The sequence below is a fragment of the Ornithinibacillus contaminans genome, from assembly GCF_001038425.2.
In the GTDB taxonomy this organism is placed as follows: Bacteria; Bacillota; Bacilli; order Bacillales; family Amphibacillaceae; genus Ornithinibacillus; species Ornithinibacillus contaminans.
Genome location: NZ_LDPV02000024.1, coordinates 115,344 through 173,014, shown reverse-complemented (window position 1 = coordinate 173,014; position 57,671 = coordinate 115,344). Strand labels below are relative to the sequence as shown.

The 57,671-nt window shown below is 38.1% G+C and carries 56 protein-coding genes and 1 pseudogene (1 of these 57 only partly in view); 53 read left to right on the top strand and 4 right to left on the bottom strand.

Annotated features, from left to right (window positions below):
* The 4 genes from pyrF to JF53_RS17840 all read left to right on the top strand — a co-directional run.
* Window positions 1-592, top strand: partial view of an orotidine-5'-phosphate decarboxylase gene (gene pyrF / locus JF53_RS06280; RefSeq protein WP_047981328.1) — the 3' portion only. It extends 116 nt beyond the left edge of the window; the window shows 592 of its 708 coding nt (coding positions 117-708); the start codon falls outside the window, past its left edge; its stop codon occupies window positions 590-592.
* Window positions 589-1,209, top strand: a complete 621-nt coding sequence (pyrE, locus tag JF53_RS06275; RefSeq protein ID WP_047981327.1) for an orotate phosphoribosyltransferase — start codon at window positions 589-591, stop codon at window positions 1,207-1,209. The genes pyrF and pyrE overlap by 4 nt, the downstream gene beginning before the upstream one ends.
* 83 nt (window positions 1,210-1,292) lie before the next feature.
* Window positions 1,293-2,153, top strand: coding sequence for a LysR family transcriptional regulator (locus JF53_RS06270; RefSeq protein WP_047981326.1), 861 nt, complete (start codon window positions 1,293-1,295; stop codon window positions 2,151-2,153).
* Window positions 2,154-2,434: 281 nt separating this feature from the next.
* A complete protein-coding gene (locus JF53_RS17840) occupies window positions 2,435-2,575 on the top strand; it encodes a hypothetical protein (protein ID WP_236686917.1) in 141 nt (46 codons plus the stop codon).
* A gap of 156 nt (window positions 2,576-2,731) precedes the next feature.
* Here the strand turns inward: JF53_RS17840 and JF53_RS06265 are convergent, their stop codons facing one another.
* A complete protein-coding gene (locus tag JF53_RS06265) occupies window positions 2,732-4,438 on the bottom strand; it encodes an Rqc2 family fibronectin-binding protein (protein WP_047981324.1) in 1,707 nt (568 codons plus the stop codon).
* 109 nt (window positions 4,439-4,547) lie between these two features.
* Here JF53_RS06265 and JF53_RS06260 point away from each other — a divergent pair, with 109 nt between their 5' ends.
* From JF53_RS06260 to spoVM, 15 genes are all read left to right on the top strand, one after another.
* Complete coding sequence (locus JF53_RS06260; protein WP_236686916.1) at window positions 4,548-7,205, top strand: calcium-translocating P-type ATPase, SERCA-type; 2,658 nt, start codon at window positions 4,548-4,550, stop codon at window positions 7,203-7,205.
* A 122-nt stretch (window positions 7,206-7,327) separates the two neighbouring features.
* A complete protein-coding gene (locus JF53_RS06255) occupies window positions 7,328-8,209 on the top strand; it encodes a YicC/YloC family endoribonuclease (RefSeq protein WP_053071914.1) in 882 nt (293 codons plus the stop codon).
* A gap of 76 nt (window positions 8,210-8,285) precedes the next feature.
* The gene (gene remA / locus JF53_RS06250; protein WP_047981323.1) at window positions 8,286-8,546 is read left to right on the top strand and encodes an extracellular matrix/biofilm regulator RemA; all 261 of its coding nucleotides are present in this window, start codon (window positions 8,286-8,288) and stop codon (window positions 8,544-8,546) included.
* 30 nt (window positions 8,547-8,576) lie between these two features.
* Window positions 8,577-9,197, top strand: coding sequence for a guanylate kinase (gene gmk / locus JF53_RS06245; RefSeq protein WP_047981322.1), 621 nt, complete (start codon window positions 8,577-8,579; stop codon window positions 9,195-9,197).
* Window positions 9,194-9,394: a DNA-directed RNA polymerase subunit omega gene (rpoZ, locus tag JF53_RS06240; protein ID WP_083443558.1), complete on the top strand. Its 201-nt coding sequence runs from the start codon at window positions 9,194-9,196 to the stop codon at window positions 9,392-9,394. The genes gmk and rpoZ overlap by 4 nt, the downstream gene beginning before the upstream one ends.
* A gap of 135 nt (window positions 9,395-9,529) precedes the next feature.
* Window positions 9,530-10,735, top strand: a complete 1,206-nt coding sequence (coaBC, locus tag JF53_RS06235) for a bifunctional phosphopantothenoylcysteine decarboxylase/phosphopantothenate--cysteine ligase CoaBC (protein ID WP_047981321.1) — start codon at window positions 9,530-9,532, stop codon at window positions 10,733-10,735.
* Window positions 10,732-13,140 (top strand): primosomal protein N', encoded by a 2,409-nt coding sequence (gene priA / locus JF53_RS06230; protein WP_047981320.1) that lies wholly within the window; start codon window positions 10,732-10,734, stop codon window positions 13,138-13,140. The genes coaBC and priA overlap by 4 nt, the downstream gene beginning before the upstream one ends.
* Window positions 13,141-13,155: 15 nt before the next feature.
* Entirely contained in the window at window positions 13,156-14,097 is a 942-nt protein-coding gene (gene fmt / locus JF53_RS06225; RefSeq protein WP_047981319.1) for a methionyl-tRNA formyltransferase, read from the top strand.
* Between the two features lie 2 nt (window positions 14,098-14,099).
* On the top strand, window positions 14,100-15,446 hold the full coding sequence (gene rsmB / locus JF53_RS06220; protein ID WP_047981318.1) for a 16S rRNA (cytosine(967)-C(5))-methyltransferase RsmB: 1,347 nt from the start codon (window positions 14,100-14,102) through the stop codon (window positions 15,444-15,446).
* Between the two features lie 114 nt (window positions 15,447-15,560).
* Window positions 15,561-16,322: a Stp1/IreP family PP2C-type Ser/Thr phosphatase gene (locus JF53_RS06215; protein ID WP_047981317.1), complete on the top strand. Its 762-nt coding sequence runs from the start codon at window positions 15,561-15,563 to the stop codon at window positions 16,320-16,322.
* Window positions 16,316-18,331 carry a Stk1 family PASTA domain-containing Ser/Thr kinase gene (gene pknB, locus JF53_RS06210; protein ID WP_047981316.1) on the top strand — a complete coding sequence of 672 codons (2,016 nt, stop codon included), beginning with the start codon at window positions 16,316-16,318 and terminating at the stop codon, window positions 18,329-18,331. The genes JF53_RS06215 and pknB overlap by 7 nt, the downstream gene beginning before the upstream one ends.
* On the top strand, window positions 18,332-19,213 hold the full coding sequence (gene rsgA / locus JF53_RS06205; protein ID WP_047981315.1) for a ribosome small subunit-dependent GTPase A: 882 nt from the start codon (window positions 18,332-18,334) through the stop codon (window positions 19,211-19,213).
* Window positions 19,214-19,215: 2 nt separating this feature from the next.
* Window positions 19,216-19,878 carry a ribulose-phosphate 3-epimerase gene (gene rpe, locus JF53_RS06200; protein WP_047981314.1) on the top strand — a complete coding sequence of 221 codons (663 nt, stop codon included), beginning with the start codon at window positions 19,216-19,218 and terminating at the stop codon, window positions 19,876-19,878.
* A 5-nt stretch (window positions 19,879-19,883) separates the two neighbouring features.
* Window positions 19,884-20,528: a thiamine diphosphokinase gene (locus tag JF53_RS06195; RefSeq protein ID WP_047981313.1), complete on the top strand. Its 645-nt coding sequence runs from the start codon at window positions 19,884-19,886 to the stop codon at window positions 20,526-20,528.
* A gap of 48 nt (window positions 20,529-20,576) precedes the next feature.
* Window positions 20,577-20,660 carry a stage V sporulation protein SpoVM gene (gene spoVM, locus JF53_RS06190; protein ID WP_036687879.1) on the top strand — a complete coding sequence of 28 codons (84 nt, stop codon included), beginning with the start codon at window positions 20,577-20,579 and terminating at the stop codon, window positions 20,658-20,660.
* Window positions 20,661-21,058: 398 nt separating this feature from the next.
* On the opposite strand, the gene rpmB is transcribed toward spoVM, so the two are convergent.
* Window positions 21,059-21,247, bottom strand: a complete 189-nt coding sequence (gene rpmB, locus JF53_RS06185) for a 50S ribosomal protein L28 (RefSeq protein ID WP_047981312.1) — start codon at window positions 21,245-21,247, stop codon at window positions 21,059-21,061.
* 288 nt (window positions 21,248-21,535) lie between these two features.
* On the opposite strand from rpmB, the gene JF53_RS06180 reads away from it, so the two are divergent.
* Both JF53_RS06180 and JF53_RS06175 read left to right on the top strand, forming a co-directional pair.
* The gene (locus JF53_RS06180) at window positions 21,536-21,898 is read left to right on the top strand and encodes an Asp23/Gls24 family envelope stress response protein (protein WP_047981311.1); all 363 of its coding nucleotides are present in this window, start codon (window positions 21,536-21,538) and stop codon (window positions 21,896-21,898) included.
* A gap of 34 nt (window positions 21,899-21,932) precedes the next feature.
* Window positions 21,933-23,594 (top strand): annotated as a pseudogene (locus JF53_RS06175) (DAK2 domain-containing protein).
* A gap of 40 nt (window positions 23,595-23,634) precedes the next feature.
* On the opposite strand, the gene JF53_RS06170 reads toward JF53_RS06175, so the two are convergent.
* A complete protein-coding gene (locus JF53_RS06170; protein ID WP_047981310.1) occupies window positions 23,635-24,906 on the bottom strand; it encodes an NCS2 family permease in 1,272 nt (423 codons plus the stop codon).
* A gap of 166 nt (window positions 24,907-25,072) precedes the next feature.
* Here JF53_RS06170 and sdaAB point away from each other — a divergent pair, with 166 nt between their 5' ends.
* The 9 genes from sdaAB (at window position 25,073) to rnc (ending at window position 33,155) form a co-directional block, all read left to right on the top strand.
* Complete coding sequence (gene sdaAB, locus JF53_RS06165; protein WP_047981309.1) at window positions 25,073-25,735, top strand: L-serine ammonia-lyase, iron-sulfur-dependent subunit beta; 663 nt, start codon at window positions 25,073-25,075, stop codon at window positions 25,733-25,735.
* Window positions 25,736-25,749: 14 nt separating this feature from the next.
* Window positions 25,750-26,625: an L-serine ammonia-lyase, iron-sulfur-dependent, subunit alpha gene (gene sdaAA, locus JF53_RS06160; protein WP_047981308.1), complete on the top strand. Its 876-nt coding sequence runs from the start codon at window positions 25,750-25,752 to the stop codon at window positions 26,623-26,625.
* A gap of 15 nt (window positions 26,626-26,640) precedes the next feature.
* Window positions 26,641-28,674, top strand: a complete 2,034-nt coding sequence (gene recG, locus JF53_RS06155; RefSeq protein WP_047981307.1) for an ATP-dependent DNA helicase RecG — start codon at window positions 26,641-26,643, stop codon at window positions 28,672-28,674.
* Between the two features lie 109 nt (window positions 28,675-28,783).
* Entirely contained in the window at window positions 28,784-29,356 is a 573-nt protein-coding gene (gene fapR, locus JF53_RS06150; RefSeq protein WP_047981306.1) for a transcription factor FapR, read from the top strand.
* A 4-nt stretch (window positions 29,357-29,360) separates the two neighbouring features.
* The gene (plsX, locus tag JF53_RS06145; protein ID WP_047981305.1) at window positions 29,361-30,362 is read left to right on the top strand and encodes a phosphate acyltransferase PlsX; all 1,002 of its coding nucleotides are present in this window, start codon (window positions 29,361-29,363) and stop codon (window positions 30,360-30,362) included.
* Window positions 30,363-30,365: 3 nt separating this feature from the next.
* Window positions 30,366-31,307: an ACP S-malonyltransferase gene (gene fabD / locus JF53_RS06140; RefSeq protein ID WP_047981304.1), complete on the top strand. Its 942-nt coding sequence runs from the start codon at window positions 30,366-30,368 to the stop codon at window positions 31,305-31,307.
* A complete protein-coding gene (fabG, locus tag JF53_RS06135) occupies window positions 31,304-32,044 on the top strand; it encodes a 3-oxoacyl-[acyl-carrier-protein] reductase (protein WP_047981303.1) in 741 nt (246 codons plus the stop codon). The genes fabD and fabG overlap by 4 nt, the downstream gene beginning before the upstream one ends.
* A gap of 36 nt (window positions 32,045-32,080) precedes the next feature.
* Window positions 32,081-32,317, top strand: coding sequence for an acyl carrier protein (gene acpP / locus JF53_RS06130; protein ID WP_047981302.1), 237 nt, complete (start codon window positions 32,081-32,083; stop codon window positions 32,315-32,317).
* Window positions 32,318-32,471: 154 nt separating this feature from the next.
* Window positions 32,472-33,155 (top strand): ribonuclease III, encoded by a 684-nt coding sequence (gene rnc, locus JF53_RS06125; RefSeq protein ID WP_047981301.1) that lies wholly within the window; start codon window positions 32,472-32,474, stop codon window positions 33,153-33,155.
* Between the two features lie 147 nt (window positions 33,156-33,302).
* Here the strand turns inward: rnc and JF53_RS06120 are convergent, their stop codons facing one another.
* A complete protein-coding gene (locus tag JF53_RS06120) occupies window positions 33,303-33,524 on the bottom strand; it encodes a DUF1128 domain-containing protein (RefSeq protein WP_047981300.1) in 222 nt (73 codons plus the stop codon).
* A 210-nt stretch (window positions 33,525-33,734) separates the two neighbouring features.
* On the opposite strand from JF53_RS06120, the gene smc reads away from it, so the two are divergent.
* From smc to codY, 23 genes are all read left to right on the top strand, one after another.
* Window positions 33,735-37,301 carry a chromosome segregation protein SMC gene (gene smc / locus JF53_RS06115; RefSeq protein ID WP_047981299.1) on the top strand — a complete coding sequence of 1,189 codons (3,567 nt, stop codon included), beginning with the start codon at window positions 33,735-33,737 and terminating at the stop codon, window positions 37,299-37,301.
* Window positions 37,302-37,314: 13 nt separating this feature from the next.
* Window positions 37,315-38,295, top strand: coding sequence for a signal recognition particle-docking protein FtsY (gene ftsY, locus JF53_RS06110; RefSeq protein ID WP_047981298.1), 981 nt, complete (start codon window positions 37,315-37,317; stop codon window positions 38,293-38,295).
* 96 nt (window positions 38,296-38,391) lie between these two features.
* Window positions 38,392-38,718, top strand: a complete 327-nt coding sequence (locus tag JF53_RS06105; protein ID WP_047981297.1) for a putative DNA-binding protein — start codon at window positions 38,392-38,394, stop codon at window positions 38,716-38,718.
* 13 nt (window positions 38,719-38,731) lie between these two features.
* A complete protein-coding gene (ffh, locus tag JF53_RS06100; RefSeq protein ID WP_047981296.1) occupies window positions 38,732-40,081 on the top strand; it encodes a signal recognition particle protein in 1,350 nt (449 codons plus the stop codon).
* Between the two features lie 120 nt (window positions 40,082-40,201).
* Entirely contained in the window at window positions 40,202-40,471 is a 270-nt protein-coding gene (rpsP, locus tag JF53_RS06095) for a 30S ribosomal protein S16 (RefSeq protein ID WP_047981295.1), read from the top strand.
* A gap of 14 nt (window positions 40,472-40,485) precedes the next feature.
* Entirely contained in the window at window positions 40,486-40,713 is a 228-nt protein-coding gene (locus tag JF53_RS06090) for a KH domain-containing protein (RefSeq protein ID WP_047981294.1), read from the top strand.
* Window positions 40,714-40,808: 95 nt separating this feature from the next.
* Window positions 40,809-41,198: a YlqD family protein gene (locus JF53_RS06085; protein ID WP_047981293.1), complete on the top strand. Its 390-nt coding sequence runs from the start codon at window positions 40,809-40,811 to the stop codon at window positions 41,196-41,198.
* Between the two features lie 12 nt (window positions 41,199-41,210).
* The gene (gene rimM, locus JF53_RS06080) at window positions 41,211-41,726 is read left to right on the top strand and encodes a ribosome maturation factor RimM (protein WP_047981292.1); all 516 of its coding nucleotides are present in this window, start codon (window positions 41,211-41,213) and stop codon (window positions 41,724-41,726) included.
* Window positions 41,726-42,472 carry a tRNA (guanosine(37)-N1)-methyltransferase TrmD gene (trmD, locus tag JF53_RS06075; protein ID WP_047981291.1) on the top strand — a complete coding sequence of 249 codons (747 nt, stop codon included), beginning with the start codon at window positions 41,726-41,728 and terminating at the stop codon, window positions 42,470-42,472. The genes rimM and trmD overlap by 1 nt, the downstream gene beginning before the upstream one ends.
* A gap of 151 nt (window positions 42,473-42,623) precedes the next feature.
* The gene (gene rplS / locus JF53_RS06070; RefSeq protein WP_047981290.1) at window positions 42,624-42,968 is read left to right on the top strand and encodes a 50S ribosomal protein L19; all 345 of its coding nucleotides are present in this window, start codon (window positions 42,624-42,626) and stop codon (window positions 42,966-42,968) included.
* Window positions 42,969-43,095: 127 nt separating this feature from the next.
* Entirely contained in the window at window positions 43,096-43,647 is a 552-nt protein-coding gene (lepB, locus tag JF53_RS06065; protein ID WP_047981289.1) for a signal peptidase I, read from the top strand.
* 7 nt (window positions 43,648-43,654) lie between these two features.
* The gene (gene ylqF, locus JF53_RS06060) at window positions 43,655-44,509 is read left to right on the top strand and encodes a ribosome biogenesis GTPase YlqF (protein WP_047981288.1); all 855 of its coding nucleotides are present in this window, start codon (window positions 43,655-43,657) and stop codon (window positions 44,507-44,509) included.
* An 87-nt stretch (window positions 44,510-44,596) separates the two neighbouring features.
* Window positions 44,597-45,364 carry a ribonuclease HII gene (locus tag JF53_RS06055; RefSeq protein ID WP_047981287.1) on the top strand — a complete coding sequence of 256 codons (768 nt, stop codon included), beginning with the start codon at window positions 44,597-44,599 and terminating at the stop codon, window positions 45,362-45,364.
* A gap of 23 nt (window positions 45,365-45,387) precedes the next feature.
* Entirely contained in the window at window positions 45,388-47,238 is a 1,851-nt protein-coding gene (locus tag JF53_RS06050; protein ID WP_047981286.1) for a hypothetical protein, read from the top strand.
* Window positions 47,235-47,516 carry an EscU/YscU/HrcU family type III secretion system export apparatus switch protein gene (locus JF53_RS06045; protein ID WP_047981285.1) on the top strand — a complete coding sequence of 94 codons (282 nt, stop codon included), beginning with the start codon at window positions 47,235-47,237 and terminating at the stop codon, window positions 47,514-47,516. The genes JF53_RS06050 and JF53_RS06045 overlap by 4 nt, the downstream gene beginning before the upstream one ends.
* Before the next feature lie 146 nt (window positions 47,517-47,662).
* A complete protein-coding gene (gene sucC, locus JF53_RS06040; RefSeq protein ID WP_047981284.1) occupies window positions 47,663-48,826 on the top strand; it encodes an ADP-forming succinate--CoA ligase subunit beta in 1,164 nt (387 codons plus the stop codon).
* Between the two features lie 52 nt (window positions 48,827-48,878).
* Window positions 48,879-49,781, top strand: coding sequence for a succinate--CoA ligase subunit alpha (sucD, locus tag JF53_RS06035; protein ID WP_047981283.1), 903 nt, complete (start codon window positions 48,879-48,881; stop codon window positions 49,779-49,781).
* 129 nt (window positions 49,782-49,910) lie between these two features.
* Window positions 49,911-50,810, top strand: coding sequence for a DNA-processing protein DprA (gene dprA, locus JF53_RS06030; protein ID WP_047981282.1), 900 nt, complete (start codon window positions 49,911-49,913; stop codon window positions 50,808-50,810).
* 256 nt (window positions 50,811-51,066) lie between these two features.
* Complete coding sequence (gene topA, locus JF53_RS06025; protein ID WP_047981281.1) at window positions 51,067-53,145, top strand: type I DNA topoisomerase; 2,079 nt, start codon at window positions 51,067-51,069, stop codon at window positions 53,143-53,145.
* Window positions 53,146-53,645: 500 nt separating this feature from the next.
* A complete protein-coding gene (xerC, locus tag JF53_RS06020) occupies window positions 53,646-54,560 on the top strand; it encodes a tyrosine recombinase XerC (RefSeq protein ID WP_047981280.1) in 915 nt (304 codons plus the stop codon).
* A 16-nt stretch (window positions 54,561-54,576) separates the two neighbouring features.
* Window positions 54,577-55,122 carry an ATP-dependent protease subunit HslV gene (hslV, locus tag JF53_RS06015; RefSeq protein ID WP_047981279.1) on the top strand — a complete coding sequence of 182 codons (546 nt, stop codon included), beginning with the start codon at window positions 54,577-54,579 and terminating at the stop codon, window positions 55,120-55,122.
* Window positions 55,123-55,140: 18 nt separating this feature from the next.
* Window positions 55,141-56,535 (top strand): ATP-dependent protease ATPase subunit HslU, encoded by a 1,395-nt coding sequence (hslU, locus tag JF53_RS06010; RefSeq protein ID WP_047981278.1) that lies wholly within the window; start codon window positions 55,141-55,143, stop codon window positions 56,533-56,535.
* 35 nt (window positions 56,536-56,570) lie between these two features.
* Window positions 56,571-57,350: a GTP-sensing pleiotropic transcriptional regulator CodY gene (gene codY / locus JF53_RS06005; RefSeq protein ID WP_047981277.1), complete on the top strand. Its 780-nt coding sequence runs from the start codon at window positions 56,571-56,573 to the stop codon at window positions 57,348-57,350.
* The last annotated feature ends 321 nt before the right edge of the window (window positions 57,351-57,671 follow it).

Sequence of the window (57,671 nt, the reverse complement as noted above, 5' to 3'; positions counted from 1 at the left end):
CCAAGAAGGTCCGAAAGTTATCGAAAAACTAAAACAAGATAATCATAAAATCTTTCTGGATTTAAAGCTATTTGATATTCCAACAACGGTAATGCGTGCTATGAAAGTAATTGCAGGACTTGAAGTGGACATGATTAATGTACATGCCTTAGGTGGTAGCGAAATGATTAAGCTAGCCAAGGAAGGGTTGCTTTCAGGAAACGCCAATTATAATACGAAATTAATAGCAGTAACGGTCCTTACCTCAATGAGTAACACAACCTTGAACGAGGAACTGATGATTCCCGGGGACCTAACGGAAAATGCAATTCATTTTGCTAGATTTTCTCAGGCAAATGGTGCTGATGGTGTTGTTTGCTCGGTACATGAAGCAAACGCAATTAAAACTGCCTGTGGGAAAGAATTTGCTACCGTTACCCCAGGAATTAGACTAGATAATGCTCCTGTAAATGATCAACAACGTATAGCAACACCAGGATTTGCTAAGCAGAACGGAGCAGATTATCCGGTAATAGGACGTACTGTCACACATGCAAACAATCCAAGAGAAGCATATTATCAAGCTATTAAGGAATGGGAGGAAGCGAGATGAGTTTACAAAAGGAATTAGCAAAAGACTTACTACATATTAAAGCAGTACAAATTAATCCGACTGAATACTTTACCTGGACATCTGGTATTCAGTCGCCAATTTATTGTGATAATCGAATCACGATGTCCTATCCACAGGTACGGAAAAAGATTGCTGCTGCGTTTAATGCGAAAATATCGGAAATGAACATAAAGCCTGATGTAATAGCAGGCTGTGCTACAGCTGGTATTCCACATGCAGCCTGGCTAGCTGATCTTCTCAATCTTCCTATGGTATATGTCCGTTCGAAGCCAAAAGGACATGGCAAAGGAAACCAAATCGAAGGTGCAAGTGTTACTGGAAAGAAGGTACTCGTAATAGAAGATTTAATTTCCACTGGTGGCTCTGCATTGGAAGCGGTCGATGCGTTAAGAAGTGACGGGGCTGAGGTGCTCTCCGTTTTCTCAATCGTCACGTATGGATTGAAAAAAGCATCTGATAACTTTGCACAATCACAATTGACGTATGAAAGTCTTACTAGTTATGAAATGTTACTTGAAGCATTAATTGATGAAAATAAGATTAGTGAGGAAGATAAAGTACATTTATTGAAGTGGCGTACATTGATTGAATCCTAATCTATTATTTCTAAGCAATAAGTAGATAATTATTATATAATGAATCTATATAACTATAAATTATCTAGTAAAGGATTTTTATCATGAAAATTGAGGATTACGAGTTATTATTGAAATTAAAAGAAGTTGGTACGATACGTGGAACGGCAAAACAAGTGTTAATTTCGCAACCAGCTGTGACACAGCGACTCCGATTTATAGAAGATTATTTTGGCCAAACGATTTTCATCCGCACGCCGAAAAGCTTAGTGCTAACACCTAGTGGCGAAATTATTTTAGAACATGCGAAGGAGGTAGTAGCTAAAGAACAAGCGATTATGAACAAGCTATCCCAATCGAGTGAAGAAGTGCAAGGGACATTATCGATTGCATGCTCTTCGTTAATTAGTCAACGGTTTCTTCCAAAAATACTTGGAGAATATACAAGTCTTTATCCGAAAGTAACGATAGATTTAGTGACAGGTATAAGTGAAGATATTCGAAAAAATCATAAAGATTATCATGTTTGTATCATTCGTGGGGAGAAGCTAAAAGAGAGTACTAGTATTCGATTATTTGACGATCCATTGTATATTTTTGATACAGAGCCTTTTCCAGAAGATAGATTAAAGGAACGCCCATTAATATCCTTTAAAAGTGATGACAGCATGCATGAACTGGTGGATAATTGGCTCTATCAAAACCAGCATCAGATAAAACCACTTCGAATGATGACCGTGGACCAAATTGAAACATGTAAGCAATTTATGAAACAAGGAATCGGGATGGCAGTTCTTCCTAAAAGTGTATCTGATTCGATGATGGATGAGTTTCCACATATTGCACTCGAGTTAGGTGGAAAACCAGTAACAAGATACACCTGGGTTTCTTATCAGGAAGGAATTCGCGAACTACCACAAGTCGATCATTTTATTCAAATGTTAACGAAAGAAGCATTACTCTGATACCACATGTTGAACCAGAAATTATCTATCCATTTTGTGATAGGTAATTTTTTATCGGCAGGATACTTCATTTGTGCCAACTGTTGCGGATAAAGTTTCCATTATTTTTTTTATTCTAGGTAGTCTATAATAATATCAAATTATGTTTTATCAGTATTATAGGTTGGGGGTGTTTACCAATAGAATTTGAAAATGTAGTCGCTGTCATTTTAATTTCTATCCTGCTGATTCCACTGTATGTTATCTTAATTTGGTCTTATAAATATCCTGAAGATAGTGTTTTGTTTGGTAAAAGATGGATGTATGAAGATGATCCAGAGGTTAGTAAAGCGGCAATTCGTTATACAAAGTTCATTTCTATAGGTGGCTTAATCATTATCACGATTATTGAACTTGTAATGGTAGTATCATTATTCACCTAAACGAAAAGTAGGAAGAAATGGAGTGCTTGGGACATAAGTGAAATGTGAAGGTATATATCCGAACAATGCGCTAACCCTGAAGCGGATATAGTGCATTATTCGGATTCTATCAAACCATTGACGCTTATGTCCAAGCCACTTTTTAAACAAATTTTCCTATTTATTTTTCAAACGTTCTACAACTGCTTTTTCTGGCGTTACATAGAGCGTTTTTTGATTGTCATAAATAACAAAACCAGGCTTTGATCCATTCGGTTTCTTTACATGTCTTACCTTAGTATAATCGACCGGTACAGAGGAAGAATCTTGCGACTTACTAAAGTAAGCAGCAAGCAGAGCAGCCTCTTGGATTGTTTCTTCATTTGGTTCTTTGGAACGAATTATTACATGTGAACCAGGAATATCCTTCGTGTGTAGCCATATTTCATCACGATGGGCTAGTTTCATCGTTAGATATTCATTTTGTTTGTTGTTTTTACCAACTAAAATAGTCGTACCATCTGTAGCTTTATATGCTTCGGGTTTTGGCACGGTTTGTTTATTTTTCCGCTTGTTCTTTAACTGCTTTTTCAAATAGCCTTCCTCACGAAGTTCTTCACGAATTTCCTCAATATCCTCGACACCTGCTACATCGATTTGCTGTAATAATTGCTCAAGATATGCTAGTTCTTCTTCCGTTTTTTGAATCTCTTCCTCTACTTTTATTTTAGAAGTTTTAAGCTTCTGATACGTTTTGAAAAAGCCTTGCGCATTTTCACTTGGAGATTTATTTGGATTAAGCTCAATTGTAAGTTCATTTTGATCTGGATCATAGTAATCAATGACAGAAATAGTAGTATCTCCTTGTTTAACGAGATGCATATTTGCCGTCAACAGCTCACCGCGTCGTTGATAGGTCTCGGCATTTTCCGCTTTTTTCAACGTCCGCTCATGCTTCTTTAGCTTCCGTTCGTTTTTATCCTTTTCATTTTGAATAAAGCGATATAAGTCCTTTGCTTGCTGCTTAACACGATCACGCTCTGCTTTTCCAGAATAGAAACTATCGAGCATTTCATTTGTTGATGCAAAGGTGGTTATTTCCCCCTCAAAGGAATGAATCGGAAGAACGTGAAAGTCTTCCTTTGCTCCATAATAGATTGCAGGTTCAAAATGGTTAGCTATAATTTGTGCTTGTATTGCTAAAAACTGCTCCGCATATATAGAATCTGATCCTAAATTTGCCCGACTAACAAGTTCCTTTGCGATAAAGGGAGAAAAACCTGTTAATAACTGGACAATTTGCATATCGATTTTTCCGGCATTAAAATCCAATCGCTTTAAAAAGGTATTCCCATCAATAGTTAAAGGATTTAACTTGTCTTGTTGAGGCGGTAGCTTATAGGCAGAACCAGGCAGTACAGTGCGGTGACGGTTCTGAGCCATGGAGATATGCTTTAGGCTATCAATGATATGTCCTTTCTCCTCATCAACTAACATTAGATTACTATGTTTACCCATTAACTCTAAGATGAGTTTCTTGTTGGAAATATCCCCAATTTCATTTCTAGTTTTTATTGTAAACGAAACAATCCGTTCCATTTCATATTGTTCGATTTTTTCAATAATTGCGCCCGATAAATGCTTTCGTAAAACCATACAGAACATCGGTGCTTCTGGCGGATTATGATACGAGTCAGCGGTAATATGCATGCGAGAATAGGTAGGATGAATCGATAGTAGTACTACGTGATTTTTCCCTTGGCTTCTAATCGTCATGACTATTTCTGTATCAGTTGGCTGATATATTTTTGTTATTTTTCCTGGAAGTAGTTGACTTACTAATTCTTCTGTCACTGCCTTCGTTACGATTCCATCAAATGGCATTCGACTCACCTCTCCTTAAATTATAGCATTTTTTAGGACAAGTCTGCATAGATATCACTAAGAGAATAGGAGATAGTTTATGCTCTTTAAAAGCATGGAGGAATGCAGCGTGAAAAAGTGGTATCAATTAGATGTCGAACAGGTTGAACAAAAACTTCAAGTAACAACAAATCGGGGACTTACTTCCAAACAAGTCGAACAGCGACAGAAACAATATGGCTATAACGCGCTAGAGACGGCAAAACATACACCGAAATGGATTATTTTTTTAAAGCAATTCCAGGATTTTATGGTGATTGTGTTATTAGCTGCTACATTAATTGCGGGGATGTTGGGCGAATATGTTGATGCGATAGCTATTATGGTAATTGTGTTTGTCAATGGCTTTATTGGCTATTTTCAGGAGCAAAAGGCGGAAAAATCACTCGAAAAACTAAAAGAATTATCAGCACCTATGGCCAATGTTTATCGTGACAAAAAATGGGAAAAAATCATGTCACGTGAACTGGTGGTAGGAGATATTGTAAAAGTAACAAGTGGAGACAGAGTGCCAGCTGATATACGGATTGTAAAATCGAGTAGTTTGGAAACAGAGGAGTCAGCCTTAACAGGCGAATCCTTACCAGTAATGAAACATGCAACTGCTATAACGCGTGATGACTTAGATGCACAGGATCAAGTCAATATGGGATTTATGGGCACATTAGTTACACGAGGATCAGGAATCGGGATCGTTGTTGGAACTGGCATGAATACGGTAATGGGACAAATTGCGTCGTTAATGTCCAATACGAAAAAAATACCAACGCCACTAGAGAGGAAGCTAGCAGAGCTTGGGAAGATACTAATCGTTGTGGCGATCTTACTGACGATTTTAGTGGTTGGACTTGGAGTTATACAGGGGCATCCTGTGTATCAGATGTTTTTAGCTGGGGTGTCACTAGCTGTAGCAGCAATTCCTGAAGGGCTTCCAGCCATTGTAACGGTAGCATTATCCCTTGGTGTACAGCGAATGATTCGTAAAAAAGCAATCGTTAGAAAGCTTTCCGCAGTAGAAACACTTGGTTGTGCATCGGTAATCTGTTCCGATAAAACGGGTACGATGACGGAAAATCAAATGACAGTGAAGGAAATGTTTTTGAATGGTGAACATCTGTCTGTTACGGGAGATGGCTATGAAATAGAAGGTGATTTTCTTCTTGGAAAACAAAAACTAAAACGAGAACATCCGAATTTAGAAACGATGCTAGTATATGGTCAATTATGTAATAATTCATCCCTACAAGTAAAAAAGGGGCATTATTACGTGGACGGGGATCCAACAGATGGAGCACTTATAGTTGCAGCAAGAAAGCTAGGATTATCAACGCATAATGTGGAAAATTTTAACGTGATAAAAGAAATTCCGTTTGATTCTGACCGAAAGCGAATGAGTGTCGTGGTGGAGGATGCGAATGGTAGACGCTTTTTAATTACAAAAGGTGCACCGGATGTATTATTACCACGATGTAATTACGTGTTGGATAAAGATGGAAGGAAACTATTAAAGCAACGAGATAGCGATGCAATTAGTAGTGCAATTGATTATATGGCTGATAAAGCATTACGGACTATAGCTATTAGTATGAAGCCATTAGCGAAGGACGTAACATTGGAATCAGCTTTTTTAGAAAAGGATTTAACCTTTATTGGGCTTTTTGGCATGATTGATCCACCAAGGAAAGAAGTAAAAGCAGCAATTGAAGAATGTAGACAGGCAGGAATTAAAACTGTCATGATTACTGGAGATCATGTTAAAACAGCTACAGCAATTGCAAAAAAGTTGGAGCTACTTCCAGAAGGTGGACTTGTTTTAGAAGGACAGCAATTGAATCAGATGTCAGTAGCAGAGCTTGAGGATGTAATAGAAGATGTTTATGTTTTTGCGCGTGTAACACCGGAGCATAAGTTGAAAATTGTTAAGGCATTTCAAGAGCGAGGTCATATTGTTGCTATGACAGGTGATGGAGTAAATGATGCTCCTGCAATAAAAGCAAGTGATATTGGAATTAGTATGGGAATAAGTGGTACAGATGTGACGAAAGAAGCCTCCTCTCTAGTATTAATGGATGATAATTTCGCAACCATTAAAGCTGCCATTCAGGAAGGACGGAACATCTATGAAAATATCCGGAAATTTATCCGTTATCTCCTTGCTTCTAATGTAGGCGAAATTTTAGTCATGTTGTTTGCGATGCTACTTGGAATGCCACTACCATTAGTTCCAGTGCAGATTCTATGGGTGAATTTAGTGACAGATGGCCTACCTGCGATGGCACTTGGACTAGATCAGCCAGAGGATGATGTTATGAAGCGTGCTCCAAGAAGTCCTCGAGAAGGTGTATTTGCTAGGGGACTGGGCTTTAAGATTATTAGTAGAGGGATATTAATTGGAACAGTTACCTTAATCGCTTTTATGGTAACCTATCAAAATAATCCAGAGCATTTGGTGTACGGGCAAACCATTGCATTTACTACTCTGGTTATGGCTCAGTTAATACATGTATTCGATTGTCGAAGTGAAAGGTCCGTATTTGACCGGAATCCTTTTGAAAATATGTATCTCGTTTTAGCCGTATTATCTTCCATCCTACTATTATTAGTTGTTATCTACTGGCCACCATTACAACCAATCTTTCATACGATCGCATTATCATTACGAGATTGGATGTTAATAATTGGTTTAGCAGCATTACCAACCGTATTATTTGGCTTTACGAAGAGATAATGTTAAGAACCTTCACGTTTGTGGAGGTTTTTTTTATCCATACCTAAAATAGGCATCGCTGATTGCTTGCTTCGGTTTATGGTATAATGGCTATTAGAATAATTCGAAGTAGGTGATTAAGATTGGCAAAAAGTATGACTGGGTATGGGGCTAGTACCTTTCAGCTTGGCGATACGGTCATTACAATTGAAATACGATCGGTAAATCACCGATTCTTGGACATTATCCCAAAGTATCCAAGAACTTTTTTATATGCTGAGGATAAAATAAAAAAAATACTTAAATCCTATTTCAGTAGAGGGCGTATTGAATTACATATTGATATGGAAGGTAGTACCTTTATTAACAAAACAGTGGTAACAGACTGGAATTTAATGGATCAGGTTATGGAACAATTACAGCAGGCAAAAGAGCGTTATGGATTAAGTGATGCACATTCAAGTAGTCTGTTAGCACAATTACCAGAACTGATGACGATCACTGAAAACGAAACAAAGCCAAGTGAACTCCAAGAAAAATTATTAACTGGTATTAAGGAAGCCTGTGCCCAAGTACTTCACATGCGCATGGAGGAAGGGGAGAATCTTCTAAGCGATATTTTAGGACGAGTAAAAACAGTCCATCATATGGTATTATTGTTAGAAGGACGAAGAGAGCAAGTAATTGAAGAATACCAAGCAAGAATCAAGAAACGAATTGAAACGTATGTTGACGATTCAATTTCACTAGATGCAGCACGTCTACACCAGGAAATTGCCATACTAGCAGAAAAGGGCGATATATCAGAGGAAATCACACGACTTCTGAGTCACTTGCAACAAATAGAGTCCATTTGTACAAGTGATCAGCCAATTGGTAGAAAGCTTGATTTTATCATTCAAGAAATGAATCGAGAGGCAAATACAATCGGTTCAAAATCGACGGATCATAAAGTTGGAGAATGGACCGTCGCAATGAAAAGTGAAATTGAAAAAATGAAAGAGCAAGTTCAAAATATCGAGTGAAAAAGGTAGGGAAATATACTTTTAATTTCGTAAAAAAGCCTTTATAATAGGTTAGAATGATGAGGGGGAAGTGAAATTGGGATTACAATTAATTAATATTGGTTTTGGAAATGTTGTTTCTGCCAATCGAGTGATTTCAATTGTATCACCAGAATCAGCACCAATAAAACGAATTATCACTGTTGCAAGAGATAATAATAAATTAGTAGATGCTACATACGGAAGAAGAACTAGAGCTGTCATCATTACGGACAGTGACCATGTTGTTCTATCAGCGGTACAGCCTGAAACAGTTGGCCAGCGTGTGCTAAGTCATGATGAAATCTCGGATGAATAATAGCAGTCAACCATACTAGGAGGAAAGAATTTGATTGAAGAAAAAGGTATTTTATTTATTTTATCTGGCCCATCAGGCGTAGGAAAAGGGACAGTAAGAAAGGAACTCTTTGAACAAAAAACGGATTTGAAATATTCTATTTCCATGACAACACGTGAAAAACGTCCAGGAGAAATTGATGGAGTAGATTATTTCTATAAAACAAATGAAGAATTTGAACAGCTAATTGCCGAAGAAAAGCTGTTAGAATATGCGAAGTTTGTTAATAATTATTATGGTACACCGAAGGAATATGTTGAAAAAACACTCGAAGAAGGCTATGATGTGTTTTTAGAGATTGAAGTTCAAGGCGCAATGCAAGTAAAACAGAACTTCCCTGAGGGCGTATTTATTTTTCTATTTCCACCTAGTTTAGAGGAATTAAAAAACCGGATTGTAAATCGTGGTACAGAAACAGAGGATCTAATCCTTAATCGGTTAAAAGAAGCACGGAATGAGATTGAAATGATGGATGCTTATGACTATGTAGTCGTTAATGATGACGTAGAAAAGGCAGTCGGAAAAATACAGTCAATTATTCAAAGCGAACATTGTAAACGTGAACGCATTGCCACGCAGTATAAAAAGTTATTGGAGGATGAATTATCATGATGCTAGAACCATCAATTGATGCATTACAAGAAAAAATCAGATCAAAATACTCACTAGTTACGCTATCTGCAAAGCGAGCAAGACAATTACGTGAACTTAAAAATTTACGAATTGAAAAACCTAAGTCCCATAAATTTGTCGGTATGGCTTTAGAAGAAATTGAAGCAAATGAATTAACCTTAAGCGAAGAACAATAAAATTTTATCCCTTGCATCTATGTGTGCGAGGGATTTTTGTTATCAATTCTAGAAATTATCTTTCATTGTATTTTATGGTATAACTAGACTAGAAGATTATTTTGATGCGTACATATAGAAAGGTGTTTGAAAACGATGCAAAACAAAAATATCGTACTTGGCGTAACTGGTGGAATTGCAGCGTATAAGGCATGCGCGCTTACTAGTAAACTAACGCAGCAAGGTGCAAATGTGAAGGTCATTATGACAAAAAGCGCAATGCAATTTGTCTCACCACTCACGTTTCAAGCATTATCTAGAAATCCTGTTTATACAGATACATTTGATGAAAAAGATCCAGCAAAAATTGCCCATATTGATTTAGCGGATTGGGCCGATATCGTACTTTTAGCTCCGGCTACAGCCAATGTTATTGGAAAGATTGCCAATGGAATTGCTGATGATATGCTTACAACGACAATCCTCGCAACAAAGGCAGCTGTTTATATTGCTCCGGCCATGAATGTTAATATGTATGGACACCCTGCTGTTATAAAAAACATGCAACAATTAACGGATTATGGTTACCATTTCATTGAACCAGGAGCAGGATACTTAGCCTGTGGTTGGATTGGTAAGGGACGGCTTGAGGAACCAGAAACAATAATAGAAGTAATTAAATCACATCAACAAACTAACAAGTTACTAGCTGGAAAAAAAGTACTAGTTTCCGCAGGGCCCACTCGTGAAAAAATTGATCCAGTTCGATTTTTTACCAATCGTTCAACAGGTAAAATGGGCTTTGCATTAGCAGAGGCAGCTGCAGAAATGGGTGCAGAAGTTACCTTGGTGACTGGACCAGTAGCACTAGATATTTTCCAAAATAATATAACTAGAATAGATGTTACGACTGCAGAAGAAATGTTCCATGCAATGGAAGCGGCGTTTCCGAATCAAGATATCGTGATAAAATCCGCTGCTGTGGCCGATTATCGTCCAAAGCAAACGTATGATGAGAAGCTGAAGAAGAAAGATGGCAATCTCCAAATTGAACTAGAGCGTACAACAGATATTTTAAAAACCTTAGGGGAAGCAAAAACGGATCAATTTCTTGTCGGGTTTGCTGCAGAAACACAGGATCCTAAGGATTACGGTAAGGATAAACTATTGCGTAAAAATCTAGATGCAATTGTGATTAATAATGTTGCACAAGAAGGCGCAGGTTTTGGTAGTGATACGAATGTGGTCACATATTTGAATCGTAGCCTCAAAGAGCATGAAATTCCATTGAATAGTAAAAAGGAAGTAGCGAAGGAAATTTATCAACTAATTTTACATGATATGAAGGATGAGTCAAGGTGAGAATTGCCAAAGTTATCGTAGATGTCCAAGCGAAAGCGATTAATCAGACATTTGATTATGCAATTCCAGAACGATTTCAAGAAATATTGACTGAAGGAATGCGTGTTATTGTTCCTTTTGGTCCTCGGAAAATCACTGGATTTGTCGTTGGAATAAAAACGGATTCTGACTTTGATCGGCTAAAGGAAATCATTGATGTATTAGATATTCATCCTGTTTTAACGACTGAGTTATTAGAACTTGGGAAGTGGGTTGCAGAAGATACGGTGACCATGTACATTACCGCCTATCAGGCAATGTTACCGCAAGTCTTAAAGGCACAATATAAAAAAGAACTAATTCGTAATACTGCGGAGCTATTGGCACCAGAGCTAGAAAATTTATTTGCTGGACGAGATGTCATTAGCTATGAGGAGTTTGCTCACTCAACGATTGCTTATTCCAAACTGCAACAGGCGATTCAAGCTACCGATATTTCCATTAACTATCTGGTAAAATCGAAGGTTACTAAAAAGCTAGTAACAATCATCGAACCGAATAAAGCGAGCTATCAATTAGAAGAAGCATTAATGGATATGTCGCAACAAGCGAAGAAGCAACGACAATTACTATCCTTCTTTATTCAACATCCTGAACCTATTGAACAAGCAAAGCTTTTTCAAATAACTAATACTAATCGCACCGTCTTAAAGGCATTATTAGAAAAAAAACTAGTAACCGAATATAAAAAGGAAACGTATCGTAATCCATATGACGATGATGCATTCGAACGGACATTTCCTTTAAAACTCACCGAAGAACAGGAACAGGCATTGGCGCCAATAAAAAAGAAAATAGATCAAGATGAACATGATGTTTTCCTAGTGCATGGTGTAACTGGAAGTGGAAAAACGGAAATATACCTCCAAGCAATCCAAGGTGTTATTGAGAAAGGTAAAGAAGCTATCGTATTAGTTCCAGAAATTGCACTAACTCCTCAAATGGTGAATCGATTTAAAGGGCGATTCGGAAGTAATGTTGCAGTTATGCATAGTGCATTATCAAATGGTGAGAAATACGATGAATGGCGCAAAATACAAGCCAAAGAAGTAAAGGTAGTTGTTGGGGCACGATCTGCAATTTTTGCTCCATTTGAAAATATTGGAATCATTATCATTGATGAAGAACATGAAACGACGTATAAGCAAGAGGATCAACCCCGATATCATGCAAGGGATGTAGCGATTAAACGTGGTCAATTTCATCATTGTCCGGTCGTGTTAGGAAGTGCTACTCCCACCTTAGAATCCTTCGCAAGAGCGAAAAAAGGTGTTTACCAGCTTCAAACATTGGCAAAACGAACGAATAATCAACAGATGCCAACGGTTGAAATCGTTGATATGCGACAAGAGCTACACGAAGGTAATCGCTCTATGTTTTCTACGGTTTTAAAGGAGAAAATGGAATCAGTTCTCGAACGTGGAGAACAAATTGTATTATTACTTAATCGTCGAGGCTACTCTACTTTTGTTATGTGCCGAGATTGTGGACATGTGAAGGAATGTCCACATTGTGATATTGCAATGACCTATCATAAAAATAGTAATCAATTAAAATGTCATTATTGTTCGTATGAAGAGCAAATGCCGCTGTTTTGTCCAGAATGTAATAGTGATCTGATCCGTTACTTTGGTACTGGTACTCAGCGTGTGGAGGAATCGTTAACAGCACTAATGCCACACGCCAGGGTGATTCGTATGGATGTTGATACGACGAGAAAAAAGGGTGCTCATGAGAAGCTATTAAAACAATTTGCCGAAAAACAAGCAGATATTTTACTAGGTACACAAATGATTGCAAAAGGGCTTGACTTTGCCAATGTGACGTTAGTAGGCGTCTTGACAGCTGACTCGATGTTACATTTACCCGATTTTCGTTCAAGTGAAAAAACCTTTCAATTGCTGACTCAAGTTAGCGGGAGAGCGGGAAGACATGAATTGGCAGGGCAAGTTATTGTCCAGACCTATACACCAGAACACTATAGTATTCAATTAGCAAGTGAATATGATTACGATCAATTCTTTTTGCAAGAAATGAAAATTCGAAGGTCGTTTCGTTACCCACCATATGTTTATTTAGCATTAATTACCGTATCTCACCCAAATCATGTACGTGCAGTGCAACTTACACAACGAATTGCCCAGCTGCTCAGGAAGGTTATACAGGAGGATTCCATTGTTCTTGGCCCGACTCCATCACCAATAGCACGGGTGAAAGATAGATATCGTTATCAATGCATGATAAAATACAAAAATGAACCGAAGCTTCGTGGCTACATTAAGAAAATTATCGATCAATTTGCTGATGAAGTGCGAAAAGAGGATTTACTAATTACAGTTGATATGCAGCCATATCACATGATGTAGAAAGAAGGTTTTACAATGAAACGAATAGTATTTATGGGGACACCAGATTTTTCAGTCCCAATATTACATACATTGATTACGTCTGACTATGAGGTAGTGTTAGTCGTAACCCAGCCCGATCGACCAAAAGGTAGAAAAAAGGTTGTAACCCCTCCACCTGTAAAGGTTGAAGCGGAAGCGTATGGAATACCAGTTTTCCAGCCAGAAAAAATCCGAACAGAATATGAGGAAATTCTCTCGTATAAACCGGATATTATTGTCACTGCGGCATATGGACAAATTTTGCCGAATGAATTGCTGGCGTATCCGGAATTCGGATGTATCAATGTTCATGCCTCATTACTACCGGAATTACGCGGTGGCGCACCAATTCACTATGCAATTATCCAGGGTAAACAAGAAACCGGAATTACCATTATGTATATGGTAGAAAAATTAGACGCAGGCGATATTATCTCACAACGAAGTATCCCTATTGAAATGGATGACCATGTTGGAACGCTTCATGATAAACTATCAGAAGTAGGTGCAGCACTATTAATGGATACACTACCAAGTGTATTTTCAAAAACGATTACACCTATGAAGCAGGATGATTCGAAAGCAACGTTTGCTTCTAATATTAAACGAGAACAAGAACGAATCGATTGGCAACGTTCTAATTTAGATATTTATAATCAAATTAGGGGGCTACATCCTTGGCCGGTTGCCTTTACGACCTATCAGAATAAAACGATGAAAATTTGGTGGGGAGAGCTTGAACACCAGGAATACCAAGGCATGCCGGGTGAAATTGTGGCGAAAAATCATGATGAGTCCTTCACGGTTATTTGTGGTAACAATAAAGGAATTCGCATAACAGAAATACAACCTGAGGGTAAAAAACGAATGACAGTAAAGGATTATCTACAAGGATCGAGTGACCGTATCCAAATAGGTTCTAAGATGGGTGAATGATAATGAAATATCTTCTTCGGAATACAATCATCGACTTATTACTTCGAATTGATCAAGACAGTGGATATAGCCATCTGTTACTTAATCATGAAATGAAATCGAAGAATATTTCTTCTAAAGATGAGGGGTTATTAACAGAAGTTGTTTATGGAACGATTCAACGAAAAATGACGTTAGATTTTTATTTGAATCACTTTATTAACGAAAAGAAAAAAATGGAACCATGGGTAAGAATGTTATTACGTATGTCGATTTACCAAATGGTATATCTTGATAAGGTACCAGATCATGCCATTATCCATGAAGCGGTGGAAATCGCAAAACAGCGTGGTCATAAAGGGATATCTTCTTTTGTTAATGCGATACTGCGTAATGTGCAGCGCAATGGTGTTCCTGATACAGCATCTATTAAAGACCCAGTTGAACGGTTATCAGTTGAAACGAGTCATCCAAAGTGGCTTGTGGATCGCTGGATCAAGGTGTATGGCTACGATACAACCAAGGAAATGTGTATGGAAAATTTAAAGCACAAAGCCATTTCCGTTCGTGTACAGCCAATGAGAATTACTAGAGAAGACGCCATCAACCAATTAACAATAGAAGGCTTCGAAGTATCGAAATCTGCCTTTTCAGAGCAAGGTATCCTTATCGAAAAAGGGAATATTATAAAGTCGACTTTATTTACAGACGGCCTTCTAACGATTCAAGATCAAAGCTCCATGCTCGTTGGTGAAATGCTGGATGCAAAGCCAGGCGATACAGTGCTTGATGCGTGCAGTGCCCCAGGTGGCAAAGCAACCCATATTGCCGAGAAGATGAATAATCAAGGAATTGTTCACGCCCATGATTTACACAAGAAAAAAATCAACTTGATTAAGGAAAAGGCAGAGCAACTACAGCTATCTATCATCGATGCAGAAGCACATGACGCACGTAAATTACAGGAGCGCTATGATGCGGAAACATTTGATCGAATTTTAGTAGATGCACCGTGTTCGGGCTTAGGAGTAATGCGCGGCAAACCTGATATTAAATATAATAAACAAAAAGAAGATATTGAGCGGCTTGCAGTTATCCAAACAGATATTTTGGCAACAGTCGCACCGTTACTAAAAAAAGATGGGTTACTAGTGTACAGTACGTGTACGGTAGATCCTGCTGAAAACGAAGAAGTCGTAAAGGAATTCTTAACGAAGTATACAAATTATGAAGTTGATGCCAGTTTTTTTGATGAATTACCAAATGTCTTGAAAGAATCAGAAGGAATCTCGCCTTATGGGCTACAGATTTTTCCGCAGACCTATCATACTGATGGCTTTTTCCTAGTGAGACTAAAACGAATTTCCTAATTTGTTCAATATCTAGTTATAAAGTATGAAAAAAATTCCGAAATAGATATTCTTATTTGGTAATTTGTGTAATACTTATATACAAATAACGTGGCATTGTTAAGGGGTGGTAGAATGAAAGGACATTTTTTGACAGATACCGGTCAGGTGAGAAGTCATAATGAAGATTCAGGTGGCATATTTCCTAACGAGCATAACCAGTATCTCGCTATCATTGCAGATGGTATGGGAGGGCATCAAGCTGGTGATGTAGCTAGCCAAATGGCTACAACAATTATGGAAGAGAAATGGCAATCAAGCACGTTGTTTCATTCACCAGAGGAAAGTGAGAAATGGTTGAAACAAACCATAGATGAAATGAATTCATCCATTTACGAGCATTCGTTGCAGCATGAAGAATGTCATGGTATGGGGACAACGCTAGTAGCAGCTATTTGTACAAATGAATTTATTTCTGTTGCACATATTGGTGATAGTAGATGTTATTTGTATAACGCGTATAATTTTAAACAGCTTACCGAAGACCACTCTTTAGTGAATGCACTTGTACAGTCCGGACAAATTTCCAAAGAAGATGCACTTGTTCATCCACGCAAAAATTTAGTGCTTCGCGCACTGGGAAATGCTGAGATCGTAGAACCTGATATTCAATCAATAAGCTGGGATAACGAGGATAAAGTATTACTATGTTCCGATGGCTTATCAGACAAAGTTCGTGATGAAGAATTGAAGACATACTTGGAATCAGATGATGAGATTCAAGAAATTGGTCAACGCTTAATTAAATTGGCAAATGAACGTGGTGGGGAAGATAATGTTTCGCTGGTAATCATCCAGAAAGAAGCATCGATGGAGGAAGGTGAAGCATTGTGTTAAAAGGTCATATGCTTAATGAACGGTATCAGATCAAAGAAAAAATAGGCGGCGGCGGAATGGCTGACGTTTATTTAGCGACGGATACGATCTTAGATCGAAGTGTTGCTATCAAAGTACTACGATTAGAATATGCGAATGACGAGGAATTTATTGCCAGATTTGACCGTGAAGCACAATCAGCAACAAGTCTTTCCCATCCCAATGTGGTGACGATATATGATGTTGGTGAGGAAGACCAAATTCTATACATGGTAATGGAATATGTAGACGGAATGACGCTTAAGGAATATATTCATCGCTATGGACCAATAGAAGTAGCGGATGCGATTGAAATTATGAAGCAAATCACGGCTGCGATTTCCCATGCCCATGAAAACGGAATTGTGCATCGTGATATTAAACCACAAAATATTTTGATTGATACATATGGACATATTAAAGTAACAGACTTTGGGATAGCTGTTGCCTTAAGTGCAACATCCTTAACACAAACAAATTCTATTTTAGGGTCTGTACATTATCTGTCACCTGAACAGGCACGGGGTGGATTGGCAACGAAAAAATCGGATATTTATTCGCTAGGTATCCTATTTTTTGAGATGCTAACTGGAAGACTGCCTTTTTCTGGACAATCTCCTGTTTCGATTGCGTTGAAGCATTTGCAAAGTGATACACCTTCTGTGAGACGATATAATCAGGAGGTCCCACAAAGTGTTGAAAATATTGTGTTAAAAGCAACCGCAAAGGATCCATTCCATCGTTATAATACAGTGTATGAAATGGAAGAAAGTTTAGAAGTAGCACTTTCACCAGAAAAAATTAACGAGCCGAAATATGTCCCACCTACCGAGGTAGGCGAGGAAACAAAAGCAATTCCGATAATTACAGAGAGTCATTTGGAGGATGTTCATCAGGATACAATTGTTCACCAAGCGAATGCAGAAACAAAGAAGGTTTCTAAGAAAGGACAAGCCCCAGCAAAGAAAACTAAGGGTACAAAAAAGAAAAAGAAACGAAATAAAAAATTGCTTATCATTTCTAGCATTTTGTTTGTCGTGTTGCTTATCGTTTTACTTGCCTTTCTAATACCGGGCTTAACAAAGCCAAAGGATGTTACGATTCCTGATGTACTAGAACTGGAATATAGTGAGGCAAAAGAGGAACTTGAAAATGTGAATCTCAAGCCTGAACGAGAATTTATGTATTCTGAAGAGGTAGAAGAGGGATTAGTAGTAAAAACAGATCCGAGACCTGGCAGGACGGTAAAAGAAGGAACTACGGTAACCGTTTTTGTTAGTCAAGGGCAAGAAAAAGATGTATTTGGAGATTATGTTGGAGAGGAATTCAGCCAAATTGAACGACTATTAAAGGAGAAGGGCTACACAGATATTAGTGTTTATGAAGAGTTTTCTGATCGCCCAGCTGGAGAAATTCTTAAGCAAATACAACCTGCACCAGATGATGAAGTGATACCTGGCGAAACAAAGGTAATCTTCGAGGTTAGTAAAGGAAAGGAACCAATTGAATTAGATAATTTGGTTGGACTAACCGAGGGTGAAGCTAGAGATTATCTTAAATCAAAGGGCTTATCCGTAAATGTCCAGAAAGAAAGCTCTGATACGGTTCCAGAAGGGTATGTGATTAGACAGGAACCAAAAGCAAATGCGGAATTAAATGAAGGTGATACGGTTGATATTTATATCTCAACTGGTCCTGAAGCATTACCACCTAAGACACACTCTGTAACATTTGATATTGAATATGTACCAAATGAAGATTCAGAGGATGATGGAACAGATCAGCCAAATGAGCCACAAGTTATTCGTGTTTACGTTGGTGATATGGGACATGATATTTCACAGGTATATGATGAGTTTGAAATAACCGAAACTCGAGATCGCTATACGATTGAACTGAAAATCGAACAGGGATCAGAAGCGAGATATCGCGTAATGCGAGATGATGAAGTCATTTACGACGAAACAATACCATATGAAGAGGGTGAATAGATGCCAGAGGGCAGAATAATGAAAGCTCTAAGTGGTTTTTATTACGTTCATACGTCAGATGATGTCTACCAATGTAAAGGTAGAGGCGTTTTCCGAAAAAAAAATATTACACCACTTGTAGGCGATTTCGTTTCTTTTGACATTCGAGAAGAGAATGAAGGTTATATAACAGAAGTAAAACAACGGACGAATGAATTAATTCGTCCTCCTATTGCCAATATTACACAGGCCATTATTGTTGGTTCCGCTATAGAACCGGATTTTAGCACAACACTATTAGATCGATTCCTTGTGTTAATTGAAGCAAAGGGGATAACCCCAACGATTTTTGTAACGAAGATCGATTTACTTACAACGCAGCAATTAGCAGAAATAAAGGACTATCAACGTGATTATGAGAAAATTGGTTACGCGATGGAATTATTCTCTGCAAAGGAACCGAGAGAAATTCATCGAATCAAAGACTATTTAAAAGACAATGTGACCGTAATAGCTGGCCAATCTGGGGTAGGGAAATCTACTTTACTGAATACAATTAGTCCAGAATTGCTTCTAAAAACTGCAGATATTTCCAAAAGTTTGGGAAGAGGGAAGCATACAACGCGTCATGTAGAGCTAATCGAAATCAATGATGGCTTGGTTGCGGATACGCCTGGGTTTAGCGCGTTAGATTTTGATGAAATTGAAGCAGAACAGCTGTCAGATTGTTTTCCAGAAATACGGGCGTTAGCAGATCAATGTAAATTTCGAGGCTGCTTGCATGCCAAGGAACCGAAATGTGCAGTGAAAGAAGCGGTTGAACAAGGAGACATTCCAGATTACCGCTATGAGCATTATGTGAACTTTTTGGATGAAATACAATCAAGAAAGCCGAGGTATTAATTATGGTTAAAATTGCACCATCAATATTGTCAGCAGATTTTGCTAAGCTAGGAGAAGAAATAATCGATGTGGATAAAGGTGGAGCAGATTATATCCATGTAGATGTCATGGATGGACACTTTGTACCTAATATTACGATTGGCCCATTAATCGTAGATGCCATTAAGCCTAAGACAACTTTACCACTGGATGTTCATTTAATGATTGAAAATCCAGATCACTATATCCCAGAATTTGTAAAGGCTGGGGCTACTATTATTACAGTACATCAAGAAGCAACTGTACATCTACATCGAACGATTCAACTAATAAAGAATTCAGGTGTAAAAGCAGGTGTTGCCATAAATCCAGGTACTCCTGTCGAGATGATTCGAGAAGTGTTACAAGATGTAGACTTAGTATTGATTATGACAGTAAATCCAGGATTTGGTGGTCAATCGTTTATAGAGCAAACAATAACTAAAATAAAGCAAATTTCCAAGTGGCGTGATCAGTATAATTATTCTTTTGAAATTGAAGTAGATGGCGGAATCAATCCTGAAACTGCAAAACAATGTGTGGCTGCCGGAGTAGATGTGTTAGTTGCAGGAAGTGCAATCTATAATCAATCAGATAGAAAGCTTGCTATTGAAGAAATTCGCCATGCTGCTCATCAAATGGGGTAATGTAGATGAGGAATGTCGCGATAATGGGGAATGGACCGCTGACAGAACTCCCTGATTTGTTGCAGTATCATGACCAAATAGACATATGGATAGGGGCTGATCGAGGAGCCCTTACCATTATAGAGAGTGGCTTACCACTGACGTATGCGGTTGGTGATTTCGATTCAGTTTCGGAAATCGAGAAACAAACTATACAAGATAAGGCTGAATTTTTTAAACAGCATCCTATTGAAAAGGATATGACTGATTTTGAGCTCGCATTAGAACAGGCATTTGAATTAAATCCTGATACGATTTATTTTTTTGGGGTGACTGGTGGTCGGTTGGATCATACCCTAATCAATATTCAGCTACTACAGCACGTTATTGAGCGAAACATCCGGGGTATCCTTATTAATCGTACAAATGAACTGGAAATGACAAAACCAGGAAATCATACGGTTACACAGGATGAACAATATGATACGATATCGTTTATTCCAATAACACCGAAAGTAACGGGCTTAACATTAACAAATTTTTATTATCCATTAACAAATGCAACGGTAACGATAGGATCTACTCTTTCTATTTCCAATAAGCTTATTTCAAATTATGGTACTTTTTCGTATGAAGAAGGCATAGTATTAGTTGTAAAGAGTCGTGACTAAAACACGATTCATTCGTAAGCGTGTTTGCAAATAGAGGAGGGCGAACTTATGAAATTTTATACTATTAAGCTCCCTAGAGTACTCGGAGGATTTGTTCGTGTTGTGATCGGTATTTTTAAGAAAGATAAATAAACAAGTCTTTGCTTTTGTCTATGGATGGCAGAAGCACTTTTTTTGGCCAAGGATATGTACTACAATCCTTCTGACGGTATAAACTCACGAAAAAGAACAAAAGCGCAAGCGTCCGGTTAGGGACGTACGGACTGGGACCACGATTACTCGCCCCATCGAAAACATTTGGACTGAGCCGTAGGAGATAAAGGAAACACGACGACCGCAGGAAGTCGATGTTGACTTCGTACGGAGGTGAAGGAAGTCTGATAGTCCCTGGGCGCTGGAGCTGGACGTTAGCCGTTCAAGTAACGTCAGTTATCCACAGTGTTTAATTTTATAAATTCCTAAAAAATTAGAAAAGCACCCAGTTTAATATGGGTGCTTTTAGCTAATAACTAATGTTACGGTAAAATATATTAAACGCGTTCTACTTTACCTGATTTAAGTGCGCGTGCAGAAACATATACACGTTTAGGCTTTCCGTCTACCAGAATACGAACTTTTTGCACATTAGCTTTCCAATTACGCTTGTTGGAATTCATAGCGTGAGAGCGTTGGTTTCCACTGCGAGTTTTACGTCCAGTAACAACACATTGTCTTGCCATGGTAATCCCTCCTACTCTTAACAAAAGTCAATTTAACACTTTTACAATTTACCACAACCAGGGCAAGAATGCAATATATATAAAGAAAAATCTCTTGACAGAATTACTGGAATCGTTCATTGTTATAAGGGGCGAAAAGGTCGCCCGCACTCTTTGGAGACACCTTTTGCACGGTGGTTAGCTTATTTTTTCTGGTATTATACAATATTTATTAAACAGACCTAAAGTGCAATATGGTATCAATTGTAGTAAAATATCCTTAAGGAAGTTATTAAAAGGAGGATAAAAATGTCCATTGAATTGAATACAAAGGATGGTCATGTAACCATAACGAATGAAGTTATCTCGACAATTGCTGGTGGCGCAGCGGTAGAATGCTATGGGATCGTTGGAATGGCATCAAAAAGCCAAATTAAAGACGGTATAGCAGAAATTTTACGTAAAGAGAACTATTCTCGCGGTGTTGTCGTTCGACAAGAGAATAATCACTTACATATAGATATGTATATTATCGTGAGTTATGGTACGAAAATTTCTGAAGTGGCTCATAATGTTCAATCACAGGTTAAATACACTTTGAGCAAGACCTTGGGACTTGAAATTGATTCGGTTAATATCTACATACAAGGAGTACGTGTAGCAAAAGACTAATTTTGCTCACCTGATTTTAGAGGGAGGAACTATTGTGGCAGTACAGAAGCTAGACGGCATTGTTTTTTCACAGATGGTGCTAACAGGAGCACATCATCTAACAAATAATGCCAAAAGAATTGATGCACTGAATGTATTTCCGGTTCCAGATGGAGATACAGGAACAAATATGAATTTATCAATGACTTCAGGTGCTAATGAAGTAAAAAAATCAAAATCAGATAATATCTCTGAGGTTGCGCAAGCCTTCTCTAAAGGCTTATTAATGGGTGCTAGAGGTAACTCTGGTGTTATTTTATCGCAAATTTTTAGAGGCTTTGCCAAAGGTATGGAATCAAAGGCAACTGTTACTACAAAGGATTTAGCAATCGCTTTTGAAACAGGTGTTCAAACGGCGTATAAGGCTGTAATGAAGCCTGTCGAAGGAACGATTCTAACCGTAGCAAAAGATGCTGCTAAAAAGGCGGTAGAGGTTGCGAACACAGAAGATGATGTTATTGTAATGCTTGAAAAAGTTCTACAAGAAGCAAAGGCTTCCTTGAAGTGAACCCCTGATTTACTTCCAGTTCTAAAAGAAGTTGGTGTTGTGGATTCTGGTGGTCAAGGTCTTGTAACTGTTTATGAAGGATTCTTGTCTTCTTTAAAAGGAGAAGAGCTTCCAGAAGATACGGAAGTAGTGGAAATGGATGCGATGGTTAACGCCGAGCATCACAAATCTGCACAAGATTTCATGGACACTTCAGAAATCGAATTTGGTTATTGCACGGAGTTCATGGTGAAATTTGATCCTGAAAAATTAAAAGAGCATCCATTTGATGAAACTGCTTTTCGTAATGAGTTAAGTCAACATGGAGATTCCTTGTTAGTTGTATCCGATGATGAAATTGTAAAAGTTCACGTACATGCTGAATATCCTGGTAATGTATTATCAATTGGACAGCGTCACGGTAGCTTAATTAATATGAAAATCGAAAACATGCGTGAGCAACATACCGCAATCGTTGGCGATAAAGAACCAAAGAAAGTATCTAAAGAAAAGGCTGAATTTGGTATTGTCACAGTAGCAATGGGATCTGGATTAAAGACATTGTTTGAAAGTCTTGGTGCAACTGTTGTTATTGAAGGTGGGCAAACAATGAATCCTAGTACACAGGATATTACGGATGCCATTGAAAAAGCCAACGCTAAAAATGTCATTGTTCTACCGAATAATAAAAATATTATTATGGCAGCAGATCAAGCAGCAGAGCTTGCGGAGATCAATGTAGCTGTTGTTGCAACAAAGACAATTCCACAAGGGATTAGTGCATTGCTTGCATTCCATCCAGATGAAGATATTGCTTCTAACAAAGCAAATATGCTAGAGGCTAGCTCGCACGTTAAAACTGGACAAATTACGTATGCGGTTCGTGATACACAAATTGATGGTATTGCGATTGAAAATGGTAATTTCATGGGGATTGCAGAAGGTAAAATTGTTGCTACACATAAAGAACGTTTAGAAGCTGTTAAGCTGTTATTCCAGGAGCTTATAACGGAAGATGATGAAATTTTAACTATCTTGACTGGTGAAGATGTTAATGAAGATGAAGTGAATGAACTAGTTGGCTTCATCGAGGAACAGTATGAAGATGTTGAAATAGAAGTGCATAACGGTAACCAACCAATCTATTCATATATTTTCTCAGTTGAATAATAGAATAAAAAAAATTCGCCCTTATGATGGGCGAATTTTTTTATATCCCTACTATTTTCAATAGAAAATCACAGACAAACAGGAATGAAATGATAACAACAGCCATTGATAATTCTTTTTGTTTTCCTAAAGCCATTTTAACGATAGGGTAGGCGATAAATCCAAAAGCCATTCCATCGGCGATACTATACGTAAATGGTATCATCACGATAATAAGGAAAGCGGGAATTGCTTCCGAAATATTATCAAGTGGAATATGGCGTATATTTTGGACCATCAAGAAGCCAACGATAATTAAAATAGGACTAATGGCAACATTTGGAATCATCGAGATCCATGGAATGATAAAGATTGTTCCAATAAAGAGGATACTCGCAACGATGGCAGCAAAGCCTGTTTTACCTTTTGAAGCAATAACAGCGGCATTTTCTGCTGCTGATACAGTAGGTGATGTTCCAAGAAAGGCACAGCTAAGCGTCGATATTGCTGTTGTCTTGTAGCTTGTTTGATACGATTCCTCACGGTTTAACATCGCTAGCTGTCCATTTAGCAGTCCCATATTTTCGAATATCAGGATCATTGCTAACGGAAATACACTCAACCAAAAAGAAAGAGAATCAAAAGCTGAAAAAGATGGCATATAAAATACGTTAGATGTTCCTGTGATAACTGTTTTTTCACCAGTTTCGATAATACCAAAACAAAAGGCAAGTATCGTACCAATAATCATGGTAATTAAAAAATTAGCCGGTACATTTTTAACAAAAAGAAAAATGGCGATAAATAGCGTGATTAGGCTGACAAATATTACTGGTGAACTAAAATCACCAATAGCGATTATCGTACTGTCACCGCTAGTTATGAGACCGCTCTTTTCCAAGCCAATTAATATAAGGAAAAATCCTAAGCCAACACTTATAGCATGTTTTAACGAATCTGGAATGGCTTCTTTTAACTTATTACCTAATGAGGTAAAGGCAGTCAATAAAAAGATAGCCGACGCAACTAAAACTACTGCGAGTCCTTCCTGATACGTTAGGCCATTTCCTTGGATGATCGAATAAGCAAATAATGCATTGATTCCCATACCTGGGATTAATATCAATGGTAATTTGCTGAAGATCCCCATAAGAAGTGTCCCAACAAAACTAGCTAAAATCGTAGCCATCATACCAGCTTCAAGTGAAATTCCAGCTTCACTAAGGATAGAACCATTTACTACCACAATATAAACAGTTGTTAAATAGCCAATAATTCCAGCTATTAGGTCATTCCGAAGTGTCGCCTTGTTATTCAGCGTATTTAAAGGCATGTATACTCCTTGATTTTGCTTATCCCTCTCCCACCCGATTAATAGTTCACTCCAAAATAAAAAAACAAGAGAAAAACTACAATCCACAAATGATTATTATAATAGTTTTTGATATAATTTACAATAGACCTTAAATTTCAAGAAAAAAATAGGCGGTGTAGTACAGATGAAATATAATTCTGTTTTCGATATTATCGGTCCAGTCATGGTTGGACCTTCAAGTTCACATACAGCAGGTGCGGCGAGAATAGGTCTTGCGGCACGTAATATATTTGGAAAACAACCGAAATGGGCAAAGATCCACTTATATGGTTCATTTGCTAAAACCTATCAGGGGCATGGGACTGATTTTGCTTTAGCTGGTGGTTTATTAGGGTTTAATACAGATGACACAAGAATGAGTAGTGCGTTAGCGTTAGCAAAGGATTCTGGATTAGCGATTGAATTTATCGAGGATAGTGCTAAAACGGACCATCCGAATACGGTGCGCCTGATTATAGGTGATGATCAAGATAAGCTAGAAATTGTCGGAATATCAATTGGTGGTGGAAAGGTGGAAATTACAGAATTAAATGGATTTGAACTAAGACTTTCCGGAAACCACCCAGCCATTCTGATTATGCACAATGACCGTTTCGGAGCCATTGCTTCTGTAACCAAAATTTTAGCAAAGCATGAAATAAATATTGGTCATATGGAAGTGAACCGAAAAGATGTTGGCAAAGAGGCATTGATGGTCATCGAGGTAGATCAAAATATTGAGGATGCTATTTTGCTAGAATTAGAAGATGCAGACCATATCATACAGATTTCGAAAATAGTAAGCTAGAGAGGAGATTTCACATGTTTCGAACAGTTGCGGAATTAGTAGAAATCGCAGAAAACGAAAATATTTTATTGTCAGAGGTAATGATCCGTCAGGAAATGGACGTTAAAAATAAAAGTCGAGAAGAAGTTTTCGCAGAAATGGAACGAAACCTTCAAGTAATGGAGAAAGCCATTGCGGATAGTCTGAAGGGTGTTCAGTCCGTAACAGGCTTAACTGGTGGAGATGCGGTGAAAATTCAAACTTATATGAAGGAGAAAACACCTTTATCTGGGAATTTGATGCTTGATGCGGTAAGTAAAGCGATGGGTACAAATGAAGTCAATGCAGCAATGGGGGTAATATGTGCAACGCCTACTGCTGGTAGTGCAGGCTGTGTGCCAGGTACGTTATTTGCTGTGAAAGAACAATTAAACCCAACACGTGAACAAATGATTCGATATCTCTTTACGGCAGGTGCATTTGGTCTCGTTGTTGCCAATAATGCCTTTATTTCTGGAGCTGCTGGTGGTTGTCAAGCAGAGGTAGGATCTGCAGGTGCAATGGCATCAGCTGCGATTGTGGAAATGGCAGGTGGAACTCCTCAGCAATCAGCAGAAGCCTTTGCGATGACTTTAAAAAATATGTTAGGCCTTGTCTGTGACCCAGTAGCAGGACTAGTAGAGGTTCCATGTGTTAAACGTAATGCTGGAGGTTCAGCACTTGCGATTGTTTCAGCAGATATGGCATTAGCAGGTGTGACAAGTCGTATCCCTTGTGATGAAGTAATTGGAGCGATGTATCGTATTGGTAGCCAAATGCCCGTATCTTTGCGGGAAACAGGTGAAGGTGGTCTTGCTGACACACCAACTGGAAGATTTCTGAAGGAAAAGATATTTGGAATGACTGTATAGAAAGAGTGATTTAGGATGTTAGCAAATTCCATACTAGACATCAAAGGCGTAGGGGAAAAATTTGCAGAGGATCTAGAAGGGTTGAATATTTATTCGATTGAAGATCTCCTGTTATATTTTCCTTCGCGCTACGATGTGTTTGAGATTAAACCTCTTAGTGAATTGATTCATGAGGATAAGGTGACGATAGAGGGAAGGGTACTAGCTGATCCTTCTCTTTCCTTTTATGGTCGAAAAAAATCGAGACTAACTTTTATGGTGGAAGTGGAAAATGTAGCCGTGAAAGCAGTGATGTTTAATCGTGCCTTTGCGAAAAACCAGCTGACTTCTGGTGAAATGGTTACCTTAACCGGAAAATGGGATGCACATCGTTTGCAAATTACCGTTAGTAATTTTACAAAAGGTTCATTGGAAAAAGACTCCGCGATTCAACCAATTTACTCAGTTAAAGGAAATATCACGAATTATAAGCTGAAAAAAGTAATTCAAGAGGCAATCAAATCCTACGGAGAACAAATGGAGGAAATATTACCCCAGGACTATATTACTGCATATAAAATCCCCACTCGTAGTGAAGCCATACAAACGATGCATTTTCCTACTAATCGAATTGCGCTTAAACATGCGAGAAGAAGATTTACATATGAAGAGTTTTTGTTGTTTCAACTTAAGATACAAGTGTTACGGAAGCAACGACGAGAAGCATCAGTTGGAAATGCACAGGATTATGATGCAACAAAAGTTGAGCAATTCATTAACCAATTTCCGTTTACATTAACTAATGCTCAATCCAAGTCATTACAGCAGATTTTAACGGATATGAAATCACCTTATCGGATGAATCGACTCCTGCAAGGGGATGTTGGCTCTGGAAAAACGGCAGTTGCTGCTATTGCACTCTATGCAGCCGTTACGGCACATAAGCAAGGTGCCTTAATGGTGCCAACAGAAATTTTGGCAGAGCAGCATTATCACTCCCTAACCGAACTATTTGGTGATTTGGCAAGAGTGGAATTACTGACAGGATCGGTGAAAGGGAAAAAGCGAAAAGAAATTTTAGCAGCCGTAGAAAATCATGAAATCCAAATACTAGTAGGGACACATGCCCTCATTCAGGATGATGTGTTTTTCGATGAGCTAGGACTTGTTATTGTTGATGAACAACACCGATTTGGTGTGGAACAACGCCGATTATTAAGTAATAAAGGACTTCATCCGGATGTCTTGTTTATGACCGCAACCCCAATCCCAAGAACATTAGCAATTACGGCATTTGGTGATATGGATGTATCGGTGATTAATGAAATGCCAGCAGGTCGAAAAGAAATAGAGACATACTGGACAAAGGCAAATTCGTTTGAACGTGTACTACAGTTTATCGAAAAGCGGGTTCAGGAAGGTGAACAAGCCTATATTATTTGTCCATTAATCGAAGAGTCGGACAAGCTAGATATTCAGGATGCAGTCGATTTGCATCAGCAATTACTTGACTATTATTCCACTTCACTGCAAGTGGGCTTAATGCATGGTAGATTACATAGCAATGAAAAGGATCAAGTGATGAAGGAATTTGCAGCCAATGAAATCCAAATACTTGTATCAACTACTGTAGTAGAAGTAGGAGTCAATGTACCGAACGCAACAATTATGGTCATTTATGATGCTGAACGATTCGGACTTTCACAGCTACATCAATTAAGAGGTAGAGTTGGGCGTGGAGATAAGCAAAGCTATTGTATCTTAATTGCAGATCCTAAAAGTGAAACCGGTAAAGAAAGAATGCGTATTATGACCGAGACCAATGATGGATTTGAGCTTGCCGAGCAAGATTTAAAATTACGCGGTCCAGGGGACTTTTTTGGTACAAAACAAAGTGGATTACCAGAATTTAAAGTGGCAGATATGATTCATGATTATCGTGCGTTAGAGACAGCGCGAAATGATGCACAAGAAATCGTTGAATTTAATCTGCTTGAGGAAGATCCTAAATTTAAAAAAATACGTGATTTATTAGCTGTTGAAGGCATTTTTGATACGAAGCTTGACTAAATCTGACTTGCATAATTTGTTTTGGTAATATATATTACTATTAGTACCAAGTCATAATAGCAACAAATATTATCGTAAACAATAATTTTTATAAGTGGATGGTGCTTTGATGAGGATACCTAAGATAAAGAGACAAGAACGACTACGGGAAACGATTGAAGAAACTCCTTTTATAACGGACGAGGAATTAGCCAAGAAATTCGATGTTAGTATCCAAACGATACGATTAGATCGAATGGAATTATCGATTCCAGAATTACGAGAACGAATTAAAACAGTTGCCAAAGTCCAATGGACCGAAACTGTAAAATCGTTACCGTTAGAGGATGTAATTGGGGAAATAATTGATCTTGAGTTAGATAGACGTGCGATTTCAATTTTAGATATTGGTAGAGAGCATGTGTTTACTAGAAATAATATTGCTAGAGGACATCATTTATTTGCACAGGCAAATTCGTTAGCGGTTGCTGTGATTAATGATGAATTAGCATTAACAGCTACATCTGAACTTAGCTTTATGAGACAGGTTCATCAAGGTGAACGCGTCGTGGCAAAGGCTATAGTCAAAGGAATATCTGATAAGGGATTGACTATTGTTCATGTTGATAGCTTTGTAGATAGTGAAAAAGTGTTTGCTGGAACGTTTCATATGTACCGGTCAACGGAGAAAAAAGGAGAATAATTAAATGAAAATAGCAATCGATGCGATGGGTGGCGATCATGCACCAAAGGAGATCGTACTAGGTGCAATGGAAGCTATTAAGCAAATTGATAACTTACATATTTCTCTAGTTGGAAATAAAGAAATGATTGAAGAATATTTAACGAATACAGAACGAATCGATATCATTCATGCTGATGAAGTTATTACTGGCGATGATGAACCAGTACGAGCGGTTCGCCGAAAGAAGAATTCCTCTTTAGTTTTAATGGCTGAAGAAGTAAAAGAAAAACGTGCCGATGCTTGTATTTCTGCGGGGAATACTGGTGCATTGATGAGTGCTGGGTTGTTTATTGTTGGTAGAATTCCAGGGATTGACCGCCCGGCTCTAAGTCCTACACTTCCAACGCTAGACGGAAAAGGATTTCTAATGCTAGATGTTGGTGCAAATGTGGATGCCAAACCAACTCACTTATTGCAGTATGCGATAATGGGGTCTATATATGCAGAGCAGGTTCGTTCCATCTCTAATCCGAGAGTAGGTTTATTAAATATTGGAACCGAAGATGGAAAAGGAAATGATTTAACGAAGAAGGCGTTTGATCTTCTGAAAAAAGCACCTATTAATTTTGTTGGTAATGTTGAAGCAAGAGATTTATTAGATGGTGTTGCAGATGTAGTTATTACGGATGGGTTTAGTGGAAATATTGCACTGAAAACCATTGAAGGTACAGCTTCTGCGTTGTTTTCAATGATAAAAGAAACCTTTATGTCCTCTATGAAGACAAAGTTAGCGGCAGGATTGCTAAAGGGAGACTTAAAAGGGTTAAAGGATAAACTAGACTATTCCGAGTACGGGGGCGCAGGTCTGTTTGGTTTAGCTGCACCAGTTATTAAAGCACATGGCTCTTCCAATCATCGTGCCATTTATAATGCAATAAAACAGGCTTGTTATATGGTGGATTATAACGTAACGGAAACTATTAAAGCTACGATTGCGGAGAATCAAACGACTGAGGAGGAATAATGAATGAAAAAGGTTGCATTTATGTTTCCTGGTCAGGGTTCACAGACTGTTGGCATGGGGAAGGAAATTCATGATAATTTTTCACAAATAGAACATCTGTATTCAGAAGCGAACGAAGCATTAGGGTTCGATATTAAAAAACTAATGTTTGAAGGACCTGCTGAAAAGCTTACTGAGACTGAAAATGCACAGCCTGCATTATTGTTATCGAGCATAGCTTTATACAAAATACTGGAGGCAGAAAATATTACACCGGTGATGGTTGTAGGGCATAGCTTAGGAGAATACAGTGCATTAGTTGCTGCGGGAGCTTTATCGCTTGAAGAAGCATTGCCATTAGTTGCCACTCGTGGAAGTCTAATGGAGGAAGCTTTTCCAAAAGGGCAAGGAACAATGGCTGCTGTATTAGGATTATCAACAGACGCAATTACTGAAGTGCTTGAAAGTATTACAGATGAAATTGTTGATGTGGCAAATTTAAATTGTCCGGGTCAGGTTGTTATTTCGGGTTCACTCGCCGGTATCGAAAAAGCGAGCACATTACTGAAGGAAAAAGGTGCTAAGCGCGTGCTGCCATTAAATGTAAGTGGTCCGTTCCACTCAAGACTAATGGAGCCAGCTAATCATAAATTTTCAACCTATTTGGATCAGGTAGCGATTAATGATGCTACAATTCCAGTTTATGCGAATGTAACTGCTCTTCCAGTTACCAAACAGGAAGAAATTAAAGAATTACTTTTACAGCAGCTGTATTCGCCAGTACGATTTGAAGAATCTATCCGAAATATGATAGAATCTGGTGTTGATGCATTTGTAGAAGTAGGGAATGGAAAAGTATTAAGCGGATTAGTGAAAAAAATTGATCGTAATACACAATTATTTAATGTGCAGGATTTACAGTCGCTAAATGATTTTATTACTTGGTACAGGGGGGAGACGTCATGATAACAGCTAAAACAGCAGTAGTAACTGGTGGTTCACGTGGAATAGGTCGTGCAATTGCGTTAGAACTAGCAAAAAACGGGGCGAATGTTGTTGTCAATTATGCTGGTAATGAGGCAAAAGCACAAGCGGTCGTTGAAGAAATAGAAAAACTTGGCGTGAAGGCATTTAAATATCAAGCAGATGTTTCTGATGAAACCCAAGTACAAGAGATGGTGAAAGCGGCAGTGAGTACATTTGGCAGCTTAGATATTCTAGTAAATAACGCAGGTATTACGCGTGATAATCTCTTAATGCGCATGAAAGAGTCAGAATTTGACCAAGTTATAAATACGAACCTTAAGGGAGTATTTGTCTGCACGAAGGCTGTTACAAGACAAATGATGAAACAACGTTCTGGTAGAATTATTAATGTTGCTTCAATCGTTGGTGTTAGTGGTAATCCCGGTCAGGCAAATTATGTAGCGGCAAAAGCTGGTGTCATTGGGTTGACGAAAACTACTGCGAAGGAATTAGCTTCACGTAATATTTTGGTGAATGCCGTTGCTCCAGGATTTATTTCTACCGATATGACAGATGAATTAACAGAAGAGCAGCAACAGGGCATGCTTGGTCTAATCCCATTAGCCAAGCTTGGTGAGCCAGAAGACGTTGCAAAAGTAGTACGCTTTTTAGCTTCTGATGATGCTAATTATATTACTGGTCAAACCATTCATATTGATGGAGGAATGGTAATGTAATTTAGTAGGTAACCTTTGAAAGGGGGTGAACGGGTAATGGCAGAAGTATTTGATCGCGTAAAAGAAATTATTGTTGATAAACTTGATGTAGAAGAATCAAAAGTGACAATGGAAGCATCTTTTAAAGAGGATTTAGAAGCAGATTCATTAGATGTGGTTGAGCTTGTAATGGAGCTTGAGGATGAATTTGATATGGAAATCGCTGATGAGGAAGCTGAAAAAATTAACACTGTTGGTGACGCTGTGAATTACATACAGAATTTACAGTCCTAATCTATATAGGAACAATTGAAGAGGACGAGACAAAAGTTTGCTGTAAGGTACTATTCGAATAAGTGCTAAAAAGCGCTGCAACCCGAATTTTCTTACCTTATTTAACTTTGCCTCGGCCTTTTCCGTATATCAACAACTAGAGGTGACTGTTGACATGAACCAAACGAAATTAGAAGCAATGCTTGATTTGCGATTTCATAATATCGCGGTTATTAAACAAGCATTTACCCATTCATCCTATGTGAATGAGCATCGTGATCAGCGTTATTCTGATAATGAACGATTAGAATTTTTAGGTGATGCAGTATTGGAACTTGGTGTTTCGCAGTATTTGTATCGTAAATACCCGAATATGCCAGAAGGAGAAATGACAAAACTCCGTGCGGCAATTGTTTGTGAGCCGTCATTAGAAGCCTTTGCTCGAAGTTTAAGCTTCGGTGAGCATATCCTATTAGGAAAAGGGGAAGAAATGACTGGGGGTAGAACGAGACCTGCCTTGCTTGCAGACGTATTCGAAGCATTTTTAGGTGCGTTATATTTAGACCAAGGCTTTGATACAGCACTGCAATTCCTTGAAAAATATGTCTTCCCTAAAATCGACACAGGTGCTTTTTCGCATGCGATGGATTATAAGAGTAAATTACAAGAAATTGTCCAACAAGACAAAAATAAGACGATTGATTATGCCATAATAGACGAAACAGGTCCTTCTCATAATAAGGAATTTGTAGCAGAACTTCGGATTAATGGAGAGGTTTGGGGATCTGGAGTCGGCCGTACGAAGAAAGAGTCTGAACAACGAGCAGCTAAGGATGCGTTGGATAAATTTGGTGAATAAAACATACTAAAATAGTGACCGGAACAAAAGTAAAATGAGATAAGAAGTCGAACAATGCACTCTTTTTTCAGAATGGGTATTGTGCACCAATGTTCGGATATTATCTTACTATAAATACTTTTGTCCCGGTCACCTTTTTTAAAAAAACTATTTTCTGACTGTGCGCAATTCTTGAATGAATGCCTGTGTTTCTAACGCAGTCAATCGTCCCTTTTGAACGACCATGTCATACATGAATTTTATATCCTCATATTTGGAAAGATCATAATCTTCAACGTCCATAATTGTGCGATTAACAACATCAAGACGATTCGCTAAATCTTCTAAAATAAAGGCTAAATTTTCTTTGGTTGGATTCGTTAAGTTCATCGTACACCCCGTTTTATTCTTGTTAATATTTCCTTAAACCTTGTCAACTCTTCTATTGTGTCTATGTTTATGATAAAATAAATGCGTTAAAAAGCCAATCTGAAATTATATATTTATGTTTTATTTTTATTTTTAAGCACAAATTTTTGCAATGATAGAAAAAGAGAACTGGAACCGAACAGTTATTTCGATTCCATTAGGAGAATGTCTATGTTTTTAAAACGTTTAGAGAGTGTAGGATTTAAATCCTTTGCTGAACGAATCAGTGTTGATTTTGTACCGGGGGTAACGGCTGTAGTAGGGCCAAATGGTAGTGGTAAAAGTAATATTACCGATGCAATGCGCTGGGTGCTGGGGGAGCAGTCAGCAAAGTCACTTCGTGGTACGAAAATGGAAGATATTATTTTCCAGGGGAGTGATACGAGAAAAGCACTGAATGTAGCAGAAGTTACATTAGTGTTAGATAACCATGATCAAGCATTACCACTTGATTATGATGAAGTTAGTGTTACGAGACGCGTATATCGCTCTGGTGAAAGTGAGTTTTATATTAACAAACAATCCTGTCGTCTGAAGGATATTGTCGATTTGTTTCTCGATTCTGGATTAGGTAAAGAAGCTTTCTCTATCATCAGTCAAGGGAAAGTAGAGGAAATATTAAGCTCTAAGGCGGAGGAACGCCGGACAATTTTTGAAGAAGCAGCAGGTGTTCTAAAATATAAGCAACGCAAGAAGAAGGCTGAGTACAAGCTTGCTGAAACACAAGAAAACTTAAATCGTGTAGAAGATATTATTCATGAAATTGAAAATCAATTAGATCCGCTAAAAGCACAGGCGGAAACAGCAAAAGAATACTTAAAGCAAAAGGATATGTTAAAACAGCAAGAGATATCCTTGCTTATTACTGAAATAGAACAATTGCATGATGAATGGCAAGGTTTATTAAAAGAAATTGAAGCAGAAAAAATGAATGAAATACAAGTGCAAACGGCAATCCAGAAAAGGGAAGCAAGTCTAGCAGAGGATCGCCAAAAGATTGATCATATGGATGAACAAATAAATGAGCTACAAGAACGATTACTTGTGACAACCCAAAAGCTAGAACAATATGAAGGGAAAAAGCAAGTATTCCATGAACGCTCCAAGCACTTTGCAGAGAATAAAGAAAAGCTAGAAGTTGAAAAGCATCATGCACAATTACGGATTCAAAAATTAGAGGCTGAGCTGACAGAAGAAAAGCAGAAACTAGCTGACTTACAAGCAAGAAAGCAGCAAACGAAGCAGCAAGTGGAAGAATTGCGAAGAAAGATAACTACTGGACAGGATGATTTAACCGAACAAATCGAAGAGCTTAAATCCGAGTATATTGAATCATTAAATAAACAAGCTGCTGCTCGTAATGAAAAACAATCGATTGCTCAGCAATTACAGCAGCTTAATGGAAAAAAAGATAAACAAGCGGATAAATTCCAGGATTTACTCGAATTACGAGAGAATTATACAGAGCAACTAACAGAAGCTAGCAAGACGCTGCAATCAGCGGAAACCCAGCATAAGCAACAGGAAGAATCCATTAGACAATTGAAAATTGATATTGAGCAAAAGCGTAATCATTACCAGGAACAACAAACAAAGCTCTATCAAGGCTATCAATACATTGAAAAGCTAAAGTCCAAAAAGGAAATGCTGGAGGAGATGAAGGAAGATTTCCAGGGCTTCTTCCAAGGGGTTAAAGCGGTTTTAAAAGCACGTGAAGATGGTAAATTACAAGCCATCCATGGTGCCGTAATTGAATTAATCGATGTACCAACGTCCTATATTACGGCAATTGAGACAGTACTTGGTGGTCAGGCACAACATATCGTAGTCGAGCATGATGAATCTGCCCGTAAGGCAATTTCTTGGTTGAAGCAAACTAATAGTGGTCGGGCAACATTTCTACCACTAGGTTCTATCCAACCACGTTACATTCCACAGGATGTATTAGCACAGGTAGAAAAGCATCCTGGATATGTTGGTGTAGCTGGTAAGCTGGTATCAACTGAACGTGCATTTCAAAAGGCCGTTGATCATTTAATGGGGCATGTTTTAATTGCCAAGACATTAAAAGATGCCAATGATATGGCACGTTTGGTCATGCGAAAATATCGTATCGTTACATTAGAGGGCGATGTCGTCAATCCTGGTGGTTCCATGTCAGGTGGGGCGCAGAAGAAAACCAACCAGTCCCTATTCTCTCGAGATAAGGATTTACAGGAGTTAACGGAGAAATTAGCGGATTATCAAGCGAAGGCACAAGTTTTTGAACAACAGGTGCAAACGTTAAAGAACGAGCTAATGGAATCAGAGCAATCCTTGCAATCGCTTGAATATACTATTAACGATGCTCAAACTCGTTTACAGGACGCGAGATCAACCCATAAGGAAATCGAATTAAAATTAGCTTCCTTATCAGAGAATTTATCGATTTATGATCAGGATAAACAACAATTTGATCGTGACCGTACGACATTAGAAGAGCGAGATAAACAATTAACAGACGAATTAGAGCAGATAAGTCAGAGACTACAAGAATATCAAGAACAAATTGATGATTTATCGAAACAGGAACTAGAATTAAAAGAAAATCAGGACCAACTTCAGAGTGATTTTCATCAGTATCAAGTACAATTAGCTGAACAAGAAGAGCGTGTGAAGAACCAACAAGAGAAAACAAATGCGCTTGCTCAGCAACTTTCGGAGTTAAAAGAAAAATATCAATCCTACGAGCATGATTTGGAAGAATTAGTACAGCTTTCTCAAACAGAGGAAACGGAAGAAGAAATTAATCAACAGCTCGAACAGAAGAGTGAAGAAAAGGAATCCATTACGATATCCATCCAGAATCTACGGACGGAAAGAATGGAACTTACGAAGAAAATGCAGGATGAGGAACGCGAACTAAAAGAGGAAACAAAGAATCATCAAGCTTTAATGGGGCGCATCCAGCAAAAAGAAGTGAAAGCTAATCGTATCGATGTTGATCTTGAGAATCGACTTACGGTATTGCAAAGTGACTATATGATTACGTTCGAACGAGCAAAACAAGACTATGAGAAGGTTGACGATATCGATGAAGCGAAGCGTCAGGTAAAAGAAATAAAAGCAGCGATTGATCGATTAGGAAATGTTAACCTAGGTGCGATTGATGAATATGATCGTATATTAGAACGCTACACATTCTTAACTGAACAACGTAATGACCTTGTTGAGGCGAAAAACACCTTGTTCTCTGTTATTAAAGAAATGGACGATGAAATGGAGCACCTGTTCAGTACGACCTTCTCTCAAATTAAAGATGAATTCGCTATTGTCTTTAAAGAGCTATTTGGAGGTGGTCATGCCGAGTTGAAATTGACTGATCCAAGTAATTTATTGGATACCGGAGTTGATATTATTGCTCAGCCACCTGGAAAGAAACTCCAGAATTTAAGTCTATTATCGGGTGGAGAACGTGCTCTAACAGCAATTGCACTACTTTTTGCGATACTACGAGTTCGTCCAGTACCATTCTGTGTACTTGATGAAGTGGAGGCAGCACTAGATGAAGCCAATGTGGCACGTTTTGCCAAGTATGTGAAGCATTATAGTGAAAATACGCAATTTATCGTAATCACCCACCGACAAGGTACAATGGAGAAAGCGGATGTGTTGTATGGGGTAACGATGCAGGAATCTGGTGTATCTCGATTAGTATCCGTTCGTTTAGAGGAAACAAAAGAGCTTATTCAATCGTAAAGGAGTCCTATACATGAGCTTTATTCAAAAATTAAAAAGTAAATTTAAACAGGATAATCAAGAGGAAGTATCCACTAAGTATAAAGAAGGTATGGAAAAAACTCGCCAATCATTTTCGGGGAAAATTAATGATTTAATTGCGCGTTATCGTAAGGTGGATGAGGATTTCTTTGAAGAATTAGAAGAGCTCTTAATCACAGCTGATGTTGGCGTTATGACGGTAATGGACTTAATTGATGAGCTGAAATTTGAGGTGCAGCGCCGCAAAATTAGTGATACAAATGAGGTAAGGGATGTCATTTCCGAAAAATTAGTTGATATTTATTATGGCGATGATGATGCAGAAATCGAAACATTACAGTTGAACAAAGATGGTCTTTCAATTCTTTTAGTAGTCGGTGTAAATGGAGTTGGTAAAACGACTTCGATAGGAAAACTAGCCCATCAGCTAAAAGCGGAAGGAAAGCACGTTATGCTAGCGGCAGGTGATACCTTCCGTGCAGGTGCAATTGAACAATTAGAGGTTTGGGGGGAGCGTGCCGGTGTCGAGGTAATCAAACAAAATGCTGGTAGTGATCCAGCAGCCGTTATCTTTGATGCGATTAAAGCTGCTAAATCTCGGGAAGTTGATGTTCTTATCTGTGATACCGCTGGACGTCTTCAGAATAAGGTAAACCTTATGAACGAGCTTACTAAGGTTAAGCGTGTCATTGAACGCGAGGTTCCTGGTGCACCACATGAGGTATTACTAGTTCTAGATGCGACAACAGGACAAAATGCGCTCGTCCAAGCAAAGACATTTTCAGAAGCAACAAATGTATCTGGGATTATCCTGACAAAGCTAGATGGTACGGCTAAAGGTGGTATTGTTTTGGCAATCCGCAACGAACTGAAAATTCCAGTAAAATATGTAGGATTAGGCGAAAAGGCAGAGGATTTACAGAAATTTGATCCGAATGCTTTTGTATATGGTTTGTTTGCAGATATGCTATGATTTAACTGAATCATAACATGGTATTCTACTTGCAAAAGGAACAATGCTTCGATATGATTAAATGTAAAGGATTTTCACTTAACAAGGGGTGGAGAAATGCTAGAGAAAACGACAAGAATGAATTATTTATTAGATTTTTACCAGGCATTATTAACACCCAAACAACGTAATTACATGGAAATGTATTATTTAGAGGACTATTCGTTGGGGGAAATTTCAGAAGAGGCAGCTGTTTCAAGGCAAGCTGTTTATGATAATATTAAGCGAACTGAAACAATGCTTGAGTCCTATGAAAAGAAATTACACTTGTATGAAAAGTTTGAACAGCGGATGAAGCTGATTCAGAAACTTGATAAGCGAATTGCTGATTTAGGAGATCAAGCGCTTATCTCGTATATGAATGAATTAAAAGAATTAGATTAGGGGGACACCTTCTATGGCATTTGAAGGCTTGGCCGACCGTTTACAAAGTACGATTAAAAAAATTACTGGAAAAGGGAAGGTTTCCGAGCAAGATGTTAAGGAAATGACCCGAGAGATCCGTCTTGCGCTACTTGAGGCGGATGTCAATTTTAAGGTTGTAAAAGATTTAATAAACCGTATTAAGGAACGAGCAGTTGGTCAGGAGGTAATGGAAAGCCTAACTCCTGGTCAACAGGTCATTAAGGTTGTGAAAGAGGAATTAACCGACTTAATGGGTGGTGAACAGAGCAAGATTGCCGTAAGTGACCGTCCACCAACAGTCATCATGATGGTTGGATTACAAGGTGCGGGTAAAACGACAACAACTGGTAAGCTTGCTAATCTATTACGAAAAAAACACAATCGTTCACCATTGTTAGTTGCGGCTGATATTTATCGACCTGCAGCAATCAAGCAATTAGAGACATTAGGCGGACAACTCGATATGCCTGTGTTCTCCATGGGAACAGAGGTTAGTCCAGTTGATATTGCCAAACAGGCAATTGAAAAAGCAAAAACAGAGCATTACGATTATGTGCTTATTGATACTGCTGGGCGACTACATGTGGATACCGATTTAATGGACGAACTAACGCAAATAAAAGCTAGTGTAAATCCCGACGAAATATTCCTAGTCGTGGATGCGATGACAGGTCAGGATGCGGTTAATGTAGCTGAAAGCTTTCATAATCAGTTAGACATTACTGGTGTTGTATTAACAAAGCTTGACGGTGATACGCGAGGCGGTGCAGCACTATCCATTAAAGCTGTTACAGGGAAATCGATTAAATTCGCAGGTATGGGTGAAAAACTCGATCAGCTGGAAGCTTTTCATCCAGAACGGATGGCATCTCGTATTCTTGGAATGGGAGACGTTTTAACGTTAATCGAGAAAGCCCAAGCTTCAGTGGATGAAAAACAAGCCAAAGCATTAGAAGAAAAGATGCGCACAGCATCATTTACATTCGATGATTTCTTGGAGCAAATGAGCCAGGTACGCAATATGGGGCCATTAGATGATCTATTAGCAATGATCCCTGGTGCGAATAAGATGAAGGGCTTGAAGAATGCACAGGTCGATGAAAAACAGCTTGCCCATGTGGAAGCGATCATTCAATCAATGACCAAAAAAGAGCGACAAGACCCAAGTATTATGAATGCTAGTCGTAAGAAACGAATTGCTACTGGATCAGGTACATCCGTATCACAGGTCAATCGTCTGTTAAAACAATTTGATGAAATGAAAAAGATGATGAAGCAAATGACCAATATGCAGAAAGGGAAGAAGGGTAAAGGCCTTAAGCTCCCTTTCAATCCGTTTTAAAAGGTATTATATCGGGATCTAGAGATAAAAAATAGGATGTAATGCAAAAACCCTTTACAGACAAATAAGTTTCTGTTAGAATTTATTCTTGTGAGAAACATAATAATGGAGGTGCAAGTAATGGCAGTAAAAATTCGTCTAAAGCGTATGGGGTCTAAAAGAAATCCTTTTTACCGTATCGTTGTAGCTGATTCACGTTCTCCTCGTGACGGACGTTCTATTGAACAAATTGGAACTTATAACCCTGTAGTTGATCCAGTTGAAGTTAAAATAGATGAAGCAAAAGCACTTGATTGGATGACAAAAGGTGCAAAACCAAGTGATACAGTACGTAACTTATTTTCAAAAGAAGGCATCATGAAAAAATTCCACGACCAAAAAACTAAGTAAAGTAGTGTGATATCATGAAAGCCCTAATTGAATCGATTGTTACACCATTAGTCGATTACCCAGAAGATGTTGTTGTAACCGAAAAGGAAGAAGATACGAAGCTCGTATTTCATCTAACGGTTAATCAGAATGACGTTGGAAAAGTAATTGGTAAAAACGGGCGTATTGCTAAAGCAATTCGTACAGTGGTTTATGCTGCGAAAACGGATGCTAACAAACGAATCTATTTGGATATTATGTAAAGGGAAGGGGAAACCTTTCCCTTTTTACACATACCTAGGATTTTTTCACATCATTGGACCGCTTGATAAATTCGGCCTGAGAGTGAGGAACGAACGTGAACATCATAAAAAAAATCGTCATTAAACAAGTGATAACAGAAAAAAGTAAGCGGCTATTACATGAAAAATTTACGAATCATAAAATGCGGCTTGAACAAGAGTGTCAACAGCTGTTATTCGAACAACGAAAATTACAGCATAAAAAAGGAATTTCCAAGCAAGAATTACAAAATCGCTTCCAAGGGGAAATTAATAAGCGAAAAGATAAAATAAAGCTTCTAGAGTTTAAACGCAATCAATTGGAAATGCTAGAAATTGGTAGTGAAATTGTAGAACGTGAAGTTGAAGCTCTTGTTGAAGTGAAGGTTGGCACGCATTGGAATGAAATTATGGAACAAACAGCAATCGTCATCAAGGATGACGTAGTAGTACGAATTGATAATTAGCAGGTGAGAATAATGAATGAGAAATTATTTACAGTAGGAAAAATTATTAACACACACGGAATTCGTGGTGAGGTCAAGGTATTACGTATTAGTGATTTTGAGGAACGATTTAGTCTAGGTAACCGTCTCTTACTCGTAAAAGATGACCAGGTTGTAAAAGAATTAACTATTTCAGCTCATCGTATCCATAAAGGGTTTGATTTGCTTCGTTTTGAAGGATATGAGTCTATTAATGATGTAGAGCCAATGAAAGAATCCTATTTAAAAATAACAGAGTCGCAGCTTACAGAGCTTGATGAAGATGAATTTTACTACCATGAAATTATTGGATGTGAGGTTGTTACAACGACTGGGGCTAGCATTGGAATTATTAAAGAAATCTTATCACCTGGTGCGAATGATGTATGGGTCATAAAGCAACCGAAGGGGAAGGATGTTTTAATTCCATATATTGAAGATGTAGTGCTTGAAGTGGATATTCCTAATAAGCATGTAGTCATTGAACCAATGGAAGGATTGCTTGATTAATGCATATTGACATTGTAACCCTGTTTCCAGAAATGATTGAAACGGTGTTTAACACCTCAATATTGAAGAAGGCACAGGAAAAAAATAAGTTTAGTTACCAACTTGTTAATTTTCGTGAGTATACGGAAAATAAGCATAATAAGGTAGATGACTATCCTTACGGTGGTGGTGCTGGTATGGTATTAGCACCACAACCTGTTTTTGATGCAGTGGAAGCTATAACGAATGAAAAAGCAACAAAGCCTCGTGTTGTCCTCATGTGTCCACAAGGGGAACGTTATACACAAGCAAAAGCCGAAGAATTCGCACAGGCAGATCACTTGGTCATTATTTGTGGGCATTATGAAGGCTATGATGAACGTATTCGAGAACACCTTGTAACAGATGAGATCTCCATTGGGGATTATGTGTTAACAGGTGGGGAGCTTGGGGCGATGGTAGTAGTGGACAGTGTGGTAAGGCTGTTACCGGACGTCCTCGGAAATCAGGAATCAGCACCACAGGATTCTTTTTCAACAGGCTTGCTGGAGCACCCACATTATACTAGACCAGCGGATTTTAGAGGGATGAAGGTTCCTGAAGTCTTGCTATCAGGTGATCATGGAAAAATCGAAACATGGCGTCGGAAGGAATCATTAAAGCGGACTTACGAGCGACGTCGTGATTTGTTAGTGGATTATCCGTTAACAGAGGTAGACAAACGATTATTAAATGAAATAATGGATGAAGAGACTAGTAATAACTAAACTACGCTATATTTTAATAAAATCTAGTTGATGTCATAGTCCAATTATGTTATATTAATTATTGTGCTTAAGTGTGATTAAGTGCGTATAAACGATGTTCCGCTGTTACCACTCGGAAATATGAGCATTGGTTTGGAAGGAGTGAAGCAGGATGCAAAAATTAATCGAAGACATCACAAAAGATCAGCTTCGTAACGATCATCCTGATTTCCGCCCAGGAGATACTGTAAAAGTTCACGTTAAAGTTGTCGAAGGCTCTCGTGAACGTATCCAGGTATTCGAAGGTGTCGTTATTAAACGTCAAAACGGTGGAATCAGCGAGACATTTACAGTAAGAAAAATTTCTTACGGTGTAGGTGTGGAACGTACTTTCCCAGTACATTCTCCTCGTATTGATAAAATCGAAGTTTCTCGTCGCGGTGTTGTACGTCGTGCGAAACTATACTATCTTCGTAACCTACGCGGAAAAGCAGCACGTATTAAAGAACGTCGATAAGACGCGAAATCGAAGAATGCAATTAGAAAGGAGCTTGGTACTTTGTTCAAGCTCCTTTTTACATCATAAAAAAGGTATCGTTGCTTAAAATAATGGTATGAATGTTGTTCGTGTTGGAGGTTAGAATATGGCAAAGAAAAAGAACGAATGGTTTGATTGGATAAAAGCATTATTAATTGCGATTGTATTAGCATTTATAGTAAGAACATTCCTATTTACACCAATTGTTGTAGACGGTCCATCTATGCAACCAACCCTCCATGATCGGGATCAAATGATAGTGAATAAGTTTCCCTATCGATTTGAGGAACCAGAACGATTTGATGTTGTTGTATTTCATGCCAACGATCAAAAAGATTTTATTAAACGGGTAATTGGATTACCAGGAGAACATATAGCGTATAAAGATAATGTATTGTACATAAATGGACAACCTATAGAGGAAAAGTTTTTACGTGAGAATAAAGAACATATCGAAGTAACAACGAATAATTTTACACTAGAGGAATTAGTTGGTAATTATAGTACCATTCCAGAAGGCTATGTATTTGTGTTAGGTGATAACCGGACCAATTCGACTGATAGTAGATTGCTTGGACCAATTCCGATTGATCAAATTGTTGGAAAAGCAAGTGTTATCTATTGGCCGTTCGATAGATGGCAATTTATAGGAGAGTAGATTTTACATGACAATTCAGTGGTTTCCTGGTCACATGGCCAAGGCGCGTAGAGAAATTGAAGAGAAGTTAAAACTCGTTGATTTTGTCGTTGAATTAGTGGATGCAAGAGCTCCATTATCATCACAAAATCCAATGCTTCATCAAGTGCTAAATAATAAAGCAAAAATGATATTATTAATGAAGCGTGATTTAGCTGATGCAAAGGTTACGAATGAATGGATCGAGTATTTTCAAGCCAAGGAGATTCCTGCTCTAGCTGTGAATGTAAATGACAAGAGTGATATTAACCGTGTTATACAGCTAGCGAAGGAATTAGGACAAATCAAATTAGATAAATTGATGAAAAAAGGGATTAAACCACGAGCAGCAAGAGCGATGATTGTTGGGATTCCGAATGTAGGTAAATCTACGTTAATTAATCGACTTGCTAACAAAAAAATCGCTAAAGTAGGAGACCGTCCAGGTGTAACGAAGCAACAGCTTTGGATTAAGGTTAAAAAGGATTTTGAACTACTAGATACTCCAGGTATCTTGTGGCCGAAGTTCGAGGACCAAATGGTTGGTTATCGGTTAGCCGCAATTGGTACCATTAAAGATCAATTATTAGCATTACAGGATATTGTTGCTTTTGTAATAACCTATATGAAATCGCACTATCCGAAACTGCTAGAAGAACGTTATAGTATTCCTGCCGAGCTAGAGGATATGGCAGAAATCTTTGTTCAAATTGGTAACTTACGAGGCGCCTTAGAAAGTGGCGGGAATGTTAACTTTGATAAAGTAGCAGATATTTTTCTACGTGATTTACGAACCGGGCGACTAGGTAATGTAACTTTAGAGCATCCTCAAGAAGCAGAATAATGGCATGCATCTGATAAAGATGGATGCTTTTTATTCTTTTATAATAGTATTTTTATGCCGATATATATAGATAGAGAGGTGTTAAGCATGGAGAAGCAATCCATAACGACATTAAGGAATTTACTACAAGCAGGAAAGTTAACCGATGCACAGATTGAAGCAATGAAGAAAGATACACGTAAAGGCGTCCAACAACTCCTAACTACATACGAAAAGCAAAAAATAAAACAAGTAGCATTGGAAAAAGCTTTTGTTGAAATGTGTCACTATGAGCGAAATGCTACTGCTTCTGGTAAACGTTATATTGCTGGAATTGATGAAGCGGGAAGAGGACCACTGGCTGGTCCAGTTGTGGCAGCAGCAGTAATATTGCCAAGTGATTTTAAATTATTAGGGTTAAATGACTCTAAACAAGTATCAGAGACAGCTAGGGATATGTACTTTGACTACATTATAGAACACGCCACGAGTTACCATATTGCGGTAGTAGACAGTGATGTAATTGATCAAATGAATATTTTAGAGGCGACAAAATTAGCAATGAAGGATGCCTTAACACAACTAAATCCACCGGCAGATCATGTTTTGATAGATGCGGTTGAGCTAAGTAATTTACCTTGTAGCCAAGAGGCGATTATTAAAGGTGATGCGAAGAGTATTTCGATAGCAGCTGCTAGTATTTTAGCGAAAGTAACGAGAGATCGAATCATGAAGGAAATTCATGAAGAATATCCGATGTACGATTTTAAGTCTAATATGGGGTATGGTACAAAATTTCACATGGAAAGACTTGCAGAGTACGGGGTTTCCCCATATCATCGCAAGTCATTTGCTCCAGTTCGAGAATGTTTATAGGTTGTAATAGGAGGTGAATCTAATTGAGTATCCAAAAAATTATTGGTAGTCCAGCAGCTAGAATAAAGGACCTGGAACAAAACCTACGTTCTGGACAGATTATTCAAGGTAGAATTTTAAAGCTTTTTCCAACAAATAAAGCACTTATTCAACTAGGACCACAGCAAATGGTTGCTCAATTAGAAGCATCACTTGAAATGGGGGCAAGGTATCATTTTCAGGTTCAAAGTGGTGAGAACCTTCTATATCTCAAGGTGTTAGGGAACGCATTAAAAGTTAATGATCCATTTGTCGTGCTTGATTTACTAAAACAATTAGGACTTAATCAGTCAAAGGTAAATCAGACATTTGTTGAGGGGCTATTGCAGCAAAAAATCCCTTTTGATAAACAGCAATTGCAACAGGCGCTTCCGTTACTGGATGCTGCATCTAATAAGTCACTGGCACAGGCTGTTTTATATGAGATGATTGCACGTAAATTGCCGATTCGCCCTGCAGTATTTCAGGCATTCTATACGAAGCAAGATAATACATTAGCTAATCTATTATCAACACTTCAACAAACGTTACAAGCTCCAAGTAGCGTGTCACCTAGTTTGAAGGGGGAACTGTTACAGCAGTTAAGTCAATTAACTGGTCAACCTATTGCAGTTCCGAATAAGCTAGTCGGCCCAAATCTGACAGATTTACAAGCTCAACCACGAATAAATCATCCCGCAGAAATATCGGTTGCCAAGCTGAACGTAAATGGCGAAGAGTCCACAGGGAATCAAGTGCCGGTTAGAAGTTTGGAGGCTGCGGTAAAGCAACTAGTACAATTAACACAACAGCCATCGTTGTTCCATGTATTAAAGGCAACTGGCGTCATTGCACGGGACGTTCAACTTTCTGACTGGCGCAATCAAATATCCCAATTGATGGATGGTGGAGGACCTGCTAAACAGTCCGATGCCATAACACTTACCAAAGCAATTACACAAGTTGTAGACAAGTTCCCACAACTTCAACAGCTATCGAACACTGTTTTACAGCAATGGGGAAATATACTGCACACGAGTATTGCGAATGGAGTCTCACTAACCGGGGAACAATTTGCAAAACTAGACCAAGAAGTTCAACAAAAATTAGGTCAGCTAGTACCAACTAGTAGTCACCAGCTTCAGAATACCCCTGTTTCGTTACGTAATTTAATCATTGATTTAGAAATTCTAGCAAATGAACAGAATGGTAGGACGATGGAGCCATTAGTTCAACAATCTATCAAGCATCAGTTTCTAGAGCAGACCCAATTCGTACTTCAACAAACTGGTATACAGTATGAAAAGGCAATTGCCGATGGTCAGCAGGTACCTGAGGCGACTATCAAAAGTATGCTGTTACAACTCATTGGGCAAGCTGATGGAACTACACAGGAGCAGGCAAATAAACTGCTGCAATTCATTAACGGAATGCAACTGCAAAGTGTTACAGAAACCGATAGCATTATTCAAGCGGCTATCAGTATTCCTGCTGAAAAACTAGGATTACAACGTGACATGGAGCTGGAGTTTGAAGGGAAAAAGACGGAGTCAGGGGACATTAATCCAGATTACTGTCGGATTATTTTTTACCTTGATCTAGCACATCTGAAGAAAACAGTAATTGATATGAATGTTCAAAAGCGGGCCATTACATTAACCGTATTAAATGATCAAAACATCAGTGCGATAACGAATTCGTTTAAACCAGCGTTAAAAGAAGGACTCGAAAAATTAAACTATCAGCTTACTTCTATTTCATGTAAGCCATTAACAAATAAGGAAGCTAAAACGGTAGCAAAATCTGTGAATCACGCGCAGCGAGTTTCGTATCAAGGAGTTGATTTTCGCATATGAAAGAGAAAAGACAAACAGCGGTTGCATTAAGCTATGATCAAGAAAAAGAATTTGCACCAAGAATAGCAGCCACAGGAAGAGGATTAATCGCTGATACGATAATCGAAAAGGCAAAAGAAAATGAAATTCCAATTATGGAGGATGCATCTTTAGTAGAAATTCTAGCCAAGCTTGATATTAATGAAAAAATACCACAAGAGTTGTATCAAGCGGTTGCAGAAGTATTTGCATTTATCTATCGAACAGACCAAAAAATGGAACAAACAAGTCGTAACTAGTCATTTAGGATTGAGCGAAATGTTTTGCTTTAATCATTTTTGCTTTGTCCGTCGAGATTAGTTCAAGTTTTCTAATTCTTTTCTTGTTATATTGTAGGATTTTTAATACAATGAACTTGCAGTGAATTTTGATGGGAGGATATAGAATGAATATTCATGAGTATCAAGGGAAAGAAATTTTACGCAACTATGGTGTAAAAGTTCCTAATGGATATGTTGCCTATACAGTAGATGAAGCTGTAGAAGCTGCGAAAAAATTAGGCACTAATGTTACCGTTGTCAAAGCACAAATTCACGCTGGTGGCCGTGGTAAGGCTGGTGGTGTAAAGGTTGCTAAGAATTTGGACGAGGTACGTACATATGCTGATGAAATTCTCGGTAAAACACTTGTTACACATCAAACAGGTCCAGAGGGGAAAGAAGTTAAGCGCTTGCTTATCGAAGAAGGCTGCGATATTAAGAAAGAATATTATGTTGGGGTAGTGTTAGACCGGGCGACTTCACGTGTTGTCATGATGGCATCGGAAGAAGGCGGAACCGAAATTGAAGAAGTGGCAGCAAAAACACCAGAGAAGATTTTTAAAGAAGTCATTGATCCAGTGGTTGGATTATCTGGTTATCAAGCTCGCAGACTAGCATTTAATATAAATATTCCAGATGAATTATTAAATAAAGCTGTTAAATTTATGACTGGATTATATCAAGCATTTGTGGAAAAAGATTGTTCTATTGCTGAGATTAATCCATTAGTTACAACTGGTGATGGAGAAGTACTAGCATTAGATGCGAAATTAAACTTTGATGACAATGCACTGTACCGTCAAAAAGACGTACTAGAGTATCGTGATTTAGACGAGGAAGACGAAAAGGAAATTGAAGCATCCAAATATGACTTAAGCTATGTTGCCTTAGACGGAAACATTGGGTGTATGGTTAATGGAGCAGGGCTTGCAATGTCAACAATGGACATTATTAAGCATTATGGCGGAGAACCGGCTAACTTCTTAGACGTTGGGGGCGGTGCGACTGCTGAAAAAGTAACCGAAGCATTTAAAATCATTTTATCTGACAAAAATGTAAAAGGTATTTTCGTTAATATTTTTGGTGGAATTATGAAATGTGACGTTATTGCTGAAGGTGTTGTAGAAGCAACAAAACAGGTTGGCTTAAGCTTACCATTGGTTGTTCGTTTAGAAGGTACCAATGTCGACTTAGGTAAGAAAATTCTAGATGAGTCTGGTTTGAATATTATTTCTGCAGATTCCATGGCAGATGGCGCAGAAAAAATCGTTTCCTTAGTAAAAGCATAATCAATGAAATCTTGTATGTTATGAGACTAGTTTCGAGAAAGGACGGACGAAAATGAGTGTATATGTTAATAAAGATACGAGAGTAATTGTCCAAGGAATTACTGGTGGTACTGCTAGATTCCATACAAAGCAAATGCTTGAATATGGAACGAAAATTGTCGGTGGTGTTACACCTAAAAAAGGTGGAACAGAAGTTGAAGGGGTACCGGTATTTAACACAGTAAAAGATGCAGTGGATCAAACTGGTGCAACAGCATCAGTAATTTATGTTCCGGCTCCATTTGCAGCAGATGCTATCTTAGAAGCGGTTGATGCTGAGTTAGATTTAGTTATCTGTATAACAGAGCATATTCCAGTATTGGATATGGTAAACGTGAAGCGTTATATGGAAGGGAAAAAGACCCGTTTAATTGGTCCTAACTGTCCTGGTGTTATTTCACCGGATGCATGTAAAATCGGTATCATGCCTGGTTATATTCATACAAAAGGTCATATCGGTGTTGTTTCCCGTTCTGGTACATTAACCTATGAGGCTGTTCATCAATTATCCCAAGCTGGCTACGGGCAAACCACTGCTGTTGGTATTGGTGGTGACCCTGTTAATGGAACAGATTTCATTGATGTATTAAAGGAATTCAATGAAGATCCAGAAACATATGCAGTGGTAATGATTGGTGAAATCGGTGGAACAGCAGAAGAAGAAGCGGCTGCTTGGGTGAAAGCTAATATGACAAAACCTGTTATTGGATTCATCGGTGGGGCTACAGCACCTCCTGGAAAACGCATGGGTCATGCTGGTGCGATCATCTCTGGTGGGAAAGGTACAGCTGAAGAGAAAATTCGTGTCATGAATGAGTGTGGCATCCAAGTTGCAGAAACGCCTGCAGTAATTGGAGAAACCATGATTCGTGTATTAAAAGAAAAAGGCTTAGCCGAAAAGTGTAAAACACATTAAGTAAAATAGAGGCAGGGACAAAAAAGTAACGTAAGCTAGTACTAGCAACCATTGCTAGCGTAAAATACTACTTTACCAAAATACTTTTGTTCCTTCCTCTTTCATTTTAGTTAAAAAGGAAGTGAAAATGTGCTTGAAAGTACTAGATTACGACTTATTCATATCCATCGTTGTGATGGAATAACTAGAAAAACCCTTCGGAAATTACTGCAATTAGATCCTTCACTACAAGCTATCTACACATTATCTGCATCGCAAATTCATCACTATATACTCATCCCAGAAGATAAGGCAAAAAGACTCTTTAATGATCTTCATAATGATATGCTACGACAAGAACTTCAAAAAGATCTTCGGAAATATAAGGTAATAACCATCCTTGATGACACGTATCCACCAATGTTAAAAGCGATTAAAGATGCCCCACTAGTACTATATGCAATGGGAAATGTTCCATTAATAAAACAAACTCCATCCATCAGTGTGATTGGCACTAGAAAGCCATCCCCGTTTGCCGGAGATAAAATGAAATATATCGTGTCACCATTAGTTCGAAATAACTGGGTCATCATAAGTGGTATGGCAAAAGGAATAGATAGTTTTGCCCACAGACTCTCCCTATATTATCATGGTAAAACAATCGCGGTACTTGGTGGGGGATTTAATCATATTTACCCGAAAGAAAATATACCACTATTTAACCAACTTATTAAAACGGGACTAGCCCTCAGTGAGTATCCTCCAGATACGCCACCGAAACCATATCATTTTCCGGAACGAAATCGAATTATTAGTGGCTTAAGTTTCGCAACTTTGGTGATCGAGGCGACAGCTAAAAGTGGCACTTTAATTACCGTTGATCAAGCATTGGATCAAGGTAGAGAAGTATATGCTGTACCAGGGTCTCCACATATTGTCCAAGCAGCAGGATGCTTACAATTAATTCAAGATGGTGCGAAATTAGCCACTTCCCATCAGGCTATAGTTGATGATTGGCAGGAGGAGGTTCTTAATTGGCAGTTTGAATAAAAATAATTGTTTTTGCAACAGTATGTTTGACAAATGCATGGTATATATTTAATATAGGTGAGGATTTAGAGGAAGATTTAGGGAACGATTTAAAATTGATAAAATAGATTATTTTTAGAATGTTTTATAACTATTTGTTGACATTTTGAAAATATATTCTTACATTTAGATGTATAAAACTTTTGAATGGAATGAATTAGGTATTAATCTATATAGGTTATTCGCCTAAAGTTACCTCAGCATAGGAGGAAATAAGATGGCTGACTATCTCGTAATTGTAGAATCACCAGCTAAAGCGAAAACGATTGAACGTTATTTAGGCAAAAAATATAAAGTAAAGGCATCTATGGGACATGTTCGTGATTTACCGAAAAGTCAAATGGGTGTTGATGTAGAAGATGAATTTAAGCCAAAATATATTACCATTCGCGGAAAAGGTGATGTATTAAAAGACTTAAAAAAATCTGCTAAAAAAGCGAAAAAAATATACCTAGCTGCCGACCCCGATAGAGAAGGGGAAGCAATTGCATGGCATTTAGCCCATATTTTGAATGTGGATGAGACTTCTGACTGCCGTGTCGTATTTAACGAAATAACGAAGGACGCGATCAAAGAGTCCTTTAAACATCCTCGTTCTATCGATACAGATCTAGTTGATGCACAGCAAGCCAGAAGAGTACTTGATCGCTTAGTAGGCTATAATATTAGCCCGTTGCTTTGGAAAAAAGTGAAAAAAGGATTAAGTGCAGGACGTGTCCAATCCGTTGCATTAAAAATGATTATTGATCGGGAAAATGAAATCGAAAGCTTCCAACCGGAGGAATATTGGTCAATTGAAGCGAATTTCCAAAAGAATAAAGAACTATTTGAAGGATCCTTTTACGGGTTAGATGGTAAAAAGCTGGAATTAAAATCGGAAGCGGAAGTAAAAGAAATACTAGGAAAATTAGTAGATAAGAAGTTTACAATAGATCAGGTAATTAAAAAGGAAAGAAAGCGGAATCCGGCGAAGCCCTTTACAACTTCTTCTTTGCAACAGGAAGCAGCTCGAAAATTAAATTTCCGTGCAAAGAAAACGATGATGGTCGCACAGCAGTTATATGAGGGAATTGACCTTGGACGTACTGCTGGTGGTATTACTGGATTAATTACGTATATGCGTACCGATTCAACGCGAATATCGGATACAGCTAAACAAGAAGCAAAAGGCTATATTGAAGAAAAGTTCGGAGCAGATTATCTAGGTGATCATAAGATTGAAAAACAAAAGCAAAATGCGCAAGACGCTCATGAGGCAATCCGTCCAACTTCTGTTATGCGAGATCCGAACTCGTTAAAAGCAATCCTATCACGTGATCAACTTCGTCTTTATAAACTGATCTGGGAACGTTTCTTGGCCAGTCAAATGGCACCAGCTGTACTTGATACAATGTCTGTACAGCTAGTAAATAATCAGGTAGAATTTCGATCAACTGGATCTAAGGTGAAATTTAAAGGGTTTATGAAAGTATATGTGGAAGGAACCGATGATAATAAAAAGGATGAGGATAAATTCTTACCAGATTTAGAAGAGGGTATGGTAGTTGATGCAAATGAGATTGAACCAAATCAACATTTCACACAGCCACCACCACGCTATACGGAAGCAAGACTAGTTAGAACGATGGAAGAGTTAGGGATTGGCAGACCGTCTACGTATGCACCTACATTGGATACCATCCAACGAAGAGGATATGTAACACTTGATAATAAACGCTTTGTTCCAACCGAATTAGGTATTATCGTAGTCGATTTATTGAAAGAATTTTTCCCTGAAATTATTAATGCAGCATTCACGGCTAAAATGGAGAATGATTTGGATGCCGTAGAAGAAGGACAGGTCGAATGGGTGAATATCATTGATGATTTCTATCAAGGATTCCGCAAGCGTCTGGCCACTGCAGAAGAAGAAATGGAAAAAATTGAAATTAAAGATGAACCAGCTGGAATTGATTGCGAGAATTGTGGACATGAGATGGTTTATAAAATGGGACGATATGGTAAGTTTCTTGCTTGTTCAAATTTCCCAGAATGTCGTAACACGAAACCAATTCTAAAAGAAATTGGTGTTACCTGCCCGAAATGTAAGGAAGGTAGTGTTGTGGAACGTAAATCAAAGAAACGCCGTGTTTTTTACGGGTGTGATCGTTTCCCTGAATGTGATTTCGTATCGTGGGATAAACCAATTGCAAGACCGTGTCCGAAGTGTGATTCGCTATTAGTTGAAAAGCGAAATAAAAAAGAAACTCAAATTCAATGTACAAATTGTGATTACAAAGAACACACACAGAATTAACAAGCGGCTGAGATAAAAAAGAATAGAAGCAAGTAAAAACCGGAACATATTGACCAACGGATTTTATCTTGCTCTATCACTTTTATCTCAGCCTGTTTCATTTCTATAATGTTTCATAACATTTTAATAGGGGAAACGATAAAAAATTAATTCTGATTATAATTTTTGGATAATTGGTAAAAATAATGGATGGAGATTTTTTCTTAATAATTGCAGGTATCGAAAAATGTCGAAAAATGAATAGTTCTGTATTGACTATTTATACATGAACCGATATAATTATCCAGTGCTAAGCGAATATACTTGACAGTAACATGTGGGCAAAGCATAGGAAAGACAAGGCTAAACTTAAGTATGCGGTAAGTTATGTAGTTAAGATTACCTAAAAAATTCGAATGTATTGAAACTAATTCAGAATTTTGTTACAATTTTGTTAAGTTTATTGCATTTCTTATCTCATGTGTGGTATAGTTTAATCGCTGTTGCGCAGGGGTGATTACTTGGAAAGTTATGAAGACTACCATAAGGCATTTATCGAATACCTCCAAATTGAAAAAAACGCTTCACCATATACAGTAGAATATTATCAACAGGATATGAGAGATTTTTTTTCGTTTTTGGAGCAAGAAGGAATTCATAGCCTTGAAGACATTGATCCGCATTGTGTTCGTTTGTTCTTAACAACACTTTATAACGAGAAGTTATCGAGAAGATCTGTTTCTAGAAAGATTTCAAGTTTACGTTCGTTTTTTAGATTTCTAGAGCGTGAAAATCTTGTTGAAACAAATCCGTTTATGCTGATAACATTGCCCAAAGCGAAAAAGCCGATACCAGGATTCTTATATATGGAAGAATTACAAAAATTATTTGCTGTAAATGATTTGAATGACCCGTTAGGTCAGCGTAATCAGGCATTATTAGAAACACTGTATGGAACAGGAATGCGTGTAAGTGAGTGTCAAAACTTGAAATTGAAGGATATCGACTTTTCCATTGGTACCATGCTAGTGAAAGGGAAAGGCAATAAGGAAAGATATGTTCCGTTTGGCAGCTTTGCTGAAAATGCTCTGAAGCAATACATACAAGATGGTAGACAACAATTGTTGGATAATGCAGGAGCAAATGGAGATATCGTTTTCCTAAATGCTAGAGGTAAACCTTTAACAACAAGAGGTATTCGCACCATTCTAAAAAAGATGATGGAAAAGGCTGCACTAACTGTTCATGTTCATCCGCATAAATTGAGACATACGTTTGCAACACATATGTTAAATGAAGGTGCGGATTTGCGTACAGTGCAGGAGCTGCTAGGACACGAGAATCTGTCTTCTACACAAATCTATACACATGTCACAAAAGATCATTTGCGAAATATTTATGTCAATAGCCACCCGCGAGCAAAAAGTCAGGATTAATGGATGAGGTGATTGAATGGCGATTGAAATACATGCCACCACCATTTTTGCAGTGAAGCACAATGGACAATGTGCTATGTGTGGAGATGGTCAAGTAACACTTGGAAATTCTGTTGTCATGAAGCATAAGGCTAAAAAAGTACGTAAACTGTACAATGGTCAAGTATTAGCAGGCTTTGCTGGTTCTGTTGCCGATGCCTTCACACTTTTTGAAAAATTCGAGGCAAAGCTAGAAGCGTTTAATGGTAATTTACCAAGGGCTGCTGTTGAGCTAGCACAGGAATGGCGGAGTGACAAAGTTCTTCGAAAGCTAGAAGCAATGTTAATTGTGATGAACAAAGACAGTATGTTACTAGTATCTGGAACTGGTGAAGTTATCGAACCAGATGATGGCATTTTAGCAATTGGTTCTGGTGGGAATTACGCACTTAGTGCTGGTAGGGCGTTAGTAGGTTATGCGGACAGCCTGTCTGCAAAAGATATTGCGCTTGCAGCAATGAAAATCGCTGGAGAAATCTGTGTGTTTACGAATGATCAACTTACTTTAGAAGTACTTGATTAATGAGGAGGCCATATAGAGATGGGGATTAATTACACTCCAAGACAGATAGTTGAGCAACTGGATAACTTTATTATCGGCCAACACAGCGCAAAAAAATCAGTTGCAGTTGCACTAAGAAATAGGTATCGCCGAACAATGCTGGAAGAAAAAATGAAAGATGAGATTGTACCGAAGAACATCTTAATGATTGGTCCTACTGGTGTAGGTAAGACTGAAATTGCTAGACGCTTAGCAAAATTAGTTGGTGCTCCGTTTGTTAAAGTGGAGGCAACCAAATTTACAGAAGTAGGCTATGTAGGACGAGATGTGGAATCGATGGTTCGTGATTTAGTGGAAATGTCCATGCGTATGGTGAAGGAAGAATACATGAAGCAGGTTATGGACAAAGCGCAGGAAGAAGCGAATAAAAAGCTTGTGAAGCTATTAGTTCCGCAAGTAAAGAAACAATCTACTATTACGAATCCCTTTGAAATGCTTTTTTCAGGTCAAAGTAATCACGATGACTCGGATGATGCACAGGAAAAGGATGATGAAATTAAGAACAAACGTAGTAGAATCGCACATCAATTAGCGATGGGTGAATTAGAGGATCATATGGTAACGGTAGAGATTGAAGAACTACCGCCTTCCATGTTTGATTTGCTACAAGGGTCTGGCATGGAACAGATGGGTATGAATATGCAGGATGCTTTAGGGCAATTCATGCCGAAGAAAAAGAAAAAGCGTAAACTTCCGGTCAGTGAAGCGAGGAAGGTTTTAACGCAACAAGAGGCACAAAAACTGGTGGATATGGAAGAGGTTGCACAGGAAGCAATAACACGTGCAGAGCAAGCGGGTATTATTTTCATTGATGAAATTGATAAGGTCGCAGGTAAGCATGATAACTCACCAAATGTCTCACGTGAGGGTGTGCAACGAGATATTCTTCCTATTGTAGAAGGTTCAACCGTTGTAACTAAGCACGGACCAGTTAAAACCGATTATATGCTTTTTATTGCTGCTGGGGCATTTCATATGGCAAAACCATCGGATTTAATTCCTGAATTACAAGGTAGATTTCCGATACGAGTTGAATTAGAAAAGCTTTCGGTGGAAGATTTTGTTCGTATTTTAAATGAACCGTCGAATGCACTTTTAAAACAATATCAAGCCTTGTTAAAAACAGAGGGTATAAATGTTGTGTTTACAGATAAAGCTGTAAATAGAATTGCAGAGATCGCTTATCAAGTGAATCAGGATACCGATAACATTGGTGCGAGAAGACTTCATACCATCCTTGAGAAATTATTGGAGGATTTATCTTATGAAGCACCTGACGTCACAATGGAAACAATTGAAATTACGCCAGCATATGTCGATCAAAAGCTAAACACTATTGTAAAAAATAAAGACTTAAGTCAGTTTATTTTGTAAAAATATTCGTAAAAAAATGGAGGATTAATTTAAAAATGGAACTATTAAATCGCGCAAGAAAAATCAACTCAATGCTACAGAAGGCAACTGGTAAATCAGTAAACTTTAATGACATGGCTGCATCTCTTACAGATGTAATCAGAGGTAATGTTTTCATTCTTAGTAGAAGAGGAAAACTATTAGGTTATGCAATCAACCAAGAAATTGAAAACGAGCGTATGAAATCAATGCTTGAGGAAAGACAATTTCCAGAGGAATACACAGAAGGTCTTTTCCACATCCATGAAACAACAGCTAACTTAGATATCAATAGCCAATACACAGTTTTCCCGGTTGAAAACCGCGACCTATTCAAAACAGGTTTAACAACTATCGTACCAATTATCGGTGGTGGAGAACGTTTAGGTACATTAATCATCGGTAGATTAAAAGAAAGCTTCAATGACGATGACTTACTACTTGCTGAATATGGTGCAACAGTTGTAGGTATGGAAATTCTTCATGAAAAAACAGAAGAAATCGAAATGGAAGCAAGAAGCAAAGCTGTCGTACAAATGGCTATCAGCTCATTATCGTATAGTGAGTTAGAAGCAATTGATCATATTTTTGAAGAGCTTAATGGACATGAGGGCTTACTAGTAGCAAGTAAAATTGCTGACCGTGTAGGTATTACTCGATCTGTAATTGTAATTGCATTACGTAAACTAGAAAGTGCTGGCGTTATTGAGTCTCGTTCTTTAGGTATGAAAGGAACTTATATTAAAGTATTGAACGATAAGTTCTTAGTAGAATTAGACAAATTGCGTTCAAGATAATAATTATTAATAAAAAGGAATTCACGGCAATTTTGCTGTGAATTCCTTTTTTTATGGATAACTAATAGAAAAGCAATGAACTCCCAATTAGAATATATAAAACGGATGTATCTCTATTTTCTGTAATACCGAAATACGACTGTTTTATAACGGAAGTGATAGTTTGGTATGAAAAATAATGATGGAATGAACACCAAAGTTGTTATCGGATCGCAAAAATAGGATAAGTTTTTACAAGTTTCAACAGAAAATTGTTTAATTATGTTAAAAATAGACTTCTTATGGAAATTTCAGCTAAAATAATAGTTAAATATACCTAGT

What these genes read in the sequence shown, in the direction of transcription:
- rpe (WP_047981314.1), top strand. Translation starts at nt 19,216, where the DNA reads ATGGTTAAAATTGCACCATCAATATTGTCAGCAGATTTTGCTAAGCTA.
- smc (WP_047981299.1), top strand. Translation starts at nt 33,735, where the DNA reads ATGTTTTTAAAACGTTTAGAGAGTGTAGGATTTAAATCCTTTGCTGAA.
- ffh (WP_047981296.1), top strand. Translation starts at nt 38,732, where the DNA reads ATGGCATTTGAAGGCTTGGCCGACCGTTTACAAAGTACGATTAAAAAA.
- rplS (WP_047981290.1), top strand. Translation starts at nt 42,624, where the DNA reads ATGCAAAAATTAATCGAAGACATCACAAAAGATCAGCTTCGTAACGAT.
- JF53_RS06045 (WP_047981285.1), top strand. Translation starts at nt 47,235, where the DNA reads ATGAAAGAGAAAAGACAAACAGCGGTTGCATTAAGCTATGATCAAGAA.
- fabG (WP_047981303.1), top strand. Translation starts at nt 31,304, where the DNA reads ATGATAACAGCTAAAACAGCAGTAGTAACTGGTGGTTCACGTGGAATA.
- coaBC (WP_047981321.1), top strand. Translation starts at nt 9,530, where the DNA reads ATGCAAAACAAAAATATCGTACTTGGCGTAACTGGTGGAATTGCAGCG.
- codY (WP_047981277.1), top strand. Translation starts at nt 56,571, where the DNA reads ATGGAACTATTAAATCGCGCAAGAAAAATCAACTCAATGCTACAGAAG.
- ylqF (WP_047981288.1), top strand. Translation starts at nt 43,655, where the DNA reads ATGACAATTCAGTGGTTTCCTGGTCACATGGCCAAGGCGCGTAGAGAA.
- sucC (WP_047981284.1), top strand. Translation starts at nt 47,663, where the DNA reads ATGAATATTCATGAGTATCAAGGGAAAGAAATTTTACGCAACTATGGT.
- JF53_RS06120 (WP_047981300.1), bottom strand. Translation starts at nt 33,524, where the DNA reads ATGAACTTAACGAATCCAACCAAAGAAAATTTAGCCTTTATTTTAGAA.
- lepB (WP_047981289.1), top strand. Translation starts at nt 43,096, where the DNA reads ATGGCAAAGAAAAAGAACGAATGGTTTGATTGGATAAAAGCATTATTA.
- rpsP (WP_047981295.1), top strand. Translation starts at nt 40,202, where the DNA reads ATGGCAGTAAAAATTCGTCTAAAGCGTATGGGGTCTAAAAGAAATCCT.
- hslU (WP_047981278.1), top strand. Translation starts at nt 55,141, where the DNA reads ATGGGGATTAATTACACTCCAAGACAGATAGTTGAGCAACTGGATAAC.
- fabD (WP_047981304.1), top strand. Translation starts at nt 30,366, where the DNA reads ATGAAAAAGGTTGCATTTATGTTTCCTGGTCAGGGTTCACAGACTGTT.
- rimM (WP_047981292.1), top strand. Translation starts at nt 41,211, where the DNA reads ATGAATGAGAAATTATTTACAGTAGGAAAAATTATTAACACACACGGA.
- hslV (WP_047981279.1), top strand. Translation starts at nt 54,577, where the DNA reads ATGGCGATTGAAATACATGCCACCACCATTTTTGCAGTGAAGCACAAT.
- sdaAB (WP_047981309.1), top strand. Translation starts at nt 25,073, where the DNA reads ATGAAATATAATTCTGTTTTCGATATTATCGGTCCAGTCATGGTTGGA.
- rsgA (WP_047981315.1), top strand. Translation starts at nt 18,332, where the DNA reads ATGCCAGAGGGCAGAATAATGAAAGCTCTAAGTGGTTTTTATTACGTT.
- sdaAA (WP_047981308.1), top strand. Translation starts at nt 25,750, where the DNA reads ATGTTTCGAACAGTTGCGGAATTAGTAGAAATCGCAGAAAACGAAAAT.
- JF53_RS06270 (WP_047981326.1), top strand. Translation starts at nt 1,293, where the DNA reads ATGAAAATTGAGGATTACGAGTTATTATTGAAATTAAAAGAAGTTGGT.
- JF53_RS06265 (WP_047981324.1), bottom strand. Translation starts at nt 4,438, where the DNA reads ATGCCATTTGATGGAATCGTAACGAAGGCAGTGACAGAAGAATTAGTA.
- ftsY (WP_047981298.1), top strand. Translation starts at nt 37,315, where the DNA reads ATGAGCTTTATTCAAAAATTAAAAAGTAAATTTAAACAGGATAATCAA.
- recG (WP_047981307.1), top strand. Translation starts at nt 26,641, where the DNA reads ATGTTAGCAAATTCCATACTAGACATCAAAGGCGTAGGGGAAAAATTT.
- spoVM (WP_036687879.1), top strand. Translation starts at nt 20,577, where the DNA reads ATGAAATTTTATACTATTAAGCTCCCTAGAGTACTCGGAGGATTTGTT.
- JF53_RS06090 (WP_047981294.1), top strand. Translation starts at nt 40,486, where the DNA reads ATGAAAGCCCTAATTGAATCGATTGTTACACCATTAGTCGATTACCCA.
- pyrE (WP_047981327.1), top strand. Translation starts at nt 589, where the DNA reads ATGAGTTTACAAAAGGAATTAGCAAAAGACTTACTACATATTAAAGCA.
- JF53_RS06170 (WP_047981310.1), bottom strand. Translation starts at nt 24,906, where the DNA reads ATGCCTTTAAATACGCTGAATAACAAGGCGACACTTCGGAATGACCTA.
- acpP (WP_047981302.1), top strand. Translation starts at nt 32,081, where the DNA reads ATGGCAGAAGTATTTGATCGCGTAAAAGAAATTATTGTTGATAAACTT.
- rnc (WP_047981301.1), top strand. Translation starts at nt 32,472, where the DNA reads ATGAACCAAACGAAATTAGAAGCAATGCTTGATTTGCGATTTCATAAT.
- topA (WP_047981281.1), top strand. Translation starts at nt 51,067, where the DNA reads ATGGCTGACTATCTCGTAATTGTAGAATCACCAGCTAAAGCGAAAACG.
- rsmB (WP_047981318.1), top strand. Translation starts at nt 14,100, where the DNA reads ATGAAATATCTTCTTCGGAATACAATCATCGACTTATTACTTCGAATT.
- JF53_RS06105 (WP_047981297.1), top strand. Translation starts at nt 38,392, where the DNA reads ATGCTAGAGAAAACGACAAGAATGAATTATTTATTAGATTTTTACCAG.
- trmD (WP_047981291.1), top strand. Translation starts at nt 41,726, where the DNA reads ATGCATATTGACATTGTAACCCTGTTTCCAGAAATGATTGAAACGGTG.
- rpoZ (WP_083443558.1), top strand. Translation starts at nt 9,194, where the DNA reads ATGATGCTAGAACCATCAATTGATGCATTACAAGAAAAAATCAGATCA.
- JF53_RS06215 (WP_047981317.1), top strand. Translation starts at nt 15,561, where the DNA reads ATGAAAGGACATTTTTTGACAGATACCGGTCAGGTGAGAAGTCATAAT.
- fapR (WP_047981306.1), top strand. Translation starts at nt 28,784, where the DNA reads ATGAGGATACCTAAGATAAAGAGACAAGAACGACTACGGGAAACGATT.
- plsX (WP_047981305.1), top strand. Translation starts at nt 29,361, where the DNA reads ATGAAAATAGCAATCGATGCGATGGGTGGCGATCATGCACCAAAGGAG.
- JF53_RS06195 (WP_047981313.1), top strand. Translation starts at nt 19,884, where the DNA reads ATGAGGAATGTCGCGATAATGGGGAATGGACCGCTGACAGAACTCCCT.
- sucD (WP_047981283.1), top strand. Translation starts at nt 48,879, where the DNA reads ATGAGTGTATATGTTAATAAAGATACGAGAGTAATTGTCCAAGGAATT.
- JF53_RS06055 (WP_047981287.1), top strand. Translation starts at nt 44,597, where the DNA reads ATGGAGAAGCAATCCATAACGACATTAAGGAATTTACTACAAGCAGGA.
- fmt (WP_047981319.1), top strand. Translation starts at nt 13,156, where the DNA reads ATGAAACGAATAGTATTTATGGGGACACCAGATTTTTCAGTCCCAATA.
- rpmB (WP_047981312.1), bottom strand. Translation starts at nt 21,247, where the DNA reads ATGGCAAGACAATGTGTTGTTACTGGACGTAAAACTCGCAGTGGAAAC.
- JF53_RS06180 (WP_047981311.1), top strand. Translation starts at nt 21,536, where the DNA reads ATGTCCATTGAATTGAATACAAAGGATGGTCATGTAACCATAACGAAT.